The organism is Cupriavidus sp. CP313 (assembly GCF_054072015.1).
In genome coordinates this window covers 339,756-395,312 of the sequence record NZ_JBSVZB010000004.1, presented here as the reverse complement: position 1 = coordinate 395,312, position 55,557 = coordinate 339,756, and the positions used below count along the sequence as shown (strand labels likewise).

Sequence of the window (55,557 nt, the reverse complement as noted above, 5' to 3'; positions counted from 1 at the left end):
CTTCTGGCTGGTGATCAAGGTATTCCTGCTGCTGTCCGTCTTCATCTGGATCCGCGCCACGTTCCCGCGCTACCGCTATGACCAGATCATGCGCCTGGGCTGGAAGGTGTTCATCCCCCTGACGGTGGCGTGGCTGATCATCGTGGCGATCTGGATCAAGTCGCCCTGGAACATCTGGCACTGAACGGCCAAACGACGGTGCGCGCCACGGCGCGCACCGTGTGGAAACACTAGGAAGCATCATGCTGCTCGTCATCAAGGACTTCTTCAACAGCCTGCTCCTGAAGGAACTCTTCAAGGGCATGGCCGTGACCGGCCGTTATCTCTTCGCGCGCAAGATCACCGTCCAGTTCCCGGAAGAGAAAACGCCGATCTCGCCGCGCTTCCGCGGCCTGCACGCACTGCGCCGCTACCCGAACGGGGAAGAGCGCTGCATCGCCTGCAAGCTGTGCGAGGCGGTGTGCCCGGCGCTGGCCATCACGATCGAGTCCGACGCGCGCGCCGACGGCACGCGCCGCACGACCCGCTATGACATCGACCTGACCAAGTGCATCTTCTGCGGTTTCTGCGAAGAGGCCTGCCCGGTCGACGCCATCGTGGAAACGCAGATCCTGGAGTACCACGGCGAGAAGCGCGGTGACCTGTACTTCACCAAGGACATGCTGCTGGCAGTGGGCGACCGCTACGAGCCGCAGATCGCCGCAGCCAAGGCTGCCGACGCGAAGTACCGCTAAGCCGAATTACCGGCCGGAAGTCTCGGCCAGAAGTACCGCCGGTTGGCGGCTGCCGCAAGCAACAGACCTGGCAGCCGCCGCCACCGAATTTGAATGCGGCCCCTGCAATGCAAGGGGCCAATGCAAGGATGCCGCAGGAGCGGGCCACCCGAAGGGCGGCTTGTGCCGGACGGCCCAGAGAGGATCCGATAGGGACCATGGAACTCACGACCACCATCTTCTACGTCTTTGCGCTGGTGCTGGTGCTCTCCGCACTGAAAGTCATCACTGCGAAGAACCCGGTGCACTCCGCACTGTTCCTCGTGCTGTCGTTCTTCACGGCCGCCGCGATCTGGATGCTTCTCAAGGCGGAATTCCTCGCCATCCTGCTGGTGCTGGTCTATGTCGGCGCGGTGATGGTGCTGTTCCTGTTCGTGGTGATGATGATCGATATCGACATCGAGCACCTGCGGCGGGACTTCTGGACCTACGTGCCGATGGCCTCGGTGGTGGGCGCGCTGATCATCGCCGAGATGGCGATCGTGCTGGTGCGCAACTTCATCGGCACCACCACGCCGGTGGTCGCCAGCGGTTCGCAGGAGCCGGGCTACTCGAACTCCGCCGCGCTCGGCAAGGTGATCTACACCGACTATATCTACGCCTTTGAAGTGGCCGGCATCATCCTGCTGGTGGCGATCATCGCCGCCGTGGCGCTGACGCTGCGCCGCCGCAAGGACGTCAAGGCCCAGGACGTGTCGGCGCAGCTGCGCACCCGCCGCGACGACCGCGTGCGCCTGGTGCCGATGCAGTCCGAAGGTCAGACCCAGCAGACGGAAGCCGCGGCTGCCGCCAATAAGAACTAAAGCCCGGAGAAACGCTGTGCTCTCTCTCGCTCACTACCTCGTCCTCGGTGCGATCCTGTTCGCGATCAGCATCGTCGGCATCTTCCTGAACCGCAAGAACGTGATCGTGCTGCTGATGGCGATCGAACTGATGCTGCTTGCGGTGAACATGAACTTCGTCGCCTTCTCGCATTACCTGGGCGACCTGGCTGGTCAGGTTTTCGTTTTCTTCATCCTCACGGTGGCCGCCGCCGAGTCGGCAATCGGTCTCGCCATCCTGGTTGTGCTGTTCCGCAACCTGGATACGATCAACGTGGACGACATGGATACCCTCAAGGGCTGATCCGTGCCGCACTACGCAGATACCCAAGACTCACCGACCGCACACCACTAAGCGTCCTATGGCAACCACGCTCAACCCCAACCTGCTGCTTGCGATTGCGCTGGCGCCGCTAGTCGGCTCCGCGATCGCCGGCCTGTTCGGTACCAAGTTCTTCGACCTGTTTTCCTCGGAGTCGCGCGGCGGCCGGATCGTGGCGCATACCGCCACGATCCTGGGCGTTGCCATTTCCTTCGTGCTGTCGGTGATGGTGCTGCTCGACGTGATGAACGGCGCCGGCTACAACGGCACCGTCTACGAGTGGATGGCCATCGGCAGCCTGAAGATGGAGGTCGGCTTCCTGGTCGACTCGCTGACCGCGATGATGATGGTCGTGGTGACCTTCGTCTCGCTGATGGTGCACATCTACACCGTCGGCTACATGAACGGGGACCCCGGCTACAACCGCTTCTTCGCCTACATCTCGCTGTTCACCTTCTCGATGCTGATGCTGGTGATGAGCAACAACTTCCTGCAGCTGTTCTTCGGCTGGGAAGCGGTGGGCCTGGTGTCGTACCTGCTGATCGGCTTCTGGTACACCCGCCCGACGGCCATCTTCGCCAACCTGAAGGCGTTCCTGGTCAACCGCGTCGGCGACTTTGGCTTCATCCTGGGCATCGGCCTGCTGCTGGCCTACAGCGGCAGCATGAACTACACCGAAGTGTTCGCCGCGCGCGACCAGCTGGCCACCGTGATCTTCCCGGGCACCGACTGGCTGATGATCACCGTGGCCTGCATCTGCCTGTTCATCGGCGCGATGGGCAAGTCGGCGCAGTTCCCGCTGCACGTCTGGCTGCCTGACTCGATGGAAGGCCCGACCCCGATCTCGGCACTGATCCACGCGGCAACCATGGTGACCGCCGGCATCTTCATGGTCGCGCGCATGTCGCCGCTGTTCGAGCTGTCGGATACGGCACTGTCCTTTGTGCTGGTGATCGGCGCCATCACGGCGCTGTTCATGGGCTTCCTGGGCATCATCCAGAACGACATCAAGCGCGTGGTCGCTTACTCGACCCTGTCGCAGCTGGGCTACATGACCGTGGCGCTGGGCGCTTCGGCCTACTCGGTGGCCGTGTTCCACCTGATGACGCACGCGTTCTTCAAGGCACTGCTGTTCCTGGGCGCGGGCTCGGTCATCATCGGCATGCACCACGACCAGGACATCCGCAACATGGGCGGCCTGCGCAAGTACATGCCGATCACCTGGATCACCTCGCTGGTGGGTTCGCTGGCGCTGATCGGCACACCGTTCTTCGCGGGCTTCTACTCCAAGGACTCGATTATCGAGGCTGTGGCCGAATCGCATATCGCCGGTTCGAGCTTTGCCTACTACGCCGTGCTGGCCGGCGTGTTCGTGACCGCGTTCTACTCGTTCCGCATGTACTTCATGGTCTTCCACGGCAAGGAGCGCTGGGGCCAGAACCATGCCCACCAGCACCATGAGGGTGACCACGAGGACGAGGAAGTCACGCTCGACCACCACCATGGCCTGGCCGCCGGCGAGAAGCCGCACGAGTCGCCGTGGGTGGTGACCCTGCCGCTGGTGCTGCTGGCGATCCCGTCGGTGATCATTGGTGCGCTCGCGATCGAGCCGATGCTGTTCGGCGACTTCTTCAAGAGCGGCATCGCCTTCAAGGACGTGATCTTCGTCGGCGAGAACCACCACGCCATGGCCGAGCTCAAGGAAGCCTTCCACGGCTGGGTGCCGATGGCGCTGCACTCGCTGACCACGCCCGTGCTGTGGCTGGCCGTCGCCGGTGTCGTGCTGTCGTGGTTCTTCTACATGAAGCGCCCGGACATCCCCGAGGCGATCAAGAACCGCTTCTCGGGCCTGTACACGCTGCTCGACAACAAGTACTACATGGACGCCATCAACCAGGCCGTGTTCGCCCGCGGCGCACGCCTGCTCGGTACCGGCCTGTGGAAGGGCGGCGACCAGAGCCTGATCGACGGCCTGTTCGTCAACGGCGCGGCGCGCCTGGTGGCTTCGTTTGCTTCGGCGAGCCGCTACCTGCAGTCGGGCTATATCTACCACTACGCATTCGCGATGATCGTCGGCATGCTGGTGCTGCTGACGCTGACGGTCACGGGCGTGATCGGCACCAAGTGATAGGCACCAAGTAAGGAAAACATAGAAATGGTTCTGTCTTTCTCAATCTGGCTGCCTATCTTTTTCGGCCTGCTGATCCTTGCCTTCGGCTCCGACCGGAGCCCGGGCTTCGTGCGGTGGATGTCGCTGTTCGGCTCGATCGCGAGCTTCGTCGTCACGCTGCCGCTGATCTTCCACTTCGACCGCGCCACCGCGTCGATGCAGTTCGTCGAGAAGGCGAACTGGATCGAGCGCTTCAATATCAACTACCTGCTGGGGGTTGACGGCATCTCGATGTGGTTCGTCGTGCTGACCGCCTTCATCACGGTGATCGTGGTGATCTCGGCGTGGGAAGTGATCACCGAGCGTGTGGCCGAGTACATGGCCTCGTTCCTGATCCTGTCGGGCCTGATGGTCGGCGTGTTCTGCACGCTGGACGGCATGCTGTTCTACGTGTTCTTCGAGGCCACGCTGATCCCGATGTACATCATCATCGGCGTCTGGGGCGGCCCGAACCGTGTCTATGCCGCGTTCAAGTTCTTCCTGTACACGCTGGCGGGCTCGCTGCTGACGCTGGTCGCGCTGCTGTACCTGTACAACAAGACCGGCACGTTCGATATCCTGCAATGGCACCAGGCCAAGCTGTCGATGAACGAGCAGATCGCGCTGTTCATTGCCTTCTTCGTCGCCTTCGCGGTCAAGGTGCCGATGTGGCCGGTGCATACCTGGCTGCCCGACGCCCACGTGGAAGCGCCGACCGGCGGTTCGGTGGTGCTGGCCGCCATCATGCTGAAGCTGGGCGCCTACGGCTTTCTGCGGTTCTCGCTGCCGATCGCGCCTGACGCCAGCCACTACCTGGCCCCGTTCATCATCACCATCTCGCTGATCGCCGTGATCTACATCGGCCTGGTGGCGCTGGTGCAGTCCGACATGAAGAAGCTGGTGGCGTACTCGTCGATCGCCCACATGGGCTTCGTCACGCTGGGCTTCTTCATCTTCAGCGACATCGGCGTGGAAGGCGGCATCGTGCAGATGATTTCGCACGGCTTTATCTCCGGCGCCATGTTCCTGTGCATCGGCGTGCTGTATGACCGCGTGCACTCGCGCCAGATCGCCGACTACGGCGGTGTGGTGAACACCATGCCCAAGTTCGCCGCGCTGGTGGTGTTCTTCGCGATGGCCAACTGCGGCCTGCCGGCCACCTCGGGCTTCGTCGGCGAATTCATGGTGATCCTGGGCGCGGTCAAGTTCGACTTCTGGATCGGCCTGCTGGCCGCCACCGCGCTGATCTTCGGCGCCGCCTACTCGCTGTGGATGGTCAAGCGCGTGATCTTCGGCGACATCGTCCACCAGCACGTGCGCGAGTTGGTCGACCTGAACAAGCGTGAGTTCGTCATGCTCGGCCTGCTGGCCATCATGACGCTGTACATGGGCCTGCACCCGAAGCCCTTTACCGACGTGATGCACGCGTCCGTGGTGAACCTGCTGTCCCACGCGGCACAGTCCAAGCTGTAATCGGGGAGAGAAATCAACATGCAAACGTCCTCGACACTCGCCCCCGTGGCGCCGATTATTTTCCTGGCGATCGCCATCGGCGCGGTCAACTGGATCGACCTTGCACGCGGCAAGGGCAAGCAAAGCGTGGCCTATCCGCTGTCGCTGCTGACCACCCTGGTGCTGACCGTCTGGTTCGGCCTGAATGCCGCCAGCGGCGAGACGCACTACGCGTTCTCGAACCTGGTGGTGATCGATCCGATGGCAAACGTGCTGTCCGCGTTCTGCTCTGCCGGCCTGTTCGTGACGCTGGTCTACACGCGCCGCTATCTGGCGGATCGCGACATGTTTGCCGGCGAGTTCTACCAGCTCGCGCTGTTCACGCTGGGCGGCCAGATCGTGATGATCACCGGCAACAACTTCCTGACCCTGTACTTGGGCCTGGAGCTGCTGTCGCTGTCGTCGTACGCACTGGTGGCACTGCGCCGCGAGTCGCGCGTGACCTCGGAATCGGCGATGAAGTATTTCGTGCTGGGCGCGCTGGCTTCGGGCTTCCTGCTGTACGGCATCTCGATGATGTACGGCGCCACTGGTTCGCTGAACCTGGGCGAGGTGTTCCGCGTGGTCGAGTCGGGCCGCGTCAACACCACCATGCTGGCCTTTGGCGTGGTCTTTATCGTTGCCGGCCTGTCGTTCAAGCTGGGTGCTGCGCCGTTCCACATGTGGATTCCCGATATCTACCAAGGTTCGCCGACCGCGGTGACGCTGCTGATCGCCGGCGGCCCCAAGGTGGCAGCTTTTGCGCTGTTCATCCGTGTGCTGGTGGAAGGCCTGCTGCCGCTGGCAAGCGACTGGCAGATGATGCTGGTAGTGCTGTCGATCATCTCGCTTGCCATCGGCAACCTGACCGCCATCGTGCAGAGCAACCTGAAGCGGATGCTGGCGTACTCGACCATCTCGCACATGGGCTTCGTGCTGCTGGGCCTGCTGTCGGGCGTGGTGGCCAACAAGGCTGACGGCGCTGCCGATGCGTACAGCTCGGCGATGTTCTACTCGGTGACCTACCTGCTGACCACGCTGGGCACCTTCGGCATCATCCTGCTGCGCACCAGCAAGGGCTTCGAGGCCGAGACCCTGGAAGACCTGAAGGGCATGTCGCGCCGCAACCCGTGGTTTGCCTTCCTGATGCTGGTGATGATGTTCTCGCTGGCCGGGATTCCGCCGACCGTGGGCTTCTACGCCAAGCTGGCCGTGCTGGATGCGGTGATCAAGGCCGGCATGACCTGGCTGGCCGTGGTGGCGGTGATGTTCTCGCTGATCGGCGCGTTCTACTACCTGCGCATCGTCAAGCTGATGTACTTCGATGCACCCGTGGGCGAAGAGCAGCTGGAAGCAACGTTCGGCCTGCGCTCGATGCTGAGCGTCAATGGCGCCGCGGTGATCCTGCTGGGCATTTTCCCGGCCGCGCTGATGAACCTGTGCTACCAGGCCATCCGCGCGACCCTGGGTTCCTGATCCGCCACACGCCATGAGCGCATCCGCAAGCGGCTGGTTTGTCATCCTGCTGGCACTGATCAGTGCGAACCTGCCGTTTGTGAACCAGCGCCTGTTCGCGGTGATCCCGCTGCGGCAGGCGCGCAAGCCGCTGTGGCTGCGGCTGCTGGAACTGATCGTATGGTTCGCGGTGGCGGGCGCCGCCGGCTTTGCGGTGGAGGCCAGCCTTGGCAATGTCTTCCCGCAGGGCTGGCAGTTCTACGCCATCACCGCCTGCATGATGCTGGTGTTTGCCTTCCCGGGCTTCACCTGGCAATACCTCGTCAAACACCGCACGGCCTGAAGCCGGTCTTGTCGGCGCCGGGCCCTGCCTGATCGGAGCGTCCATGACCGACAAGATCCAACGCGGCACCCCGTTTCCCGCAGCATCCGCTGAACCCACCGGGAACGACGACGCACTGAAGGAAGTGTGCGTGGCCTCGGCCACGGTCCATCGCGGCAAGTTCCTTACCCTCAAGCAAGACATCGTCAGGCTGCCGAACGGCAAGCAGACCGGGCGCGAATACGTGGTCCATCCGGGCGCGGTGATGATGATCCCGCTGTTCAACGACGGCACCGTGCTGATGGAGCGCCAGTTCCGCTATCCGATCGGCGAAGTGATGCTGGAATTCCCCGCCGGCAAGCTCGATCCGGAAGAGGGCGCGCAGCGCTGCGGCGAACGCGAACTGCTGGAGGAGACCGGCTACAGCGCGGCGCGCTGGGACTACCTGACGCGCATCCACCCGGTCATCTCGTATTCCACCGAGTTCATCGATATCTTCCTGGCGCGCGACCTGACGCACGGCGAGGCGCAGCTCGACGACGGCGAGTTCCTGGAAACCTTCATCACGCCGGTGGGGCAGGTGATCGACTGGGTCCGCAGCGGCCGCATCACCGACGTGAAGACCATCATCGGCGCGTTCTGGCTGGAAAAAGTGATCTCGGGTGCCTGGCAACCGGGCGAACAGCCGCTGCCGCATTACGCCGTATAGTGAGTAGTGAGCCGCGTGGATTCTGCGCCATGCGGCTGTTCCGAACGGTCGTTCTAAAAAATTTAGCACGACCGTTCACAAAAATTCGATTCGCGGATAATATAGCTTTTGACGGGCTGGAAAGATCATGAAGGTGCTCGACCTGCGCTGCGCGCATGACCATCGTTTCGAGGGCTGGTTTGCCTCGGAAGAAGATGCGCAGTCGCAAATCTCGCGTGACCTCGTCCAATGCCCGGTCTGTGGCGACCACGCCGTTACGCGGCTGCCCAGCGCGCCGCGCCTGAACCTGTCGGGCGCGACCGCGCGTGAAGGCAGCGCCAGGCCGGCGCAGCCGGCTGCCGCACCGGTGACACTGCAAGCGCTCTATATGAAGGCAGTGAAGCAGGTGCTGGCACAGACCGAGGACGTTGGCGAGCGCTTTGCCGAAGAGGCAAGGCGCATGCACTATGACGAGGCGCCGGAACGCGGCATTCGCGGTTCGGCCTCGGCGGAGGAAGTGCAGGCGCTGGCCGAAGAGGGCATTGAGACTTTCCCGCTCGTGGTGCCGGATGCGCTGAAGCAGACGGCTCACTGAATTGCGTCTTGTGCCCGTTGCTGTCGGCGCTTGACGTGCAGGCAGAACAACCGCCGGCGGCCCCACGCCAAGCCGGCACCACTGGAGACGGGCATGGATCTCAACTATTCGGCGTCCGACAACGCCTTCCGCGAGGAAGTGCGTAGCTGGCTCGAAGCCAACTTGCCGGCGGACATCCGCAGCAAGATTCTCAACCACCGCCGCCCGAACCGCGACGACCTGGTGCGCTGGCACAAGATCCTCGCCGGCAAGGGCTGGTCGGCGCCGCACTGGCCCGTCCAGTACGGCGGCACCGGCTGGAACGCTACGCAACGCCATATCTGGGACGAAGAGAATGCCCGCGTCGGCGCGCCCGGCGTGCTGCCGTTCGGCGTGGCGATGGTTGCGCCCGTGATCATGAAATACGGCAGCGAGGACCAGAAGGCCTACTATCTGCCGCGCATCCTGGACTGCACCGACTGGTGGTGCCAGGGCTATTCGGAGCCGGGCTCGGGTTCGGACCTGGCGTCGGTGAAGACCCGCGCCGAGTTGACCTCGGACGGCAAGCACTACATCGTCAACGGCCAGAAGACCTGGACCACGCTCGGCCAGCACGCCGACATGATCTTCTGCCTGGTGCGCACCGATCCCGAAGCCAAGAAGCAGGAGGGCATCTCGTTCCTGCTGATCGACATGAAGACGCCGGGCATCACCGTGCGCCCGATCATCATGCTCGACGAAGAGCACGAAGTGAACGAGGTCTTCTTCGACAACGTCAAGGTGCCGGTCGAGAACCGCGTCGGCGACGAGAACAAAGGCTGGACATACGCCAAGTACCTCCTGGGCCACGAGCGCACCGGCATTGCCCGCGTGGGCAACTCCAAGCGCGAACTGGGCTTCCTCAAGCGCGTGGCGCGCCAGCAGCAGAAGAACGGCAAGCCGCTGCTGGAAGATCCGGTGTTCGGCGCCAAGGTAGCCGCGCTGGAAATCGAACTGATGGCGCTGGAGATCACCGTGCTGCGCGTGGTCTCGAGCGAAGCGGCAGGCAAGGGCCCCGGCCCCGAGGCCTCGATGCTCAAGATCAAGGGCACCGAGATCCAGCAGCTGCTGACCGAGCTGATGGTCGAGGCCGTCGGCCCGTACGCCCAGCCGTTCGACACCGCCTACCTGGAGTGCGAGACCGAGCACGCCGTGACCGGCTACGACGACGCCGCGCCGCTGGCCGCGTACTACTTCAACTATCGCAAGACCTCCATCTATGGCGGGTCCAACGAAATTCAGAAGAACATCATCAGCCAGATGATTCTGGGGCTGTGAGGAGACACGCAACATGAACTTCAATCTCAGCGACGAACAGAAGCAGCTGGCCGACGCCGTCCGCCGTTTCATCGACAAGGACTATGGCTTCGAGTCCCGCAAGAAGAACTACGAAAGCGCCGCCGGCTACGGCGACGCCGCCTGGGGCTCGCTGGTCGAGCTCGGCCTGGCCGCGCTGCCGGTGCCGGAAGCGCAGGGCGGTTTCGCGGGCAAGGCCCTGGACATGATGGTGGTGCAGCAGGAGCTGGGCCGCGGCCTGGTGGTGGAGCCGTACCTGGCCACGGTGGTGGGCGCCTACGCGCTGGGCCTGGCCGGCGGCCAGGATGCGCTGCTGGAGCAGGTCGCCGGCGGCGACCTGAAGCTGGCCGTGGCCTTCAACGAGCCGCAGGCGCGCTATGAACTGAACAACGTGCGCGTCACCGCCCGTGACGGCAAGCTCAGCGGCCGCAAGGTCGTGGTGCTGCACGGCGGCCAGGCCGACAAGCTGATCGTGTCGGCCCGCAGCAGCGGCGCCGAAGCCGACCAGGACGGCATCTCGCTGTTCCTGGTGGATGCCAAGGGCGCCGGCGTCAGCATCAAGGACTACCGCACCATCGACAACCTGCGCGCGGCCGACATCACCTTCCAGGATGCCCCCGCGCAACTGCTGGGCGAAGCCGGCAAGGCCTTCCCGGTGATCGAGCAAGTGGCCGACTATGCCGCGGTGCTGCTGTGCGCCGAGGCCGTGGGCGTGATGGATACGCTCAATGCCGCCACGCTGGAATATGCCAAGACGCGCCAGCAGTTCGGCGTGCCGATCGCGCGCTTCCAGGCGCTGCAGCACCGCATGGTCGAGATGTTCATCCATGCCGAGCAGTCGCGCTCGATCACGCTGCTGGCCGCTGCCCGCTTCGAGGAAGCGACGCCGGAAGAGCGCCGCCGCTATGTCTCCGCGGCCAAGGCGCGCGTGGGGCAGGCAGCGCGCACGGTCGGCCAGGAGGCAGTGCAGATCCACGGCGGCATGGGCGTGACCAACGAACTGCCGGCCGCGCACATGTTCAAGCGGCTGACGCTGATCAACACCACCTTCGGCGACGTGGATCACCACCTGGGCAGGTTTGCCGCCCAGCCGGGGTTCCAGGAAGCTGCCTGATCCTGCCAGTCCAGTCAAAACCGCGCTGTAGTCCAGGCGCGGTTTTTTCTTTGGGGACCGTTAGGGGCGGGTTCGGCAAATACGGACGCCAGCCCCCGGCGGCCATGCGATCATTGTTTGAGCACCTAGCGCCAATCACTACAGAGAGACAACCGATGCTGTATTTCGAGGACTTTGAAGTCGGCAGCCGCCGCGAACTGGGTTCGTACCTCGTCACCGAGGAAGAGATCCTGGCCTTTGCCCGCCAGTACGATCCGCAGCCGTTCCATATCGACAAGGAAGCTGCCGCCAAGAGCATCTACGGCGGGCTGATTTCCAGCGGCTGGATGACGTGCTCGATCATGATGCGGCTGCTGGTGCTGAGCACCACCGGCAAGTCGGCCAGCATGGGTTCGCCCGGCGTGGACGAGATCCGCTGGCTCAAGCCCGTCTGTGCCGGCGACACGCTCACCGTCGTGCTGAATGTGCTCGATACCCGGCCGTCGCAGTCCAAGCCGGACCGCGGCGTGGTCCACACCCAGTGGGAAGCCACCAACCAGCGCGGCGAACTGGTCTGCACGGTCAAGGGCATGGGCATGTACGGCCGCCGGCCCGCCTGAGAACACTCAACCCACCATCGAGGAGACAACCGACATGCGCACCATCGCATCGCTTGAAGAACTGGAAGGCCTGCAGGGCCAGGAGGTCGCGGTCAGCGACTGGATCGAGGTGACCCAGCAGCAGGTCAACCAGTTTGCCGATGCCACCGGCGACCACCAGTGGATCCACATCGACGTGGAGCGCGCGAAGAAGGAGTCGCCCTATGGCGGCCCGATCGCCCACGGCTTCCTGACGCTGTCGCTGCTGCCCAAGTTCATGCACAACGCGCTGCACATGCCGTCGAAGATCGGCGTCAACTACGGCCTGAACCGCGTGCGCTTCACGGCACCCGTGCCCGTGGGCAGCAAGCTGCGCGCGCGCATCAAGCTGCTGAAGGTCGAGCGGCTCGATCCGCTGCCGCAGTCTCCTGAACTGGTGGGCGCTCAATCCACCTGGGAAGTGACGATCGAGCGCGAGGGCAGCGACCGTCCGGTGTGCGTGGCGGAGTCGATTTCGCGCCGATATGGATGAACCGCGGCTTGATCCGCGCCAAGGGTTCTGACGCAGTGCGACAATATGCCACATAGTCTTGTCGCACCTCAAAAAGCCGCGCCATGCGCGGCTTTTTGCATATTCATAGCCGAATTTGTGCGCTTGACGCCGGTCAATGCACGGAAAGCGATTCTCGAGGTCGATTGTCCGGTAAAACGGACACTGTGTTTTGTGGCGTTGGGTTTACCCCTAATGTTGCATTGCGGTACAGTCGCGCCCACGATGTTTTACGTGTTGCGCTCCCCGGCCGAAAACCGCGCTTGCCCTCAGGGCCAGTCCGTCGGGAAGTGCAAAAACCTCGTATTCCAACGCTACCCGGCCGCTGTACTGAGCCGGGACCGTTCGCGGTTTCGGCCACCAGGTGCCGCAGCGCCGGCAAGGTCCCACAGGGCCTGCAGCGCGCGCAGTCAGTTGTCCTTCCGTGTTCACGGCGTTGCAAGGCCGCATGGTCCTCCGGCGTTAGATCCGCCGCCCGACCGCAACGCCAGCTAAGGACACGTCCTTCCGGTTTTCCCATAGCCCCACGCCTCTTGCGCGAGCATCAGGCGGTTTAGCCACGCTTTTGCCCAAAGCGCGGTGTAACCAAACCAGTCGTGACATGAAGAAACCCATACTGCCGCGTTGGACGCGGTTCCTGCCCTGCCTCGGCCTGCTCCTGCTCGCTGGCTGCAACATGACGCTGCTCGACCCGAAAGGGCAGGTCGGCGTCGACATCAAGAACATCATCCTGATCGCTACGTGGCTCATGCTGCTGGTGGTGCTGCCGGTGATCGTGCTCACGCTGGTGTTCGCCTGGAAGTACCGCGCGTCCAATACCTCGGCGCGCTATGAGCCGGACTGGTCGCACTCCACCGCGATCGAAGTGGTGGTGTGGCTGATCCCCTGCCTGATCATCATTGCGCTGGGCATCATCACCTGGAAGTCCTCGCACGACCTGGACCCGTACAAGCCGCTCGAATCCAGCAAGAAGCCGGTCACCGTCGAGGTGGTGGCGCTGAACTGGAAGTGGCTGTTCATCTATCCGGAACTGAAGATCGCCACGGTCAACCAGATCGCCTTCCCGGTCGACACCCCGGTGAATTTCAAGATCACCTCGGATTCGATCATGAATTCGTTCTTCATCCCGCAACTGGGCAGCCAGGTGTACGCCATGGCAGGGATGGAGACCAAGCTCCACCTGATCGCCAACGAAGCCGGCTCCTATGACGGCGTGTCCGCCAACTACAGCGGCGGCGGCTTTTCGGGCATGAAGTTCAAGGCGATGGCCATGTCGAACTACGAGTTCGACCAGTGGGTCGCCAAGGTTCGCGCCTCGTCCACCGAACTGGGCGTTGAAGGCTACAAGACGCTGGCACAGCCCAGCGAGAAGGAGCCGGTCACGTACTACGGCAAGGTGGAAGACCAGCTCTTCCGCAACATCCTGCACAAGTACATGGACCACAGCGGCACGGCTGTCGCCGCCGACGGGTTCAAGGGCGGCCCGATCTGCACGTCGCGCAACACCCTCGGTGAAGAGCAGCTGTCGATGACCACGCCGGCCAAGCTGGCGCTGGGCGCGCAATCCTAGGAGCAATGATGTTTGGCAAGTTGAGTTTGTCGGCGATTCCGTTTCATGAGCCGATCATCATGGTCGTTCTGGCCGGCGTCGCCCTGGGCGGGGCCGCGCTGCTAGGCGCGATCACCTATTTCAAGAAGTGGGGCTACCTCTGGAACGAGTGGTTCACCTCGGTCGACCACAAGAAGATCGGCGTGATGTACTGCCTGGTCGCCCTGGTCATGCTGCTGCGCGGCTTTTCCGACGCGATCATGATGCGCGCCCAACTGGCGCTCGCCACCAATGGCGCGACCGGCGTGCTGCCGCCTGAGCACTACGACCAGATCTTCACCGCCCACGGCGTGATCATGATCTTCTTCGTGGCCATGCCGCTGATGACCGGCCTGATGAACCTGGTCGTGCCGCTGCAGATCGGCGCGCGCGACGTGGCCTTCCCGTTCCTGAACACGCTCTCCTTCTGGCTGTTCGTGGCGGGCGCCATGCTGGTCAACGTCTCGCTGGGCGTCGGTGAATTCGCCAAGACTGGCTGGCTGGCCTACCCGCCGCTGTCGGGGCTGGACTACAGCCCGGGGGTAGGGGTGGACTATTACCTCTGGAGCTTGCAGATCTCGGGCCTGGGCACCTTGCTCACCGGCGTGAACTTCCTGGTGACGATCCTGCGCATGCGCGCGCCGGGCATGACGCTGATGCGCATGCCGGTGTTCACCTGGACCGCGCTGTGCACCAACGTGCTGATCGTGGCCGCCTTCCCGGTGCTGACCGTGACCCTGGCGCTGCTGGGCCTGGACCGCTACGTCGGTACGCACTTCTTCACGAACGACGGTGGCGGCAACGCCATGATGTACGTGAACCTGATCTGGATCTGGGGCCACCCCGAGGTGTACATCCTGATCCTGCCGGCGTTCGGCATCTTCTCTGAAGTGATCGCCACGTTCTCGGGCAAGAAGCTGTTCGGCTACAAGGGCATGGTGTACGCGACCGCCGCGATCATGGTGCTGTCGTTCATCGTGTGGCTGCACCACTTCTTCACGATGGGTTCGGGCGCCAACGTCAACGCTTTCTTCGGCATCACGACCATGATCATCTCCATCCCGACCGGGGTGAAGATCTTCAACTGGCTGTTCACCATGTACCGCGGCCGGGTCCAGATGACCACGCCGGTGCTGTGGACGCTGGGTTTCATGATCACCTTCGTGATCGGCGGCATGACCGGCGTGCTGATGGCCGTGCCGGCTGCTGACTTCGTGCTGCACAACAGCCTGTTCCTGATCGCCCACTTCCACAACGTGATCATCGGCGGCGTGCTGTTCGGCTACCTGGCCGGCATCACCTACTGGTGGCCGAAGGCGTTCGGCTTCAAGCTGAACGAGCGCCTGGGCAAGTACGCCTTCTGGTGCTGGCTGGTGGGCTTCTACTTCGCCTTCATGCCGCTGTACGTGCTGGGCCTGATGGGCATGACCCGCCGCCTGAACCACACCGACAACCCGGCCTGGACGCCGTGGCTGTACCTGGCCGTGGTCGGCGTGGTGTTCGTGGCGCTGGGCATCTTCTTCCAGGTGCTGCAGATCGTGGTGTCGATCCGCGACCGCAAGAAGCTGGCCGACGTGACCGGCGACCCGTGGGGCGGCCGCACCCTGGAGTGGGCCACCTCGTCGCCGCCGCCGTTCTACAACTTCGCGCACACCCCGGTGGTGCGTGACCTGGACGCGTTCGCCGACATGAAGGCCCGCGGCGAGACCCTGCCGACCGAAGGCTACGAGAAGATCCACATGCCCAAGAACACGGGCGCGGGCTTCATTATCGGCGCCTTCAGCCTGGTGTTCGGCTTTGCCCTGACCTGGCATATCTGGTGGATGGCCGCGGTTGGCCTGGTGGGCATGATCTGGGCGTTCATCCACCGCAGCAACGACGACCACATCGACTACTACGTGCCGGCCACCGAGGTCGAGCAGATTGAAACGCGCCAACTGCAGCGCATTGCTTCGCAGGCCTAAGAACCATGTCGACTCAAGTCCTAGACCGCATCCCCGCGCAGGCAGGCGCCTCGGCTCACGCTGACGCGCACGGCCATGACCATGCGCACCACGATACCAGTGCCAATACGGTGTATGGCTTCTGGATCTACCTGATGAGCGACTGCATCATCTTCGCCGGACTGTTCGCGGCCTTTGCCGTGCTGCGCGGCGAACTGGCAGGCGGCCCGTCGGCGAAGGAGCTGTTCGAGCTCAACTACGTGCTGGTGGAGACCTTCATCCTGCTGTTCTCCTCGATCACGTACGGCATGGCGATGATCTCGCTGCAGAACCGCAGCCTGAGCCGCGTGCAGGTGTGGCTCGGCGTCACGTTCCTGCTGGGCCTGGCCTTCATGGCGATGGAAATCAACGAGTTCCATCACCTGATCGCCGAAGGCGCCGGCCCGGGCCGCAGCGCGTTCCTGTCGTCGTTCTTCACCCTGGTCGGCACCCACGGCCTGCACGTTGCCAGCGGCATGCTGTGGATGATCGTGCTGATGTGGCAGCTGTCGAAGAAGGGCATCACCCCGACCCTGACCAAGCGCCTGACCTGCCTGTCGCTGTTCTGGCACTTCCTGGACGTGGTCTGGATCGGCGTGTTTACCGTGGTCTACCTGATGGGACATCTGTGATGGCACAACACAACGCACCGGCGGCGCACGGCGCCCACGACTCGCACGATTCGCACGCGGGCCACGACACCCACGCCAGCTTCAAGTCGTACGCGATCGGCTTCATCCTGGCCGTGATCCTGACCGTGATCCCGTTCAAGCTCGTGATGGACGGCAGCATGGACAAGGGCAAGATCCTGTGGATCATCCTCGGCATGGCCGTGGTTCAGATGCTGGTCCACCTGAAGTACTTCCTGCACCTGGACACGTCGTCCGAGCAGCGCAGCAACGTGATCGCGCTGCTGTTCACGGCGCTGATCCTGGTGATCGTGGTGGCAGGTTCGCTGTGGATCATGCACAACCTGAACACCAACATGATGGCGATGTAAGGACTGGCGTCTTGGCATCGAGAGCGGGGCCCCGAAAGGGGCCCCGTTTTTTTTTAACCGTCGCCAGCCTTGGGGCATGGTGCCCGGCCCTGGTGCGGGGGTGCGCAGCGGCTGGCGCCTTTCACATGCCGCCCGCACGGAATTGCACCGATGCACGGGAGTGGTGCGCGCGCCGCCCGCACTGCTCTGGTGCGGATACGCGATCGTGGGCGGCGGTAGTGCCTGCGCGCCGCGCCAGCACGCCGTCTGCCGCCGGCGCGGCGGGTATCAGGCGGTTTGTCTCCATGGCACGCTAGTTGCAGATACATCACCCGGGGAGCGTAGTCCCTGACCAACACCACAAACGGGAGCTGCAAATGCAACGACGTGACATGCTGAAGCTGACGGCGATCGCCGCCGCGGCAATGATCGGTACCAGCCCGCTGGCCATGGCGCAGTCCAAGGAACCGATCAAGGTCGGTATCCTGCACTCGCTGTCCGGCACGATGGCCATTTCGGAGACGTCGCTGAAGGACGTGGCCCTGATGACCATTGATGAGATCAACAAGAGCGGCGGCGTGCTGGGGCGCAAGCTGGAGCCGGTGGTGGTGGACCCCGCCTCGAACTGGCCGCTGTTCGCGGAAAAGGCGCGCCAGCTGATCACCAAGGACAAGGTCGCGGTGACCTTCGGCTGCTGGACCTCGGTGTCGCGCAAGTCGGTGCTGCCGGTCTATGAAGAGCTGAACTCGCTGCTGTTCTACCCGGTGCAGTATGAAGGCGAAGAGATGTCGAAGAACGTCTTCTACACCGGTGCAGCGCCCAACCAGCAGGCCATTCCGGCGGTGGAATACCTGATGAGCAAGGAAGGCGGCGGCGCCAAGCGCTTCTACCTGCTGGGCACGGACTACGTCTACCCGCGCACAACCAACAAGATCCTGCGCGCCTTCCTGAAGAGCAAGGGCGTGGCCGACAAGGACATCGAAGAGGTCTACACCCCGTTTGGCCACAGCGACTACCAGACCATCGTCGCCAATATCAAGAAGTTCTCGCAGGGCGGCAAGACCGCGGTGATCTCCACCATCAACGGCGACTCCAACGTGCCGTTCTACAAGGAGCTGGGCAACGCCGGGCTGAAGGCCAAGGATGTGCCGGTGGTGGCGTTCTCTGTGGGTGAGGAGGAGCTGCGCGGCATCGATACCAAGCCGCTGGTGGGCCACCTGGCCGCGTGGAACTACTTCATGTCGGTCAAGAACCCCGAGAACGACGCCTTCCGCAAACAGTGGGCGGCATGGGTCAAGGCCAACAACCTGCCCGGCGGCGACAAGCGTGTGACCAACGACCCGATGGAAGCCACCTACGTGGGCATCCACATGTGGGCGCAGGCCGTGAAGAAGGCCGGCACCACCGACACCAACAAGGTGCGCGCCGCCATGTACGGCCAGACCTTCAAGGCACCGGACGGCTTCACGCTGACCATGGGCGAGAACCACCACCTGTACAAGCCGGTGATGATCGGCGAAGTGAAGGGCGACGGCCAGTTCTCGGTGGTGTGGAAGACGCCGAAGGCGGTGCGTGCGCAGCCGTGGAGCCCGTTCATCGCGGGTAACGAAGGCAAGCCGGACAAGGTGATGTAAGCGGACGCCAGTCCGGCTCCCTGACGATGGCTTCCTTCTCCCGCAAGGCGGGGGAGGGGGGTGCATCGGCCCCTTTCGCACACCAGAACTACAAGGCGCTGAAGCGCCGCCACTGCGCCAGCCACTATGCCCAAACTACTTCCGACAATGGCCATGCCATGGCTGCGCGCCCTGCTGGCGGCGCTGCTGCTGGCGGCTGCGCCGTGGGCCGCGGCACTGACGCAGGCCGACCTGAAGCCGCTGGCAGAAGACGATTTCGATGCCAAGACCGCCGCGCTGGCCGCACTGGCCAAGGCACCCCCGGCGGAAGCCGGCCCGATCCTGAAGGCCTTGCAGGACGACGTGCTGCAATACGCAGCGTCGGTCGGCATGGTGCGCCAGGACGGCGACAAGACCGTCGATGCCATTACCGGCAAGCCGGTCGCGGTGAAAGCCGACGAACTGGAGTCCCTGACCCTGAACAACAGCCTGCGCGCGCTGGTCGACAGCGCCGCCAGCAGCCTGCTGCTGCAGTCGCCCGATATCGCGGTGCGCGCGCAGGCCATCGCCACGCTGCGCGCCCAGCCGGAAAGCGCCTCGCGCGCCGCGGTCGAAGCCGCGCGCAAGAACGAGGCCGATGCAGGCCTGCGCACCAGCCTGGACGTGATCTGGGCCAACCTGGTGCTGGCCGAGCCGGCCGATCCGGCAGCGCATGACGCGCGGCTTGAAGCCATCCGCATCCTCGGCAGCGACAGCAACCCGCAGAGCCGCCAGAAGCTGGCGCCGCTGGTGGAGCGCGACAGCGCCGGCAACTACCGCGAGCCCGATGCCGACGTGCGCCTGGCCGCGCAGCAGGCGCTGGACACGCTGCGCAGCGACCAGCGCCGCGCCGAGCTGATCGGCAACCTGTTCGCCGGGCTGAGCCTGGGCAGCGTGCTGTTGCTGGCCGCGCTCGGGCTGGCCATTACCTATGGCCTGATCGGCGTCATCAATATGGCGCACGGCGAATTCCTGATGATCGGCGCCTATGCCACCTATGTGGTGCAGTCGCTGTTCCGTGCCTACGCGCCGGGTGCGTTCGACTGGTACCTGCCGGCGGCGCTGCCGGCGTCGTTCCTGGCGGCAGCAGTGGTGGGCTTCGTGCTCGAGCGGCTGGTGCTGCGCCACCTGTACGGCCGCCCGCTGGAAACGCTGCTGGCCACCTTCGGCGTGAGCCTGCTGCTGATGCAGGCGGTGCGCACGCTGTTCGGCGCGCAGAACGTGGAGGTGGCCAATCCGGCCTGGATGAGCGGCGGCATCGAATGGATGCCGGGCCTGGTGATCCCCTACAACCGCATCGTCATCATCCTGTTCGCGCTGGCGGTGGTGGCGGTGGCGTGGGCGGTGCTGAACCGCACGCGGCTGGGGCTGTTCGTGCGCGCCACCACGCAGAACCGCACCATGGCGGCCTGCGTCGGCGTGCGCACCTGGAAGGTCGACAGCTACGCCTTTGCCTTCGGCGCCGGCATTGCAGGGCTGGGCGGCTGCGCGCTGTCGCAAATCGGCAATGTCGGCCCGGACCTGGGCCAGGCCTACATCATCGATTCCTTCATGGTGGTGGTGCTGGGCGGGGTGGGGCAGCTGGCGGGCACCATCGTCGGCGCGTTCGGGCTGGGCATCATCAACAAGTTCATCGAGCCGTTCTATGGCGCGGTGCTGGCCAAGATCTTTGTCCTGGTGCTGATCGTGCTGTTTATCCAGAAGCGGCCGCAGGGACTTTTCGCGCTCAAGGGGCGCAGCGCGGAGGCATGATGCAGCGAGTCCAATCGAATTCTTCCGCCACCCCGTTCCGGCTTGCCGTGCCTGAGCGCCAGGCGCTGTTCTCGCGGCGCATCTGGATGGCGCTGGCGGCGCTGGTGGTGATCGTCGGCATCGGCGTGCCGGTGTGCGCGCTGGTATTGCCGGAAGGTCATCCGCTGCACCTGTCGGCCTATGCGCTGACGCTGGTCGGCAAGATCATGTGCTTTGCGCTGGCCGCGATCGCGCTGGACCTGGTGTGGGGCTACTGCGGCATCCTGAGCCTGGGCCACGGGCTGTTCTTCGCGCTGGGCGGCTACGCCATGGGCATGTACCTGATGCGGGCGATCGGGCGCGAGGGCGTGTACAAGAGCGAGCTGCCGGACTTCATGGTGTTTCTCGACTGGAAGGAGCTGCCGTGGTTCTGGCAGGGCACCGAGCACCTCGGCTACGCGTTGCTGCTGGTGGTGCTGGTGCCGGGCGTGCTGGCGTGGCTGTTCGGCTTCTTTGCCTTCCGCTCGCGCATCAAGGGCGTGTACCTGTCGATCATCACGCAGGCGATGACGTATGCGGCGATGCTGCTGTTCTTCCGCAACGAGACCGGTTTCGGCGGCAACAACGGCTTCACGGACTTCAAGCGCATTGCCGGCTTTGCGATCGCGGCGCCGCAGACGCGCACGGCGCTGTTCGTGCTGACCTTCCTGGCGCTGCTGGCGGGCTTCATCGCCTGCCGCTACATCGTCACGTCCAAGCTCGGGCGCGTGGTCGCCGCGGTGCGCGATGCCGAGATGCGCGTGATGTTTTCCGGCTACAACCCGCTGGGCTACAAGCTGTTCGTCTGGACGTTCTCGGCGGTGCTGTGCGGCATCGCGGGGGCGCTGTACGTGCCGCAGGTGGGCATCATCAACCCCGGCGAGATGTCGCCCGGCAACTCTATCGAGATGGCGGTGTGGGTCGCCGTGGGCGGGCGCGGCACGCTGATCGGGCCGGTGATCGGCGCGTTCCTGGTGAATGGTGCCAAGACCCTGTTCACCGCCCACTTTGCAGAATACTGGCTGTTCCTGCTGGGCGCGATGTTCGTGCTGGTGACCTTGTACCTGCCCGATGGCGTGACCGGGCTGTGGAACCGGCTGCGCGAGCGGCGCGCGGCCGCACCACCAGCCGCTGCAGACCCTGTCTCCGCGCCTGCCGTGGCAGGCCGCACCGGAGGCGAAGCATGAATGCCGCACTCCAGCACGGCCAGGCCGAAAGCGGCGATGCCACCGGCCTGGGCCGCATCGTCGAACCCGGCACCATCGATGTCTCGCACGGACCGATCCTGTACCTGGAAGACCTGACCGTGCAGTTCGACGGCTTCCGTGCGCTCAACAAGCTGACCTTGTCGATCGACCATGGCGAGCTGCGCTGCGTGATCGGCCCCAACGGTGCCGGCAAGACCACGATGATGGATGTCATCACCGGCAAGACCGGCCCGCGCAATGCCAATGTCAGCGGGCGCGTGTTCCTGGGCCAGACCATCGACCTGATGCGGATGACCGAGCCGCGCATCGCGCAGGTGGGCATCGGCCGCAAGTTCCAGAAGCCGACGGTATTCGAGCAGCACGCGGTGTGGGAGAACCTGGAGCTGGCGATGAAGGCCGACAAGCGCTGGTGGTCGTCGCTGCGCGCGCGGCTGACGGCAGAGGGGCATCGCCGCATCGAGGAAACGCTGGCGCTGACCGGACTGGAGGCCGAGGCCTACCGGCCCGCCGGGCTGCTGTCGCACGGGCAGAAGCAGCGCCTGGAGATCGGCATGCTGCTGATGCAGCAGCCGCAGCTGCTGTTGCTGGACGAGCCGGTGGCCGGCATGACCGATGAAGAGACCATGCAGCTGGCGGCGCTGCTCAACGGCCTGCGCGGCAGCTGCTCGATGATGGTGGTCGAGCACGACATGGAGTTCGTCGCCGCACTCGCGGGCGATGCCGGCCAGGTCACGGTGCTGGCAGAGGGCAGCGTGCTGGCCGAAGGCACGCTCGACAGCGTCAAGCGCGACGAGCGCGTGATCGAATCCTACCTGGGAAGATAAGCATGCTGCAGGTCAATGCACTGAACCAGTTCTACGGCGGCAGCCATATCCTGCGCAATGTCAGCTTCGACGTGCCCGCCGGCAAGCTGACCACGCTGCTGGGCCGCAATGGCGTGGGCAAGAGCACGCTGCTCAAGTGTCTGATGGGCGTGGTGCCCACGCGCAGCGGCAGCATCCAATGGGAAGGGCAGGCGCTGGAGAAGAAGGCGCCGTATGAGCGCGTGTCTGCCGGGCTGGCCTATGTGCCGCAGGGCCGGGAGATCTTCCCGCGGCTGACGGTGGAAGAAAACCTGCTGATCGGCGCCGCCAGCCGGGCGCGGCCGTCCGGCGTGCCGGACCGGATCTACCAGTTGTTCCCGGTGCTGCGCACCATGCGGCTGCGCCGCGGCGGCGACCTGTCCGGCGGCCAGCAGCAGCAACTGGCGATCGGACGCGCGCTGATGAGCGAGCCAGGCCTGCTGATCCTGGACGAGCCCACCGAGGGCATCCAGCCTTCCATCATCCAGGACATCGGCCGGGCGCTGCGGCTGCTGGTCGATGAGTTCGGCATGACGGTGCTGCTGGTCGAGCAGTACTACGAGTTCGCGCGGCATATTGCCGACCACTACGTAGTGATGAGCCGCGGCGAAGTGGTGGCGCGGGGTGCCGGCGCCAGCATGGAGCAGGACGGCGTGCGGGAGCTGATCGCCGTGTAGGGCGGCTGCGCGGCAGCGCCGGGATTTGTGAGTCGCGCGCCGCTTCCGCCAAGGCGGGCAGCGCGCTATGATTGCTTGCAACTCCCGCCATTGCGCGCGCCCCCACCGCCGGCTGTCCTTGCCATGCGCCATCCCGATTTTCCTTCCGCCCTCGCCGTGCCCGCCGCGTGGCAGGCCACCCTGCGGCTGCGCTTTGCGCAGCGCGGCGAACGCACCGCGCTGACCGAGCGGCGCCACCACGGGCCGCTGCTGGTGCAGAAGCCGCTGTACCCGGAAGGCGGCATCTGCCACGCGGTGATCCTGCATCCGCCCGCGGGCGTGGCAGGCGGCGACAGCCTGGACATCGACGTGACGGTGGAGGCTGGCGCGCACGCCGTGCTGGCGACGCCGGGCGCCACCAAGTGGTACAAGTCGCTCGGCCGCGAGGCGGCGCAGCATGTGCGCCTGACGGTGGGCGCAGGCGCGCGGCTGGACTGGCTGCCGCAGGAGAACATCGTTTTCGACGATGCGCACGCACGTATCTCGACGGTGCTCGACGTGGCGCCGGGCGGCAGCGCGATCGGCTGGGATGCGGTGGTGCTGGGCCGGCAGGCATCGGGCGAGCAATGGGCCAGCGGCGCGCTGTGGCTGGATACCCGCATCGGCATTGGCGAACGCGCGCTGTGGATCGAGCAGTCTCATCTTGAAGCCGCGTCGCCGCTGCGCACCGCAGTGGCCGGGCTCGATGGACTCAATGTGCTGGGCACGCTGTGGGCGGTAGGCGAGGGCGCCACGCAGGAACTGGCCGAAGCGCTGGCCGAACAGCTGCCCTATGGGCCGGAGCTGCGTGCCGGCGTGACCTGCCTGGCCGCCAACGGCCAGTCGATGCTGCTGCTGCGCGTGCTGGGCCGGCAGATGGAAGCCGTGCGCCACGTCATGGTCGACAGCTGGCAGGCGCTGCGCATGCCGATCCACGGCGTTGTGGCACGGCCGCTGCGGCTGTGGGCCACTTAGGCCGCCAACAGACAACCGAACACAAGAACCAGGAAACAAGACATGGAACTGACGCCGCGAGAGAAGGACAAGCTGCTGATCTTCACCGCCGCGCTGCTGGCCGAGCGGCGCAAGGCACGCGGGCTGAAGCTGAACTATCCGGAAGCGGTCGCGCTGATCACCGCCGCCATCATGGAAGGGGCGCGAGACGGCCGCACCGTGGCCGAGCTGATGCATGAGGGCACCACCGTGCTGAGCCGCGAGGACGTGATGGATGGCGTGGCCGAGATGATCCCCGAGATCCAGGTGGAGGCCACCTTTCCGGACGGCACCAAGCTGGTGACCGTCCACCATCCCATTGTCTGAACATGACCGATCCCCGATTTTGACCACGATAACAAGACCAACCCGAGAGCCGACATGAACCGTACCGCCTGCCTGCGCCTTGCCCTGGGCACTTTCCTGACCGTTGCCGCCGGCGCCGCCCTGGCACATCCCGGCCACGATGCCGCCACCGTCAGCGCCAGCCTGTGGGCCGGCCTGGCGCACCCCCTCACCGGCGCCGACCATTTGCTGGCGATGGCGGCGGTGGGCGTGTGGAGCGCATTGATCGCCCGCTCGGCTGCCGATACGCTGCGCCTGCCGCTGGCCTTCGTGGCGCTGATGCTGGTGGGGGCTGCAATCGGCCTGTCCGGTGTGGCGCTGCCCGCAGTCGAACCGATGATCGCGGCCTCATTGCTGGTGATCGGGCTGCTGCTGGCGCTGCGCGCGAAGCTGCCGGCGTGGGCCGGTACGCTGCTGGTCGGCGGCTTTGCCGTGTTCCACGGCTATGCCCACGGGGCCGAACTGCCCGCCACTGCGGGCGCGCTGCCTGCGGTACTCGCATACGTAGGCGGGTTTGCAGTCGCTACCATGGCGCTGCACCTGCTGGGCATCGGCGCCGGCACGTTGCTGCGCCGCCATGCCGGCTGGCTGGCCCGCGCGGCAGGTGCCGGCGTGGCGCTGTACGGCGCCAGCCTGCTGGTGGCCTGAGGAGAATGGCCATGATCCCCGGTGAACTGATGCCCGCCGACGGCGAGATCGAACTGAATGCCGGCCGCGCCACGGTCAGCGTGACGGTGGCCAATACCGGCGACCGGCCGATCCAGGTCGGCTCGCACTTCCATTTCTACGAGACCAATGCGGCGCTGGCCTTTGACCGCGAAACCGCACGCGGCTTCCGGCTGAATATTGCCGCCGGCACCGCGGTGCGCTTCGAGCCCGGCCAGACGCGCACCGTGGAACTGGTGGCGCTGGATGGCGACCGCATCGTCTACGGCTTCAACGGCAAGATCATGGGAGCGCTGTGATGGTAAAGATCTCCAGGCAGGCCTATGCCGAGATGTTCGGCCCGACCACCGGCGACCGCCTGCGGCTGGCCGATACCGGGCTCATTATCGAAGTCGAGAAAGACTTCACCATCTATGGCGAGGAAGTGAAGTTCGGCGGCGGCAAGGTGATCCGCGACGGCATGGGGCAGAGCCAGCGCATGGCCAAGGATTGCGTCGACACCGTCATCACCAATGCGCTGATCGTTGACCACTGGGGCATCGTCAAGGCCGATATCGGCCTGAAGGGCGGGCGCATCGCGGCGATCGGCAAGGCCGGCAACCCGGATATCCAGCCGGGCGTGACCATCGTGGTCGGGCCGGGCACCGAGGTGATCGCGGGCGAGGGCATGATCGTCACCGCCGGCGGCATCGACAGCCATATCCACTTTATCTGCCCGCAGCAGATTGAAGAAGCGCTGATGAGCGGCGTCACCACCATGATCGGCGGCGGCACCGGGCCGGCCACCGGCACCTTTGCCACCACCGTGACGCCGGGGCCGTGGTTTATGGAACGCATGCTGCAGGCGGCCGATGCCTATCCGATGAATATCGGCCTGCTGGGCAAGGGCAACGCCAGCCAGCAGGGACCGCTCCTGGAGCAGGTGGAAGCGGGCGCCATCGGCCTGAAGCTGCACGAGGACTGGGGCACCACGCCGGCGGCGATCGATACCTGCCTGTCGGTGGCGGACGCGACCGACACCCAGGTGGCGATCCATACCGACACGCTCAACGAAGCCGGCTTTGTCGAAGCCACCATTGCCGCCTTCAAGGGCCGCACCATCCATACGTACCACACCGAAGGCGCCGGCGGCGGCCATGCGCCCGACATCATCAAGGTGTGCGGCGAGGCCAACGTGCTGCCGTCGTCGACCAACCCGACGCGCCCGTACACGGTCAATACGCTGGACGAGCATCTCGACATGCTGATGGTGTGCCATCACCTGGACCCGTCGATTGCCGAGGACATTGCCTTTGCCGAAAGCCGCATCCGCCGCGAGACCATCGCCGCCGAAGACATCCTGCACGACCTGGGCGCGTTCTCGATGATCTCCAGCGACTCGCAGGCCATGGGGCGCGTCGGCGAGGTCATCATCCGCACCTGGCAGACCGCGCACAAGATGGCGCTGCAGCGCGGCAAGCTGCCGGGCGATCCCAACGATGCGCGCGGCGGGCACGACAACTTCCGCGTCAGGCGCTATGTCGCCAAGTACACCATCAACCCTGCGCTGACGCACGGCATCGCCCATGAAGTGGGCTCGGTTGAAGTCGGCAAGTGGGCCGACCTGGTGTTGTGGCGTCCGGCGTTCTTCGGCGTCAAGCCCAGCCTGATCCTGAAGGGCGGCATGATTGCCGCGGCCGCGATGGGCGATCCCAATGCGTCGATCCCGACGCCGCAGCCGGTGCACTATCGCCCGATGTTTGCTTCGGCTGGCGGTGCGCTGCACCGCTCGTCGCTGACTTTTGTGTCGCAGGCGGCGCTGGCGGCCGGCATCGGCGAGCGCTACGGGCTGGCCAAGACGCTGTCGGCGGTGCGCGGCACGCGCACGGTAAGCAAGCGCGACATGGTGCACAATGACTGGCAGCCGCATGTCACGGTCGATCCGGAGACCTACCAGGTCGTTGCCGACGGCCAGTTGCTGACCTGCGAGCCCGCCACCGAGCTGCCCATGGCGCAGCGCTATTTCCTGTTCTGACTGGCCGGGGCCCGCGCCCCGCATCGTCCATGCTGAAGATCGACAAACTCCTGAGCGCCCCGCACGGCATCGCACCCGTGCTGGTGCGCCGCGCGCCCAAGCTGGTCCTGCCCTTTGCCGAACGCAGCAAGAGCCGCCTGCGCGCGGTGCTCGACAACGGCGACGAAGCCGCGCTGTTCCTGCCGCGCGGCACCGTGCTGCGCGGCGGCGACTTGCTGGTGGCCGAAGACGGCAGCTTCGTGGAAGTGCAGGCCGCTACCGAGGCGGTGCTGGAAGTGCGCGCGGAAGACCCGCATGCGCTGATGCGTGCGGCCTATCACCTCGGCAACCGCCATACGCCGGTGGAGATCGGGCGCGACTACCTGCGGCTGGAATACGACCCGGTGCTGGCCGACATGCTGCAGCGCCTGGGCGTGCGCGCCGAACGTGCCGAGCTGCCGTTCGAGCCGGAGGCGGGGGCCTATGGCGGCGGGCACAAGCATGGGCACGATGCGACGTTTGCGGAGGACTATGCGGCGGCGCAGGCGGTGTTTCATGAGCATCATGGGCACGACCACGGGCATTCGCACGGACATGGTCATTCCCACGATCACGGTGATCCGCACCATGTCCACGACGAGCATTGCGGACACAAGCATTGATTGCGTGCCATGACCGGCCTGCCCCAACTGATCTCGCTGCTCCATCTGGCATCGCCATCCTTGCCGATCGGCGGCTTCAGCTATTCGCAAGGCCTGGAAGCTGCGATCGATTGTGGCAGCGTGCACGATGCGCCGAGCGCCGAACGATGGATCCGCGACAACCTGCTGCACGTGCAGGCGCAATGCGAAGCGCCGCTGTGGCTGCTGCTGTATCGCTACTGGAAAGCGGGCGATGCCGCGCAGGTGCGGGCATGGAACAACTGGTTCCACGCCACGCGCGAGACTTCCGAGTTGCGGCTTGAGACCGAGCAGATGGGCTGGTCGCTGTCCAGGCTGATTGCGCAGATGGAGTGGGGCGCGCCCGTGCTGCGCGATACGCTGGCGGCGCTGTCGCCGGTCTGCCTGCCGACGGCGTTCACTGCGGCATGCGTGGCGCTTCAGGTCGAGGCGCGCGACGGCCTCGCCGCCTATTGCTTCAACTGGGCCGAGAACCAGGTCGCCGCGGCGATCAAGGCGGTGCCGCTGGGCCAGGTGGCGGGGCAGCACATGCTGCGGCGCCTGCACGGCGCGGTGCTCGACACGGTCGATGAAGCCGCGCGCCGCGCCGAAGCCACGCCGCCGCAACTCTCCACCTTTTCCCCGATGCTGGGCCTGCTTTCCGCGCGCCACGAAACGCAGTACTCCCGGCTGTTCCGATCCTGAACCCATACCGCACCATGACCCAGGCCCGTACCAAGAAGAACCCTCCGCTGCGCGTCGGCGTCGGCGGCCCGGTTGGCTCCGGCAAGACCACGCTGCTGGAAATGCTGTGCAAGGCGATGCGCGACCGCTACGACCTGGTTGCCATCACCAACGACATCTACACCAAGGAAGACCAGCGCCTCTTGACGATCTCTGGCGCGCTGCCGGCAGAACGCATCATGGGCGTGGAAACGGGCGGCTGTCCGCACACCGCGATCCGCGAAGACGCGTCGATCAACCTGGAGGCGGTGGATCGCATGCTGGCCCGCTTCCCGGATGCTGACGTGGTCTTCATCGAGTCCGGCGGCGACAACCTCGCCGCCACCTTCAGCCCAGAACTTTCTGATTTGACGATCTACGTTATCGACGTAGCCGGCGGTGAGAAGATTCCGAGAAAGGGTGGGCCGGGCATCACCAAGTCCGACTTGCTGGTGATCAACAAGACGGACCTGGCGCCATACGTCGGGGCATCGCTGGAAGTGATGGAGAGCGATGCGCGCAAGATGCGCGGCGCCCGGCCGTTCGTGATGGGCAGCGTCAAGTCCGGGCAGGGCCTGGACGAGGTGATTCGCTTTATCGAACGGCAGGGCATGCTGGGCGTCTAGTCTTTGTTGTCGCCAACAGCATCGGACGCGGCGTTGGTGGCGTGAGCCAGCGACGGGCGGAAGCTGCCCTTGCCCGCCAGCGCCCGCGCCACCGCGGCCACCAGGTTCAGCTCGGGCTCGGTCAGCTCCGCCATATGGCGCACGGTGGCCTCGATCGCCGCGCGCTGGCGGTTGCCGAAGGGCGCGCGGGATTGCTCCACCTGCAGCTGGCTGGCGTCATGGCGGCTGAAGTCGAGCACTCCGGGGTCGGCACGGCGAGCGTCTCGGCCAGCCTGCAGATGTTGGCGAGCGCCAGGTTGCGCTTGCCGCTTTCGATGCCGCTCAGGTATGAGCGCGACAGTCCGCTTTCAAGCGACAGGGTCTCCTGGGACCAGCCCCGCTGCTTGCGTAGCCAGGCGAGATGCAATCCGAATAGTCTGAGATTTCGAGAAGTCATGGGGTCGTGAAAGGTTCGGAGTGGTCTGAGGCTAAGGGTTTGACCTTGAGGCCACGACAACTTATCCTCCTCCTCACTATCGGTGTCCGATCCGCAAATTGAGGGGTGCGCCAGGCAAAATGGCGCGACACGATGGCATCAACCGGACGGCCTGCATGGCCGAGCCAAACGGGCCACTGCGCAATGCTGCGCGCAACGCTGTCATGCGTGCGCCGCGTGCGCGGACGGCCGCCTTGCGGCCTGTCGCCCTGCAGGGGGATTGCCATGCAGATCTTCACGCTGTTCGAGGCGCGGATGCGCGCCCTCCATGCCGACCGCCACGCGCCGTCGGACTTCATTCCCGGGTTCCAGTCACGCTTGCTTGCCGCTGCTGCCGGCCTCGGCAGCACCTGCGACTACGTCTTTCTCTGCGCCGGCGAGACCCAGGCTGAATTTGCCGCGGACCGCCATGAATGGTGGGGCTGCCTGCGCGGGGGCCTGCGGCTGTGGTCGCCCGGGCGCGGCTGCCTGCTGATGGGCGGTGGCGAGCTGTTTGCGCCGGCCCCAGGCGTGCCGATGCAGGTGCAGGCGATGGTCGACACCATCCTGGTGCGCACGGTGCCGCAAGGGCCGGCCGATGCGTCGCGGCCGGTGGTGCTTCCTGCGGGCGGGTGGCACTGCGCGCTGGGCGGCATCGCCGCGGTCGGGGCCAATGGCGCCGAGGGGATGGCGGGCATGCACGTATTGCCGGCTGAGGTGGTGCGGGCAGAGGGCCCGCAGCCGGAGCAGGGGATGCGGCCGGAGTTCATCCAGCTCGACCAGTCGGGGGACGACTGGGCGCAGCGGCTGCAGGCGCGCGGGCTGCGCTGGGCGCTGTGCTACCACGGCGCCATCGGCCTGCACTGGCATGGCGCGCTGGTGCGGGCCGGTGGGGACATGGCCTTCCTGCAGCCCGGCACGCTCTACGCGCCGGACCCGCACGAGTCATGCCGGCTCGACGTGCTGTTGCCGGGCACCGGCCTGCTGTGCTGCTTCGGACCGGGCGATGACGCGGACCTTGGCGTTGCGGCCCGCGGCGGCCGGCGTGCGGACGGGTATGCCGTTGCGTGCCACGCGCTGGCGCCGGCCTGATGCCAGGCGGGTCAGCCGGGGCCAGGGCCCCGGCTGCTTCAGTCCCATGCTCAGTGCCGCTGGTATTGCGTGGCGCCGAACAGGACCTCGCGTGCCTTGTCGTCCTGCAGCGCCTTGCGCGCGCTGGCCAGCACTTCCACGCCGCGCTTGACCGCGGGGCGCTCGGCGATCTCGTTGAACCAGCGCTTCAGGTTCGGGTAGTCGTCCAGATCCACGCCCTGGTTCTGCCAGCTGCGCAGCCACGGGAAGGTGGCAATGTCGGCGATGGTGTACTGCTCGCCGGCCAGGTAGGCGTGCTTTGACAGCTGCGTGTCGATCACGCCGTACAGGCGCTTGGCCTCGTTGGTGTAGCGGTTGACCGCGTACTCGATCTTCTCGGGCGCGTACATGCGGAAGTGGTGCGCCTGGCCCAGCATCGGGCCCACGCCGCCCATCTGGAACATCAGCCACTGCAGCGCCTCGTACTTGCCGCGCACGTCCTCGGGCAGGAACTTGCCGGTCTTGCCGGCCAGGTAGAGCAGGATGGCGCCCGATTCGAACAGCGAGATCGGCTTGCCGTCCGGGCCGTCGGAGTCGACGATGGCGGGGATCTTGTTGTTGGGGCTGATCTTGAGGAAGCCTTCGCCGAACTGGTCGCCGGCGCCGATGTTGATCGGATGGACCTTGTACTCCAGGCCGCATTCTTCCAGCATGATGTGGACTTTGTGGCCGTTGGGCGTGGCCCAGGTGTAGACGTCGATCATCGCAAAAGATCTCCTGGCTGCGATCGTTGGGGATGGCCACATCAACCACTGACGTGGCGAACCGGGCGATTTAAGCACAGAAGAAAAAAACGCGCAGACTGGCTGCGCGTTTTCCATACTGCCGACAGGGCCGAAGCTCCCGCGGCGTTGCCAGGCGGTCAGAACCCGCGCGCCACCGGCATCCTGATGTCGTCCGGATTCAGGTTCATGTGCTTGGCCAGCTCCAGCTTGGCAATGGCGTTGCGGTGCACCTCGTCCGGACCGTCGGCCAGGCGCAGCGTGCGCTGGTGCGCCCACCAGTTGGCCAGCGGGAAGTCGCTGGAGACGCCGGCGGCGCCATGGACCTGGATGGCCCAGTCGATCACCTTCAGCGCCACGTTCGGGGCGATCACCTTGATCATGGCGATCTCGGCCTTGGCCACCTTGTTGCCCACGGTGTCCATCATGTACGCGGCCTTGAGCGTCAAGAGGCGCGCCATCTCGATCTCGCAGCGGGCTTCGGCGATGCGTTCCTGCGTCACGCCCTGGCTGGACACCGGCTTGCCGAAGGCCACGCGCGACAGCGCGCGCTTGCACATCAGTTCCAGCGCGCGCTCGGCCACGCCGATGCTGCGCATGCAGTGGTGGATGCGGCCCGGGCCCAGGCGGCCCTGCGCGATCTCGAAGCCGCGGCCTTCGCCCAGCAGGATGTTCGAAGCCGGCACGCGCACGTTCTTCAGCTCGATCTCCATATGGCCGTGCGGCGCGTCGTCGTAGCCGAACACCGGCAGGAAGCGCTTGATGGTGATGCCCGGGGTATCGGCCGGCACCACCACCATCGACTGCTGCTCATGGCGGCCGGCGTCGGGGTTGGTCTTGCCCATCACGATGTAGACCTTGCAGCGCGGGTCGCCCGCGCCCGACGACCACCACTTGGTGCCGTTGATCACGTAGTGGTCGCCATCGCGCTCGATGCTGCATTCGATATTGGTCGCGTCCGACGAGGCCACGGCCGGCTCGGTCATCAGGAAGGCCGAGCGGATCTCGCCGGCCAGCAGCGGCTCGAGCCACTTGTCCTTCAGTTCCTCGGAGGCATAGCGCTCCAGCGTCTCCATGTTGCCGGTGTCGGGGGCCGCGCAGTTGAAGACCTCGGCCGACCAGGGCACCCGGCCCATGATCTCGCACAGCGTGGCGTATTCCAGGTTCGACAGGCCCTGCGGGGCGCGCGGCGAGCGCGGCAGGAACAGGTTCCACAGGCCGGCCGCGCGTGCCAGCGGCTTCAGTTCCTCGATCACCTTGGTCGGCACCCAGGCGTTGCCGGCGCGGCGGTTGGCGTCGATCTCTTCGGCGAAACGCTTTTCGTTCGGGTAGATGTGCTGGTCGAAGAAGGCCAGCAGCTTGGCCTGCATTTCCTTGACCTTCGGGCTGTATTCGAAATCCATGTGGTCTCCTCGCTACGGAATCAGTGGACGCCGGGGTGGGCGGCGGCGCCTCGTTGGCCTCGGCAGGCCTCGGCATCAGTGCGGCATGGGCCGATGGAATGCACTCTATCTGAAAGCTAGTAATTAGAAAAATGAATTTTCTGGATTTGACAGTATCAATTCCCTGCATTCCGTGCCAGAATCCCCGGCATGCAGCTCGCCCGCATCGACCTCAATCTCTTCGTCGTGTTCGACGCCATCTACAGTGAAGGCAGCATCACCGCGGCCGCGCGCCAGCTCAACCTGACGCAGCCCGCGGTCAGCCATGCGCTGGGCCGGCTGCGCACGCTGTTCGACGACCCGCTGTTCGAGCGGCGCGGGCAGGGCATGGCGCCCACGCCGCTGGCGCGTTCGCTGGCCGCCGAGGTGCGCAGCGCGCTGCAATCGTTCGCGCGCACGCTGCAGGATACGCCGCACTTCGATCCCACCAATACCGTGCGGCGTTTCACCATCGGCATGCGCGACGCGCTGGAATCCACGCTGCTGCCGCCGCTGATGGCGCGCGTCACGGCGATGGCGCCGCAGGTGGAGATCGCCGCGATCCGCTTCGACCGCCGCGAGATGGAATCCGAACTGCTGGCCGGCACGCTGGACGCCGCGCTGGACATCCTGCTGCCGGTCTCGCCCGCCATCCACCATGCGCCGTTCATGGCCGATCCGATGGTGGTGCTGGCGCGGCGCGACCATCCGCTGGTGAAAAAGGAGCTGACGCTTGAGCGCTACCTGGCGGCCGAGCATGTGCATGTCTCGTCGCGCCGCCGCGGCGCCGGGCTGGAAGACCAGGCCCTGCACCGCATGGGCCTGACGCGGCGCGTGCGCCTGCGTTGCCAGCACTACGCGGCCGCGTGCCGCGTGGTCAGCTGCACCGACCTGCTGGCCACGCTGCCGCTGCGCTATGCGCGCATCGCCAATGAGCCCTATGCCAACCGCCTGCTGTCGCTGCCGTTCAAGGTGCCGTCGCTGGAACTGCACCTGTACTGGCATGCGGGCGGCGAAAACGACGGCGCCAACCGCTGGCTGCGCGAGCAGCTGATGGCGGTGATGGCCTCGCTCGGCACCGGCATGGCCGACCTGGCCGCGGCAAACTAAGTGCGCCTGCGCCCGCATTGCGGGCACCGCAAGCGCCCCGTGCGGCGCCCCGGTGCGGCGCGCGCGGGTCACACGTAAGGAATTGTTCATGGGCTAGACCCTGCTGGTCCGCGCCCATACCATCATCCGGTCTTTCTGCCCCCGGCGCCGCCGCCGCGAGCCCGTGTCCACACGGTGCTGGCGATGGTTGCCGCGCCGGCTGTCCGCGCCTGCGGATCCCCCGGGGCAGGTTCCTTCCTCCGATGACCACGACGATTCAGAACGATGACCGGGAAACGCTTGCTTGCTGATCACCAACCCATGCTGCCGCGACGCACGCGGCGCGCCACGCTCACCCTGACCACCCTTTGCGCCGCTGCGGCGCTGGCACTGTCCGCATGTGGCGGCGGTGGTGGCGATGGCGGCGACGGCGGTACTTCGTCGGGCGCATCGCAAGCGAACGGGCAGGCCAGCGCGCCGTCCGGCGGGCAGTCCGGCTCTAGCCCCAGCACGCCTTCCACCGCAGGTGCCTGCTATACCGTCAGCGGCACGGCGCCGGCACCCGCGGCGGGCGGCGCAGTCTCGCTGCTGCCGGCGCGCGGCAGTGCGGTCAGCAATTACCGCGTGCTGGAAGAGCCGCGCACCGCCGGCCTGTGCTACGCCAACTATCGGCGCGAGCAGGTGGGCCTGCCGCCGCTGGCGGCACGCGATCCGCTCAATACCGTGGCGCAGAACCACACTGCCTACATGCTGGCCAACGCCACGCTGACCCACGACGAGACCAGCGGCAAGCCGGGCTATACCGGCGCCACGCCCAACGAGCGCGTCCAGGCCGCCTATCCGACCAATGCCACGGCTGAAGTCGTGGCCGGTGCCAACCGCTGGACCTCGGTTGCCAATGCGCAGCTGTCGATGTCGCCCAAGGACGCGCTGGTGTCGGACCTGGTCAACGCGCCGTTCCACCGCGCCGCGCTGCTGGGCAGCTACGGCTCGGCCGGCAGCGGCTTTGCCGAAAGCGTTGGCCCCAACGGCAGCGGCACCTCGGCCAGCTACTACCAGACCATCGACCTGGCCGATGCATCGAAGGGCGGCAGCGACAACCAGATGGTGGCCTACCCGTTCAACGGCCAGGCCGACGTGCCGGCCAGCTGGGTCAACTCGGAAAATCCCAACCCCGCGCCGGGCTACGAGGGCAAGACCGTGGGCTATCCGGTATCGCTGCAGGCCATCAACACCTCGCTGCAGTTCGATGCCGACAACTTCGTCATCACCGACGCGCAAGGCAACAATGTCAGCTGCCTCAAGGTCGACAGCCGTTCGTCGGGCCTGAGCAGCGCGGCACGCGGCCTGGCGATCTGCACGCCGGTGGCGCCGCTGGCCAGCCAGCAGCGCTACACCGTGCGCGTCACCGGCCGGCTGGGTTCGCAGCCCGTGGACCTGAGCTGGTCGTTCACCACGCGCTGACCAGCACTCACCAGCACACCGGCGCGCTCATTGCGGCGCGCCGTGCCGCAGCTCGATGCGCACCTGGCCCGGGGCCAGCGTGCGGTCGGCCTGCACGGCAAATGGCACCGGCGGGCGTTGCGCCGCCGGCATCGACTGCCAGAGCCGTCCTGCCCATTCCCTGATTGCCTCACTGTCCGGTTCGGCCGCCAGCAGCGTGACCGATGCCGCCGCCGGCATGCGCGCAGCCGTGGCGGCGGGGTCGTCCTGGATCGACACGACCATGCTTGATGCGGTGTGCGCCGCGGGGGCGCGTGCGGCCGCCATCGGTGGCGCGGCCTTGTGTGCAAAGTCTGCCCGCGGCGCGGCCGCCTGCGGTGCCGCGGGTGCCGGCATCGCCGGCCGCGGGACTGCCTCTGCCATGGCCGGATACGCGGGAGCGGCCGGTGCGGCGGCCACGGCCGGCGCCTGGGCGGACAAGCTTTCGGTCGCCTGCGGCGGTGGTTGCGTGGCGGTCTCGCGTGGCGCCGTGCCCCCGGCCGTTGCCGGCGCGCGGCTGCGCTGCCCGGTATGCGCCGGGGCAGGCCGCTCTTCCCGCCGCGGGGCCGGGGCAGCCTTCGGGGCTGGCGGCGGGTTTGCCGGCGCGGCCGTCCCGGACTCCGCCGCATCTTGCGGTGCGGGCGCTGCTGCCATCTCTGCGGCGGGTGCCGCGGCCGGGGCGGACACCTGTTCAGGCTCCGATGCCGGCAGCAGTGCGCCGTCATCGATCTGCCGCAGTACGATGCTGGTGGTTAGCCCGGCCACTGCCGCAACGCTGGCCACGAGTCCCAGCGAGCGCCACCACCGCCGCGCGCGCGCGGCGCGCGCTGCCATGGATTGCGCTGAGGTCCGTGTTGCCCGTGGTGGTGTTGCCGCCTGCGCCGCCTGCGCCGCCTGTGCCTGCAGCCACGCGCTGGCAGCGGCACCGACCGGGGCACCCAGAATATCCGCTGCGGGCTCGCCTGACGCGACGCGCGCAAGCAGCGCATCGCGTCGCGCGGCCTGCGCCGCCTGCAGGCGCGCGGCTTCTTCCAGCACCGCCGTGGCAAGCGTTGGCGGCGCGGCGAAGGGCAAGGCCGCCGCGCCGGCCCGCTGGCGATCCGCTTCCTGTTGTGCCGCACGTGCGGCCGCGTGCACCGACGCTGCCAGTGCATCGGACGGCGCGTAAGCGGGCAGCTCCCGCAGCAGTGCTGAAAGCCGGTCCTTGCCATCGATAAAGCGGTCGGCCGCGTTCACGACGGCGTCTCCTGCGAGCCCGGCACGGTGCCGGCCAGGTCTGCGCGCAGGCGCGCAAACGCATAGCGCAACCGGCTCTTCACCGTCTCGAACTTTTCGTCGAGCATCTGCGCAATCTCTTCGACGCTCATGTCGCTGAAGAAGCGCAGCACCACCACCTCGCGCTGGGCGACGGGCAGCTGCAGCAGCGCGCGATGCACGTGGTGCGCGTGCTGGCGCAACTGCAGCTCCGCTTCCGGCGACAGGTCGTCGGCCGGCATCTCCGCTGGCTGGTCGTCCAGGGCTTCGCGCTGGCGCGCATCGGCGCTGCGCACCTGGTCGAGCCAGGTATTGCGCGCGATCTGGAACAGGAAGGTACGGAACGCCGCGCCCGGCTGGTAGTCGCCGCAGCGGGTCATCAGCTTGACCCAGGTCTTCTGCGCGATGTCTTCCGCTTCGCCGCGGTTGCCCTGGCACAGCCAGGCCACGTAGTTGTAGAGGCCGGCGTTATGGCGGCGGAAAAGCTCGGTGACGGGCTGCTCGATGATGCCGCCCGCCACCAGCAGCATCAGGTCATGGTCGGGCAGCGCGGACAGCGCGGCGCCGGGCGTGGCGGCTGTGGGCGCAGCGGAAGGGACGGGGTCGGGTGCCTGCATGCGCCCGAGTATAGGAGAGCGCAAGGCGGGGCGACAGTCTGCCGCGCCGCCTTGCGCCGACTCGCGGCCCGGGCTGGTGTCAGCGTGCCGCACGCTCGGCCGGCCCGCCGCCGGTGGCGCCGGCCGGACTGGCCGTGGCCAGGCTCTGTGCCAGGTCCACCAGCTTGAGGAACTCGCCCCGATAGCCAAAGCGGTCGGTGCCGCGGGCGCCCTGGGCCAGCGCGCGGGCGTCGGCGTAGCGCCAGTCGCCGGTGAACTTGCCGCCGCGCAGCACCTGGCCGAAACCGGCCACCGCCGCGGCAAAGCGGAAGTCGTCATCGCCTTGCGCCAGCGGGCGGATGGCCTGCCGGGCGACAGTGATGTCCAGCAACTGGCTGGTGCTGGCGGCGGGCAGCTTGTAGCGCAGCTTGACGTGCGCCAGCTCGCCGTCGCGCCCCGGCGCGGGTGCGGCCGGCTGGTAGCGCAGCGGATCGACCAGTCCGGCCTGGCCGGCCAGCGTCAGCTCATACAGCGCCGTCACGGTGTGGCCCGCGCCGATATCGCCGGCATCGACCTTGTCGTTGTTGAAGTCCTCGCGCGCCAGCATGCGGTTCTCGTAGCCGATCAGCCGGTATTCCTTCACCGTGGCCGGATTGAATTCCACCTGGATCTTCACGTCGCGCGCGATGGTGGCCAGCGTCGAGCTGATCTCGCTGACCAGCACCTTGTTGCCTTCCATCAGGTTGTCGATATACGAATAGGCACCGTCGCCGGCATCGGCCAGCTGCTCCATCAGCTGCTCGTTGTAGTTGCCGGTGCCGAAGCCAAGCGTGGACAGCGATACGCCGGACTTGCGCTTCTCTTCCACCATGCTCTTGAGCTGCCGGAAGTCGGTCACGCCCACGTTGAAGTCGCCATCGGTGGCCAGCAGCACGCGGTTGATGCCACCGGCGATAAAGCTCTGCTGCGCGGCCTGGTAGGCCAGCGCGATGCCACTGGCGCCGGCGGTGCTGCCCCCGGCCACCAGCTGGTCGATGGCGGCGCTGATGGCGGTCTTGTCGCTGCCCGGCGTGGGCGGCAGCGCCACGCGCGTGCCGCTGGCATAGGTGACCAGCGTGATGCGGTCTTGCGGGCGCAGCTTGTTCACCAGCAGCTTGAGCGAGGACTTCAGCAGCGGCAGTTTGTCCGGCGAGTTCATCGATCCCGACACATCCACCAGGAACACCAGGTTGGCAGGCGGCAGCGCGCCGCTGGCCATGTCCTTGCCCTTGATGCCGATGCGCAGCAGCACATTGGCCGGGTGCCAGGGCGCGGGCGCCAGCGCGGCATGCACGGCGAACGGGCGGCCGTCGGCGGGCTGGGCATAGTCATAAGGGAAGTAGTTCAGCAACTCTTCCACGCGCACCGCATCGGCCGGCGGTACGCGCCCGGCATTGAGCATGCGCCGCATATTGCTGTAGCTGCCGGTATCCACATCGATGCTGAAGGTGGATACCGGCGCCTGCGCCACCAGCCTGACGCCGTTTTCCTCGATGGCGCCGTAGCGTTCGCGCTCGGCTGGCGCCGGCGGCGGCAGGTGGTAGGGGTGTGGCATGGCCAGCGTGGCGCGCGGGGCGATGGCGTGCATTTCCATGGCGGGCGCTGCCTGGCCAGCCTTGGCGGCGTGGTCGTAAGCGGGCGCCGGCGCCGGGGCAACTGCCGGTGGCACCGGCTCGGATGTCTGCTGGGGAAGGGACGGCGAATGGCCGCCGCAGGCCGTCAGTGCCAGCGCCAGGGCGGCGGCAATGCTGGCAAGAAGGGCCGGTGCGTGAAGTTGCATGTTGTTCTCCTGGGAGGCCGAGGGCGGAGCGCCGGCATGACGGCCTGTGGATGAAACGGGCCAGGCGTGCGGGCGGGGTTAAAGGGACCGGGCTGGCCGGCCCCGATGTGGAGACAGTCCGACTTTCGCGTTTCCCGGATGCCTCGATCGCCACTACAATCGCCTGATCCTTCCCCCAGGAGATATCGCATGGCTCACCCTGACTTCTCTTCGATGGCGTGGCGCGGCGCGCTGGCCCTTGCCCTGACGGCGCTGCTCGGTGCCTGTGGTACCCAGGGCGGAGGGACCGCCACGCCGGCCGCGCCCGCAGCACCGGCCGCGCCGTCGGCCACGACACCGCCTGCCGCGATGCCGCCGGCCCCGGAAGTTGCCTCCGGGTATCGCCCGGGCATGTCCACGGTCTACGCGCAGCGCCACATGGCTGCCGCGGCCAACCCGCTGGCCAGCGAGGCCGGGCGCAACATCCTGCGCCAGGGCGGCTCGGCCATCGATGCCGCCATCGCCATGCAGGCCGTGCTGACACTGGTCGAGCCACAGGCCAGCGGCATTGGCGGTGGCGCCTTCATCATGTACTTTGACGGCAAGCGTGTGCAGGCAATCGATGGCCGCGAGACGGCCCCGGCCGGCGCTACCGAAAACCTGTTCCTGCGCTCCGACGGCAAGCCGATGGAATTCAGCGAGGCGCAGATCGGCGGGCGTTCGGTCGGCACGCCGGGCGTCATGCGCGCGCTTGAACTGGCGCATCGGCAGCATGGCCGCCTGCCGTGGGCCAGACTGTTCCAGCCGGCCATCGACCTGGCGGAGAAGGGTTTCCCGATTTCGCAGCGGCTGTACACGCAAGTGGCCGCGGACAAGTTCCTGGCCAGCTCGCCGGAGATGGCCGCCTATTTCCTCGACGCACAGGGCAAGCCCAAGCCGGCCGGCACGGTACTCAAGAATCCGAAGTTCGCGCAGACGCTGCGCGATATCGCCCGTCGCGGCGCTGGCGTGCTGTACAGCGGACCGATCGCGCAGGACATTGTCGCCAAAGTGAACGGCAGTGCCAATGCAGGCTCGCTGTCGCTGGCGGACCTGCGCAACTACAAGGCTAAAGAGCGCGAGCCAGTCTGCACCGACTACAGGCGCTGGAAGGTCTGCGGCATGCCGCCGCCGTCGTCGGGTGGGATCGCCATCGCGCAGATCCTCGGCGCGCTGCAGTCGCTCGAGACGAAGAATCCCAGGTACGCACTGGCAGCGCTCAAGCCGCAAGGCGTGAGCACGCCCGCGGCAATGGAAGCAAATCCTGACGCGGTGCATGCGATCTCCGAAGCCGGCCGCCTGGCCTTTGCCGATCGCGGCTTGTACGTGGCCGATACGGATTTCGTGCCGGTCAACGTGGCTGGCCTGCTCAATCCGGAGTATCTGGCTACGCGCGCAGCGCTGATCGGTGACAAGAGTATGGGCAAGGCCCAGCCGGGCGTCCCGCCGGGTACCACGGTGGCGTTTGCGCCCGACCGGTCGCCGCCGCGCATTTCCACGTCGCAGATTGTTGCGGTGGATGACCGCGGCGGCGCCGTCTCGATGACGACATCCGTGGAAGCCTATTTCGGTTCCCATCTGATGGTGCGCGGCTTCATGCTGAACAACCAGCTGACCGACTTCTCCTTCGTGCCGAGCGAGAACGGCAAGCCAGTTGCCAACCGCGTGCAGCCGGGCAAGCGCCCGCGCTCGTCGATGGCGCCGACGCTGGTGTTCGACCGCGAGAGCGGCCAGCTGGTCGCCACGGTCGGTTCGCCGGGCGGCTCGCAGATCATCGAGTATGTGTCCAAGACACTGGTCGGCATGCTGGACTGGAACATGGACGTGCAGGCCGCCATCGGCATGGGCAACTTCGGCAGCCGCAACGGCCCGACCGAGGTGGAGAAGGGGCTGGTGTCGCCGGGCCTGGTGCAGGCACTGCAGCAACGCGGCCACCAGGTGGCCGAGATCGAGATGACCAGCGGCACGCAGGCCATCATGCGCAAGCAGGGGCCTGACGGCAAGGTGGTGTGGGCGGGTGGTGCGGACCCGCGGCGGGAAGGGGTGGCGCTGGGGGATTGAGCGCCGCGCGACGCAGATGAAAAACGGGCGCCTCGGCGCCCGTTTTCTTGCCGCAGCCGTTGCCGCGTCAGCCCTTCGCCTTCTGCGCGTACTGCCACCCCATCTCCGCCATCGGCCGCGCGCGCTTGCCCGCGTCCAGCGCCTGCGCCGACGACGCGGTGCCGTCCACCACGCGCTTCATGATCCCCTGCAGGATGCCGGCGATGCGGAACATGCTGAAGGCCAGGTAGAAGTTCCAGTCGCCGGTGATCGGGCGGCCGGTGCGCTGCTCGTACAGGCGGCGGTAGCTGGCTTCGTCCGGGATGCCCAGCGCGGCGAAGTCCAGGCCTGCAATGCCGCGGAACTGGCCCGGGGCGATATGCCAGCTCATGCAGTGGTAGCTGAAGTCGGCCATCGGGTGGCCCAGCGTGGACAATTCCCAGTCCAGCACCGCCAGCACGCGCGGCTCGGTCGGGTGGAACATCAGGTTGTCCAGCCGGTAGTCGCCATGCACGATCGAGGTCAGGTCGGCGTCTTCCTGCGGGATATGCTGCGGCAGCCAGTCCATCAGCGCGTCCATCGACGGGATCGATTCGGTCTCGGACAGCTTGTACTGCTTGGTCCAGCGCTCGATCTGGCGCTGGAAGTAATTGCCGGGCTTGCCGTAGTCGCCCAGGCCGATGGCGTTGTAGTCGACCGTGTGCAGCGCGGTGATGACGCGGTTCATCTCGTCGTAGATGGCGCTGCGCTCGGCGGTGCTCATGCCCGGCAGCGACTGGTCCCACAGCACGCGGCCGGCGACGAATTCCATGATGTAGAAGGCGCGGCCGATCACGGATTCGTCCTCGCACAGCGCGTACATGCGCGCCACCGGCACGTCGCTGCCGGCCAGCGCCGCCATCACGCGGTACTCGCGCTCGATCGCGTGCGCCGACGGCAGCAGCTTGCTCTTGGGGCCGGGCTTGGCGCGCATCACGTAGGTCTGGCCCGGCGTGACCAGCTTGAAGGTCGGGTTCGACTGGCCGCCCTTGAACTGCTCCACGGTCAGCGGGCCGGCAAAGCCCTCCACGTGCTGGCGCATCCAGGCTTCCAGCGCGTCGGTGTCGAAGCGCTGCTGGTCCGCCACCGGGCGCGTGCCCTCGAAGTGCGATACGTTGCTCGTCATGCTGTCTCCGTTGGTTTTCTGTTCGGTATCGGTTGGGATTCGATCAAGTCCGCGGCGCACTCAGCCCTGCGGCTGGCGTCCGCGCAAATACTGGTGCAGCAGCACTTCCATGGTGGTGTGGCGCGTGCCGCTGTGCACGGGCGTGGGCGGCGAGTAGTTGGTCATGCGCACCACCCAGTCGAGCGGGTCGTCGCCCATGTCGAGCACATTGATGCAGCCCGCGGTCTGCAGCAGCGAGCCGAAGAACACGCGCCGCCCGCAGGTGATGGCCTGCGACAGGATGGCGCGGTTGGTGCCGCCGTGCAGCACCATCAGCGCGGTGTCCCAGTCGGGATCGGCGCGCAGGCGCTCCAGCGCGGGCAGCACGCGGTCGAGGAACTGGCCGATGGTCTCGCCGTTGAGGAAGCGCTTGGCTTCCGGGACTTCGCCTTCGAAGGCGCCGACGAAGGCGTCGCGCAGGTCCTGGTCGGCGATCGCGGACAGGTCGCCGCCGCGGATCTCCTGCAGCGCGGGCCAGACTTCCGGCACCACGTCGTCCATCCCGGGCAGTTCGGCCAGCACACGCTCAGCCGTCTCGACGGTGCGCGGCAGGCCGCTGACGATGACGCGGTCGAAGCGGATCTGTTCGGCGGCAAAGGCGCGGCCGGCGGCGGTGGCCTGCATGCGGCCGGTCTCGTTCAGGGGCACCATCTCGGGCAGGGCGGGGCGCCCGGCTTCATCGAAGTACGAAACGGCACCATGGCGCATCAGGTAGATGCGGCGACGCGAGGACGGCGGCAATTCCATGCGTTGTCTCCTAGCATTGTGCCGGCATGCCCGTCTGTCGCGGGCTGGCCGTTCGGGTAAAGCCAGGCGTGCGGCGCCCGGCTTCAGCGGTACTGCGGCTTGCGCTTTTCCAGGAAGGCGCTGATGCCTTCGCCGCCGTCGGGGTGATGCAGCGCGGCGACGAAGCTGTCGCGCTCGGCCAGCAGGTGTTCGGCGCGCGAGGCCGTGGCCGCGTGGTTGATCAGGTCCTTGATGCGGCCCACCGCGTGCGGCGACTGGCGGGCAAGGCCCGCGGCCAGGCGCAGGGCCTCGTCCAGAGCCTGGCCCGGCTCGGTGACGCGGTTGACCAGCCCGAACTGCGCCAGCCGGGCCGCGTCCACCGGCTTGCCTTCCATCATCAGCTCGCTGGCCAGCGGCCGCGGCAGCGCGCGTGCGATCTCATACGAGCCGCCGCCGTCGGGCGTGAGCCCCACGGAGACATAGGCCATCACGAACTTGGCATTGCTGGCCGCCACCACGAAGTCGCACGCCAGCACCACCGAGAATCCCGCGCCCGCGGCCGCGCCTTCCACCGCCGCGATGATCGGCTTGGGAAAGGCGTGCAGCGACTCGACCCAGCCGTTCAGCAGGGCGATGCTGGCGGCCTGCACCTCCTGCGGCTGGCTGCGGTTGCCGAGCAGCCGGTTCAGGTTGCCGCCGGCGCAGAAAATGCCGTCGGCGCCGGTGATGATGACCGCGCGCACCGAGTCATCGGCCGCGGCCTGATCCAGCGCCTGCTGCGAGGCCGCGTAGATGTCCGGGTGCAGCGCATTGCGTGCCTCGGGGTTCGAGATGGTCAGCACCAGCGTCGAATCGACGCGGTGGGAAAGCAACTGTGCGGGCATGGGCGTGGCTCGGTCGGTGGGGCGGAGGCGGGCTTACTGCTCTTCGGCCAGCAGCGACAGGCCCAGGCCGGCACGGCGCCACAGCCACGGGCTCGGGCGGTAGCGCATGTCGCCAGTCAGCGCTTCCATGTTGCGCAGCGTCTCCAGCACCAGTTGCGGGCCGACCGCGTCGCCCAGCGCCAGCGGGCCCTTGGGATAGCCCAGGCCCAGGTTGACGGCGAGGTCGATGTCCGACGGCGTGGCGATGCGTTGCTGCGCGATATCGCTGGCGATATTGATGATGCAGCAGAGCACGCGCTGCGCGACAAAGCCGGCCGAATCACGGATCACCGTGACCGGCACGCCGTCGCTGCCAAACAGGCCGTGCGCGGCGTCACGGGCGGCGGCGCTGGTGGCCGGCGTGGTCATCAGCGTGCGGCGCTTGGTGGCCTCGAACGGCAGCAGCGTGTCGATGGCGACGGTGCGGGCCGGGTCCAGGCCCTGTTGCAGCGCGCTGGTGGTGGCGTCCAGGCCCAGCGGGGTGACGATGATCAGCGCATCGGCCGACGGCTTGTTGCCGCCCTCCGGGGTCACGCCCAGCGCGCCCAGCAGCTTGCTCACCATGGCGTGGCCGCGCTCGCTGGCGTGGCTGACCCACACGCTCGACGGGCGCGCGCCCGGCACCGCGGCAGCGGCCGGCACTTGCTTCTGGCCATCGGCGTAAGCATAGAAACCGGCGCCGGCCTTGCGGCCGATCAGCCCGCCGACCGCGCGGATCGCGGTGATCGGCGAGGGGCGGTAGCGCGGTTCCTGGTAGAACTGGTTGTAGATCGATTCCATCACCGGGTGCGACACGTCCAGCCCGGTCAGGTCCATCAGCTCGAACGGGCCCATGCGGAAGCCGGCCTGCTCGCGCATGATGTTGTCGATGTCGGCGAACCCGGCCACGCCCTCCTGCGCGACCTTCAGGCCTTCGATATTCATGCCGCGGCCGGCATGGTTGACGATAAAGCCCGGCATGTCCTTGCAGCGCACCGGCGTATGGCCCATGCGGCGCGACAGCGCCATCAGCGCGTCGCCCACCGCGGGGTTGCCCGACAGGCCGTCGATGACCTCGACCACCTTCATCAGCGGCACCGGGTTGAAGAAGTGGTAGCCGGCGATGCGGCCCGGGTGCTTCGAACCCACGGCAATCGCGGTGATCGACAGCGAGGACGTATTTGAGGCAATGACGGCGTCTTCACGCAGCACGGCTTCAAGCTTGGCGATCAGGTCGCGCTTGACTTCCAGCTTCTCGACGATGGCTTCCAGCACCATGTCGCAGCCGGCCAGGTCTTCCAGCGTGCCGCACGGCTTGACGCGGGCCAGCGTGGCCTCGGCGTCGGCGGCGCTGATCTTGCCCTTGTCGGCGAGCTTGGCCAGCGTGTCCTGCAGGTACTGGCGCGCGGCGGCCACCGCTTGCGGGTTGGCGTCGTACAGGTTGACGGTCAGGCCCGCCTGCGCGGCGATCTGCGCGATGCCCCGGCCCATGGCGCCGGTGCCGACGATACCCAGCGTATCGATGGTGAAAGTGCTCATCATTCGTCCCAAAAGTTGTGGTTAAATTAGCACGATCGTACGTTTTTTGCACCTTCCGCAACAGTCCGGCGGGGCAGGCGGCGTGCGCTGATCGGCCAGCCGGTACACTGCAGACCCCGGATGGTCCACAATCACCCGACATCCGCACCGTGCGATGCGGGGATCATTCCAATAACGGAGAGAGACGACATGCTGAAGCTCTGCGGTTTTGCCGCCAGCAACTACTACAACAAAGTGAAGCTGGCGCTGCTGGAAAAGAACGTGCCGTTCGAAGAGGTGCTGGCCTGGATCGGCCAGACTGACCTGGCGGCCTCGCCCGCGGGCAAGGTGCCCTACATCATCACCGAATCCGGCCCGCTGTGCGAGTCCGAAGCCATCGTCGACTACGTAGAGGCGGCCTATCCGCAGACGCCGCTGCTGCCGAGCGACCCGTACCAGGCCGCCAAGGTGCGCGAGATCGTCGTCTTCATGGAACTGTACCTGGAGCTGACCGCGCGCGAGCTGTACGCCGAGGCATTCTTCGGCGGCAAGGTCAGCGATGGCGTCAAGGACCGCCAGCACAAGCTGCTGACGCGCTATGTCCCCGCCTTCGCCAAGCTGGCGAAGTTCTCGCCGTATATCGCCGGCGACACCTTCACGCTGGCCGACTGCGCCGCCGCGGCGCATCTGCCGCTGGTGTCGTCGTGCACCAAGATCATCTACGGCACCGACCTGCTGGCCGACCTGCCGGTCAAGGACTACCTGAAGACGCTGTCGGCGCGTGAATCGGTGCAGAAGGTCAATGCCGACCGCAAGGCCAATCTTGAGCTGATGGCGAGCCGCAACAACAAGTAACCGGCCACAAAACCGGCGGCACAAGGTAAAACGCCCGCGACTGGTTCGCGGGCGTTTTTCGTTGGCGCAGAGGCCAGGCCTGTGCCTACAGCTTGCCCAGCCGCTCCAGCGCCAGCGCCAGCGTCTCTTCCTTCTTGGCAAAGCAGAAGCGCACCACGCCCGATTCACGCGGCTGCGTGTAGAAGGCCGAGACCGGGATCGCGGCAACGCCGATCTCGCGCGTCAGCCACATGGCGAAGTCGGCCTCGCTCAGGTCGGAAATGGCCGAGTAGTCGACGCACTGGAAGTAGGTGCCGTCCGACGGCAGCAGCTTGAAGCGGCTGTTGGCCAGCCCGGCGCGGAAGAAGTCGCGCTTGGCCTGGTAGAACGCCGACAGCTGCAGGTAGGGCGCGGGGTCGGCCATGTAGTCGGCCAGGCCGTGCTGCACCGGCGTGTTCACGGTGAACACGTTGAACTGGTGCACCTTGCGGAACTCGGCCATCAGCGCGGCCGGCGCGGCCACGTAGCCGACCTTCCAGCCGGTCACGTGATAGGTCTTGCCGAAGCTGGAGATCACGAAGCTGCGGCGCGCAAGCTCAGCATGGCGCGAGACCGAGGCGTGCTGCTGGCCGTCGTAGACCATGTGCTCGTAGACCTCGTCCGAGAGCAGCAGGATGTCGGTGCCGGCCAGGATCTGCGCCAGCTGGTCCATGTCGGCCGCGCGCAAGATCGTGCCGGTGGGGTTGTGCGGCGTGTTGATCAGGATCATGCGCGTGCGCGGCGTGATCGCGGCGGCCAGCTTGTCGAATGGCACGCGGAATTCCGGCGCTTCCAGCGTGACCGGCACGGCGGTGGCGCCGGCCAGCTCGATCGCGGGCAGGTAGCTGTCGTAGCACGGCTCCAGCACGATCACCTCGTCGCCCGGATGCACCGCGCACAGGATCGCGGTCAGGATGCCCTGGGTGGCGCCGGCGGTGACGGTGATCTCGGTGTCCCAGCTGTACTGGTGGCCATAGAGGCTGGCGATCTTGGCGGCGATGGCCTGGCGCAGGCGTGGCACGCCCGGCATCGGCGGGTACTGGTTATGACCGGCGCGCATGGCAGCGGTCACGGCATCGACGATCTTCGGGTCGCAGTCGAAGTCCGGGAAGCCCTGGCCCAGGTTGACGGCGTTCTTCTCGGTGGCCAGCGCGGACATCACGGTGAAGATGGTGGTGCCGACGGCGGGCAGGCGCGAGGGCGGCGGGGTCAGCGGCGTCAACTGGGTGTGGGTGGTGTCTGCGGACATGATGCGAACGTGTCGATGCGGTGGGGACGGGATGCGATCAGGCGTGCGGCGCCACCGAGGAGGCGGCGCCGGGAGCCGACATTCTAAAGCGGATCGGCGGCGCTGGCGGCGCCAAGCGCGGCCAGCCAGGCACCGAAGGCCGGTGGCGTCATCACTTCCACGCCGCTGCTGCGGCGCAGGCGGGTGCGCAGCTTGAGCACGGCCTTGTCCTTCGATACCAGGCAGGCGGCGCCGGCAAAGTGCGCCAGCTCAACGAACTTCTGGTCGTCGGTGTCCTTGCAGCGGGGCAGGCTGATGGCGTCATAGTCGGCCTGCGGCGGCGCGGCTTCCAGGCTGGCGAGGCGGTCGACGGTGGCCAGCGCGGCGTCGATATCGACGTCAAAGCGGGCAAATTGCGGATAGGCCAGCACCCGGCGCAGTTCCTCGCGGCAGTCGGCGCGGATCACCGGGGCGATGGTGCCGGCCTCCAGCGCCGCGCGGATCGGCTCCACATGGGGGTCGCGGAAGACCAGCAGGTCCACCCAGATATTGGAGTCCAGCACCACGCGCGGCGCAGATGTGATGCCGGCGGGGCTGGCGAAGAGGGTGGTTCCGGTGGTGTCGAGGCGCATTCGCTACAATCTTGGCTTGTTTGTCCTTGGCTACTGCCGCGATTTTGCCATGCTCATCGTTTTGTCTCCCGCCAAGTCGCTGGACTACGAGACTCCCCCGCGCCTCAAGACCCATACGCTGCCGCGCTTTATCGACCGTTCCGCCACGCTGATCGAGCGCTTGCGCAAGCTGGCGCCGCAGGATGTGGGCGCGCTGATGGACATCTCCGACAAGCTCGCGGTGCTCAATGTGACGCGCTACGGCGACTGGTCGCCGGAGTTCACCGCGGCCAACAGCAAGCAGGCGGTGCTGGCCTTCAATGGCGACGTCTACGACGGCCTGGATGCGAAGACGCTGTCGGCCGACGACCTCGGCTTTGCGCAGAAGCACATCCGCATCCTGTCCGGCCTGTACGGCGTGCTGCGCCCGCTGGACTGGATGCAGCCCTACCGGCTGGAGATGGGCACGCGCCTCGACAACGTTGCCGGCAAGGACCTGTACGCGTTCTGGGGCGACGATGTCACGCAGATGATCAACGCCGACATGGCCGCGCTCAAGCAGGAAGGCGCGCCGGTGCTGGTCAACCTGGCCTCGGAAGAATATTTCAAGGTGGTGCGGCCCAAGGTGCTGCAGGCGCGCATCGTCACGCCGGTGTTCGAGGACTGGAAGGGCGGCCGCTACAAGATCATTTCGTTCCACGCCAAGCGCGCGCGCGGCACCATGGCGCGCTACGCGGTGACGCATCGCGTGACCGAGCCGGAAAAGCTCAAGCGCTTTGCCGAAGACGGCTACGCCTTCGACGCCGCGGCCTCGGATGCCACCCGGTGGGTGTTCCGCCGCCGCCTGGAAGACTGAAACCCATCGCCACGAGACTGCCAGCCATGCCTGCCGCCTTGCACATCTCTTCGCTTTTCGACTCCGGTGCCATCGAGGTCGAGGCGCTCGACCGCGCCGACGATATCCGCCTGCGCATCCGCGCCGACTCGCACGCCGACTTCCGCCAGTGGTTCCATTTCCGCCTGCAGGGCGCGGGGGGGCAGGCGTGCCGGATGCACTTCCTGAACGCCGGCGACTGCACCTATCCGGATGGATGGCGCGACTACCGCGCGGTGGCCTCGTACGACCGCGCCAACTGGTTCCGCGTGCCGACGCGCTTCGACGGCCAGGTGATGACGGTGGAATGCACGCCCGAGCACGACAGCATCTGGTTTGCGTATTTCGAGCCGTATCCGGATGAGCGCCACCTGTCGCTGCTGGCCAGCTGCCAGCGCTCGCCGCTGGCGCGGCTGTCGCACCTGGGCAGCACCGTGGACGGGCGCGACATGACCCGCGTCACGCTGGGCCAGCCCGGCCCCGGCAAGAAGACCATCTGGATGATCGCGCGCCAGCACCCGGGCGAGAGCATGGCCGAATGGTTTGTCGAAGGCGTGCTGCAGCGCCTGACCGGCACCGGCATGTGGGCGGGCGACCCGGTTGCGCGCAAGCTGCTGGAGCGCGCGGTCTTCCAAATCGTGCCGAACATGAACCCGGACGGCTCGGCGCGCGGCAACCTGCGCACCAACGCCGCCGGCGCCAACCTGAACCGCGAGTGGATGACGCCGAGCCCGGATACCAGCCCCGAGGTCTATCACGTGCGCCGCGCCATCGAGGCCACCGGCTGCGACATGTTCTTCGACATCCATGGCGACGAGGGCCTGCCGTACAACTTCGTCGCCGGCAGCGAGATGCTGCCGGGCTTTACCGAGGCGCGCCGGCGCGAGCAGCAGCGCTTTATCGAGGCCTTCAAGCGGGCCTCGCCGGATTTCCAGAATGTGCACGGCTACGCGGCCAGCAAGTACAACGCTGATGCGCTCAAGCTGGCCTCCAAGTACATCGGGCATACCTTCGGCTGCCTGGCGCTGACGCTGGAGATGCCGTTCAAGGACAATGCCGATCTGCCGGATCCGGCGGTCGGCTGGAACGGCGCGCGCAGTGCGCTGCTGGGGACGGCGATGCTGCAGGCAATCCTGGACTTCCTGGGCTGAGCCAACGCAAACGGCCCAACCGGACGAAACCGGATGGGCCGGAGCGGCCTTGGCGGGTGGGCCGGAACGGCGTTGGCGCGGACGCGGTGCGCCCGCTTTGCGCCTATTGCTTCTTCTTGGTCTTGCTGGTCGTCTTGGCCGGGCCGGAGGTGGACTTGGCGGTCGTTGACTTCGACGCCTTGCCCGACTTCGAAGCCGTGCTCTTCCCCTTGGCCCCCTTGCGGCTCTTGCTTGCCGAAGTTTGCGTAGCAGCAGGCACGGCCGGCGCGGCAGCCGGTTCGCTGATGGTGGCGCCGCCGCTGTCCAGCAGCTCATACGCCAGCATCATCCCGTCTTCATAACCGCAGCGCACCTTCACCGGCTGCCAGTCGTCGCTGCCGCGGCGCTTGTGCGCGGTGGCGGCGAAGGTGACCACCGAGCTGACCGGCACGGCCTGCTTGCCGGGCGAGAAGCGTCCGCTCCATGGCTCGGTCGTGGCCTGTCCCGCGGCGAGCGCGCCGGTGGGGATCTTCAATGCATCGTAGCTGGCCGAGCGCGGCACCACCCAACTGGCGTGGGCGGCGCAGTCCGCCACGTCGCTGGAGGCGCTCTCGGTCTTCATCAGTTGTTCGCGCATGCGGGTCCGGTACTCGGACAGGCTGACGCGGCCACGGTCGGGCAGGGTGACGGTCTTGGTGGGTGGAGTGGAAGTGGCGGGTGCCGGGGCGGCGGCAGGTCGGGCGGGCGCGGCGGCGGGTGCCGGGGCCGGGCCGGCGCTGGCATCATCGGCCGGCATATTGGCGCAGCCTGCCAGCGCGATCGCACCGGCCACTGCGGCAGCCACCATGCGGAGCCGGCTGCCGAGCAGTTCGGAGATTCGTCGGATCACGGTGTGAGCGGTGTGTGCGTTCTTGGGTTTGCCCGCGGGGCCGTAGGGGCCGGCAGGAAAGATGGGTTCGCAAAGGAATGCCATGATAGAGGAAACCTATCTGACAAAGTTCCTAAATCTTGTTACCCATTCTTCTAACGCTTGATGTCGTGTAGCAAGTGACTTGTGCGCTAGCAGGAATCCCATATCTCGCACAACTGCGGTGAACCCGTGGCGTATGCAGGGCTGCGTGGCGCAGCCCCGGCCCGGGTCAGGCCACGCGCGACGGCATCGAGCGCGTAAAGCGCAGCAGCTCGTCTAGCAGCAGGTTCAGGTCATGGCGCAGCCTGGCAAAGCCCGCGGTATGCGTCAGGCCCACCTCGTCCATATAGAGCTTGCGGTTGACCTCCAGCTGCAGGCTGTGGCAGCCGGCCTGGGGCTGCCCCACCACGCGCACGATCTCCACGCCCTTGTACGGGTGGTTGCGCCAGACGTCGTAGCCCATCTCCTTGAGCACGCCCTCGACCCGGTCGGTGAAGCGCTTGTCGCAGGTGGTGCCGTCGCGGTCGCCCACCACGAAGTCCGGATGCTCCAGCCCCGGGAACTCGGTGGCGAATGGCGCGGCGTGGCTCGGCATCGAATGGCAGTTGATATGCCAGGCGCTGCCGTGGCTGGCGACGGCGCGGTCGGCCAGCTTCTGCAGCTGCGCGTAATAGGGAAGGTAGCAGCGGTTGATGCGCGCCTGCACTTCTTCCACGCTCAGCTTGCGGTCGTAGATGGCCTCGCCGGTGTCCAGCACGCGCCAGACCAGGCCCTTGCCCAGCCGGGTCTTGGAGGTCTCCTGCCTGGCGCCGGGCCAGGGTGTGTCGAGCAGGGCTTCGTCGATTTCTTCCAGCGCGCGGTTGGCGTCCAGGTAGCTGCGCGGAAAGCCCGCGCACAGCAGCGGGATGCCGCGCGCCGGGGCGCCGGCGTAGAGCTCGTCGACAAAGGTGTCTTCGGCCTGGCGCAGCAGCGGCAGCGGCAGGGCGGGGTCGGGGCGGAAGTCCGTCGGGTAGATCGTCGCGCTGTGCGGCGAGTCCAGGAACAGCGCAGCGGGCTCGCCCTCGGGCTGGTACAGGTAGAACGGACTGTCCGCGGTGGTTCGGTCGGTGTCGGTCATGGTGTTGCTGTGGAATCAGTCGAGCGAGATCTTGGCGGCGGCGGCCACGCGCTTGTTCTTGGCCACTTCGCTCTTGATCTGGGCGGCAAAGTGCGCCGGCGTATCGCCCACCGGGGTCGCGCCCAGCTTCTCGAGCTTGGCCTTCACTTCCGGCAGTGCCAGGACCTTGACCGCGGCGGTGTGGAGCCTGGTCTGGATATCCGCCGGCAGGTTGGCCGGTGCGATCAGGCCGAACCAGGCGGCGTCGTTGACTTCGCCCAGGCCCAATTCAGCGAAGGTCGGCACGTTGGGCAGCGCGGCCACGCGCTTGGGCGCTGCCACGGCGAGCGCACGCAGCTTGCCGCCTTCAATGAACGGCAGCGACGACGGCAGGTTGTCGAACAGCACCTGCACCTGGCCCGCCAGCGCGTCGTTCAGCGCCGGGCCCACGCCCTTGTATGGCACGTGCAGCAGTTCGGTCTTGCTGCTCATCTTGAACAGTTCCCCCATCATGTGCGAGACGCTGCCGTTGCCCGCCGAGCCATAGGCCAGCTTGTTGGGCTGCGACTGCGCCAGCGCGATGAAGGACTTCATGTCGGTGGCCTTGACCGCCGGGTTGATGCTCATCACGTTGGGCACCGAGGCCAGGTTGGTGATGGTGGTGAAGTCCTTGGTTGCATCGTAGGACAGGCGCGGGTAGACCGCCGGATTGATGCCATGGGTCGAGGCCGTGGCAATGCCCAGCGTGTACCCGTCCGGCGCGGCCTTGGACAGGAAACCGGTGCCGATGCTGCCGCCGGCGCCGCCGCGGTTGTCCACTACCACGGCCTGGCCCAGTTGCTGGCCGAGCTTGTCGGCGACGATGCGCGCGACGATGTCGGTGGTGCCGCCGGCGGGGAAGGGCACCACCAGCGTGATCGGCTTGGTCGGGTAGCCGGGCTGGGCGAAAGCGCTGAAGGAGATGCCGGCAGCGGCGGCGGCCGAAGCGGCGGCCAGGAGTCGGAGAAGATGGCGACGTTGCATGGGGGGATCCAGGGCGAGGGGAGGAATAAAGTGGATTTCACGATTCTGCGCGCCCGAGCAAGCGTGCCGCAAACGAAATAAAATCCTTAGCTCATTCCATTTGGTCGTGAATTAGAGGTGATTTATGCGGCGCCTATGTCCGTCGCTGACCGAGTTGCAGGCCTTCGAGGCTGCGGCGCGCCATAACAGTTTTACCGTAGCTGCACGTGAATTGCATGTCACGCAAGGCGCGGTCAGCAAGCAGGTGCGCAGCCTGGAGGCTTACCTGGGCGTGGAGCTGTTCCAGCGCGTGCGCCAGCGCCTGGTGCTGACCACGGCGGGCGAGCGCTACCTGGAGCGCATCGGCCCCAGCCTGAATGAGCTGGAGGCCGCCACCGTCGAGCTGATGGCGCGGCAGGGGCGGGGCGGTGTGCTGCATATCGCCAGCATGCCGACGCTGGGCGCCAAGTGGCTGATCCCGCGCCTGCCGCAGTTTTTCGCGCGCCATCCGGAGGTGATGCTGGAATTCATGCCGCACGCGCAGGGCTACGATTTTTCCGAGCCGGACCTGGACGCCGCGATCCGCTTCGGCGATGGCGTCTGGCCCGGCAGCCTGGCCGACTACATGACCGGGCGCGAGGTGCTGCCGGTGTGCCGCCCGGGCCTGCTGGCGTCCGAGCCCGGCGGCGTGGCGCCCACGCCCGCCGCGCTGCTGCGCTACCCGCTGCTGCACCACACCACCGTGCCCGAAGCCTGGCCCGACTGGTTCGCTACGCTGGGCCTGCCGACCCGCGAGGCCTGGAGCGGCGCGCGCTTCGACCAGTTTTCGCTGCTCACGCAGGCCGCGCTGTCGGGTCTGGGCATCGCGCTGATCCCGCGCTGCCTGATCGAGGAAGAACTGGCCACCGGGGCGCTGGTGGTGGCGCATCCGGCCCAGGTGCTGGCCAAGAAGGGCTATTACCTGTGCTATCCGGAGCAGAAGCAGCACCTGCCGGCGCTGCGCACGTTCCGCGCATGGGTGATGGAAGGGGCCGATCTGGCGCGGCCGGGCTGAGGCGGGAGCATAAAAAAAGGGCGGCATGTCGATGCCGCCCCGTTGCGCAATTCACGCAGCCAGCGCCGCCTTACTTCGACAGCACCTTCATCGCCTGTTCCAGCCCGGCCAGCGTCACCGGATACATCCGTCCCTTCATCAGCTGGTTGATGACCGTGATCGACTGCCGGTACTGCCACAGCCCTTCCGGCTCCGGGTTGAGCCAGACGAAATGCGGGAACTGCTCGGTCATCCGGTTCAGCCATACCGCGCCGGCTTCGGTGTTGTTGTACTCCACCGAGCCGCCCGGCTGCAGGATCTCATACGGGCTCATGGTGGCGTCGCCGACGAAGATGATCTTGTAGTCGGGCGTGTACTTGTGCAGCAGGTCCCACGTGGCCAGCTTCTCGGCGTGGCGGCGGCGGTTGTTCTTCCACACGTAGTCGTACAGGCAGTTGTGGAAGTAGTAGTACTCCAGGTGCTTGAACTCGGTCTTGGTGGCCGAGAACAGCTCTTCCACGCGCTTGATGTGGTCGTCCATCGAGCCGCCCACGTCCATCAGCATCAGCACCTTGACCTTGTTGTGGCGCTCGGGCCGCAGCTTGATGTCGAGCAGGCCGGCGTTGGCTGCGGTGGAGTGGATGGTGTCGTCCAGGTCCAGTTCGGTGTCGGCGCCTTCGCGGGCGAAGCGGCGCAGCCGGCGCAGCGCCACCTTGATATTGCGCGTGCCCAGTTCGACCTGGTCGTCATAGTCCTTGTAGGCGCGCGCCTCCCACACTTTGATGGCGGTGCGGTTGCCCTTGGACGGGCCGCCGATGCGGATGCCCTCGGGGTTGTAGCCGCCGTGGCCGAAGGGCGAGGTGCCGCCCGTGCCGATCCACTTGTTGCCGCCCTCGTGCTTTTCCTTCTGCTCCTCCAGCAGCTGCTTGAGGCGCTCCATCAGCTTGTCGAGGCCGCCCATGGCCTCGATCTTGGCTTTTTCCTCGGGCGAGAGTTCGCGCTCCAGCGTCTTCTGCAGCCAGTCGAGCGGGATGTCGGACTTCCAGTCGACCAGGCTCTCGACCCCCTTGAAGTAGGCGGCAAAGGTCTGGTCGAACTTGTCGAAGTGCTTCTCGTCCTTGACCAGCGTCATGCGCGACAGGTAGTAGAACTCGTCGATGGACGGCGAGATGACTTGCGCCTTGAGCGCTTCCAGCATGGTCAGGTATTCCTTGACCGAGACCGGCAGCTTGGCGTGGCGCAGCGAGAAGAAGAAATCGATCAGCATGATGCCTCGCTTTCAGTCGGCGGCCGCTTCAGCGCGGACGGTCGAGCTGGAATTGCAGGTGTTGACGCACCGTCGGCCATTCGCTGGCGATGATGGAGAACACCACGGTGTCGCGCAACGAGCCGTCCGGCATGCGCTGGTGGTTGCGCAGCACGCCGTCCTGCTTGGCGCCCAGGCGCGCGATGGCGGCGCGGCTCTGCTGGTTCATCCAGTGCGTGCGGAATTCCACGGCGATGCAGTCGAGATGGTCGAAGGCATGGCCCA

55 protein-coding genes and 1 pseudogene (2 of these 56 running past the window's edge) are annotated in these 55,557 nt (G+C 66.5%); 39 read left to right on the top strand and 17 right to left on the bottom strand.

Annotated elements, in window-relative coordinates; genetic code table 11:
* From nuoH to ureG, 31 genes are all read left to right on the top strand, one after another.
* Window positions 1-184, top strand: partial view of an NADH-quinone oxidoreductase subunit NuoH gene (nuoH, locus tag ACW4E8_RS08375; RefSeq protein WP_456804063.1) — the end only. The gene continues 881 nt to the left of window position 1, outside the view; only the last 184 of its 1,065 coding nucleotides appear in the window; its start codon lies off the left edge, out of view; its stop codon occupies window positions 182-184.
* Window positions 185-242: 58 nt separating this feature from the next.
* Window positions 243-734, top strand: coding sequence for an NADH-quinone oxidoreductase subunit NuoI (gene nuoI / locus ACW4E8_RS08370; protein ID WP_340528738.1), 492 nt, complete (start codon window positions 243-245; stop codon window positions 732-734).
* 197 nt (window positions 735-931) lie between these two features.
* Complete coding sequence (locus ACW4E8_RS08365) at window positions 932-1,576, top strand: NADH-quinone oxidoreductase subunit J (RefSeq protein ID WP_456804062.1); 645 nt, start codon at window positions 932-934, stop codon at window positions 1,574-1,576.
* A 16-nt stretch (window positions 1,577-1,592) separates the two neighbouring features.
* The gene (gene nuoK / locus ACW4E8_RS08360; RefSeq protein WP_340528736.1) at window positions 1,593-1,898 is read left to right on the top strand and encodes an NADH-quinone oxidoreductase subunit NuoK; all 306 of its coding nucleotides are present in this window, start codon (window positions 1,593-1,595) and stop codon (window positions 1,896-1,898) included.
* A gap of 58 nt (window positions 1,899-1,956) precedes the next feature.
* A complete protein-coding gene (gene nuoL, locus ACW4E8_RS08355; protein WP_456804061.1) occupies window positions 1,957-4,044 on the top strand; it encodes an NADH-quinone oxidoreductase subunit L in 2,088 nt (695 codons plus the stop codon).
* Window positions 4,045-4,071: 27 nt separating this feature from the next.
* Window positions 4,072-5,538, top strand: coding sequence for an NADH-quinone oxidoreductase subunit M (locus tag ACW4E8_RS08350; RefSeq protein WP_456804060.1), 1,467 nt, complete (start codon window positions 4,072-4,074; stop codon window positions 5,536-5,538).
* Window positions 5,539-5,556: 18 nt separating this feature from the next.
* Entirely contained in the window at window positions 5,557-7,032 is a 1,476-nt protein-coding gene (gene nuoN, locus ACW4E8_RS08345; RefSeq protein ID WP_456804059.1) for an NADH-quinone oxidoreductase subunit NuoN, read from the top strand.
* A 13-nt stretch (window positions 7,033-7,045) separates the two neighbouring features.
* Complete coding sequence (locus tag ACW4E8_RS08340) at window positions 7,046-7,354, top strand: DUF2818 family protein (protein ID WP_456804058.1); 309 nt, start codon at window positions 7,046-7,048, stop codon at window positions 7,352-7,354.
* A gap of 43 nt (window positions 7,355-7,397) precedes the next feature.
* A complete protein-coding gene (locus ACW4E8_RS08335) occupies window positions 7,398-8,042 on the top strand; it encodes an NUDIX domain-containing protein (RefSeq protein ID WP_456804057.1) in 645 nt (214 codons plus the stop codon).
* Between the two features lie 127 nt (window positions 8,043-8,169).
* On the top strand, window positions 8,170-8,616 hold the full coding sequence (locus ACW4E8_RS08330; RefSeq protein WP_456804056.1) for a DUF1178 family protein: 447 nt from the start codon (window positions 8,170-8,172) through the stop codon (window positions 8,614-8,616).
* 93 nt (window positions 8,617-8,709) lie between these two features.
* Window positions 8,710-9,912, top strand: coding sequence for an acyl-CoA dehydrogenase family protein (locus tag ACW4E8_RS08325; RefSeq protein WP_456804055.1), 1,203 nt, complete (start codon window positions 8,710-8,712; stop codon window positions 9,910-9,912).
* A 13-nt stretch (window positions 9,913-9,925) separates the two neighbouring features.
* Window positions 9,926-11,044, top strand: a complete 1,119-nt coding sequence (locus ACW4E8_RS08320) for an acyl-CoA dehydrogenase family protein (protein ID WP_456804054.1) — start codon at window positions 9,926-9,928, stop codon at window positions 11,042-11,044.
* Between the two features lie 155 nt (window positions 11,045-11,199).
* Entirely contained in the window at window positions 11,200-11,643 is a 444-nt protein-coding gene (locus tag ACW4E8_RS08315; protein WP_114134031.1) for a MaoC family dehydratase, read from the top strand.
* A gap of 34 nt (window positions 11,644-11,677) precedes the next feature.
* Entirely contained in the window at window positions 11,678-12,154 is a 477-nt protein-coding gene (locus tag ACW4E8_RS08310; protein WP_456804053.1) for a MaoC family dehydratase, read from the top strand.
* Window positions 12,155-12,773: 619 nt separating this feature from the next.
* Complete coding sequence (cyoA, locus tag ACW4E8_RS08305; RefSeq protein ID WP_013956032.1) at window positions 12,774-13,742, top strand: ubiquinol oxidase subunit II; 969 nt, start codon at window positions 12,774-12,776, stop codon at window positions 13,740-13,742.
* 8 nt (window positions 13,743-13,750) lie between these two features.
* Window positions 13,751-15,724 carry a cytochrome o ubiquinol oxidase subunit I gene (cyoB, locus tag ACW4E8_RS08300; protein WP_456804052.1) on the top strand — a complete coding sequence of 658 codons (1,974 nt, stop codon included), beginning with the start codon at window positions 13,751-13,753 and terminating at the stop codon, window positions 15,722-15,724.
* 5 nt (window positions 15,725-15,729) lie between these two features.
* The gene (gene cyoC / locus ACW4E8_RS08295) at window positions 15,730-16,374 is read left to right on the top strand and encodes a cytochrome o ubiquinol oxidase subunit III (RefSeq protein ID WP_013956034.1); all 645 of its coding nucleotides are present in this window, start codon (window positions 15,730-15,732) and stop codon (window positions 16,372-16,374) included.
* Window positions 16,374-16,742 carry a cytochrome o ubiquinol oxidase subunit IV gene (cyoD, locus tag ACW4E8_RS08290; RefSeq protein ID WP_456804051.1) on the top strand — a complete coding sequence of 123 codons (369 nt, stop codon included), beginning with the start codon at window positions 16,374-16,376 and terminating at the stop codon, window positions 16,740-16,742. The genes cyoC and cyoD overlap by 1 nt, the downstream gene beginning before the upstream one ends.
* Window positions 16,743-17,098: 356 nt before the next feature.
* Entirely contained in the window at window positions 17,099-18,355 is a 1,257-nt protein-coding gene (urtA, locus tag ACW4E8_RS08285; protein ID WP_456804050.1) for an urea ABC transporter substrate-binding protein, read from the top strand.
* A gap of 147 nt (window positions 18,356-18,502) precedes the next feature.
* Entirely contained in the window at window positions 18,503-20,125 is a 1,623-nt protein-coding gene (urtB, locus tag ACW4E8_RS08280; protein ID WP_456804114.1) for an urea ABC transporter permease subunit UrtB, read from the top strand.
* Window positions 20,125-21,330, top strand: a complete 1,206-nt coding sequence (urtC, locus tag ACW4E8_RS08275; protein ID WP_456804113.1) for an urea ABC transporter permease subunit UrtC — start codon at window positions 20,125-20,127, stop codon at window positions 21,328-21,330. Before urtB ends, urtC begins: the two co-directional genes overlap by 1 nt.
* Window positions 21,327-22,175 carry an urea ABC transporter ATP-binding protein UrtD gene (gene urtD, locus ACW4E8_RS08270; protein ID WP_010809104.1) on the top strand — a complete coding sequence of 283 codons (849 nt, stop codon included), beginning with the start codon at window positions 21,327-21,329 and terminating at the stop codon, window positions 22,173-22,175. The genes urtC and urtD overlap by 4 nt, the downstream gene beginning before the upstream one ends.
* A 2-nt stretch (window positions 22,176-22,177) precedes the next feature.
* Window positions 22,178-22,870: an urea ABC transporter ATP-binding subunit UrtE gene (gene urtE, locus ACW4E8_RS08265; protein WP_013956039.1), complete on the top strand. Its 693-nt coding sequence runs from the start codon at window positions 22,178-22,180 to the stop codon at window positions 22,868-22,870.
* A gap of 123 nt (window positions 22,871-22,993) precedes the next feature.
* Window positions 22,994-23,863, top strand: a complete 870-nt coding sequence (locus ACW4E8_RS08260) for an urease accessory protein UreD (RefSeq protein WP_456804049.1) — start codon at window positions 22,994-22,996, stop codon at window positions 23,861-23,863.
* Between the two features lie 42 nt (window positions 23,864-23,905).
* On the top strand, window positions 23,906-24,208 hold the full coding sequence (locus tag ACW4E8_RS08255; RefSeq protein ID WP_013956041.1) for an urease subunit gamma: 303 nt from the start codon (window positions 23,906-23,908) through the stop codon (window positions 24,206-24,208).
* A gap of 54 nt (window positions 24,209-24,262) precedes the next feature.
* Window positions 24,263-24,874, top strand: coding sequence for a HupE/UreJ family protein (locus ACW4E8_RS08250; protein WP_456804048.1), 612 nt, complete (start codon window positions 24,263-24,265; stop codon window positions 24,872-24,874).
* 11 nt (window positions 24,875-24,885) lie between these two features.
* A complete protein-coding gene (locus ACW4E8_RS08245; RefSeq protein ID WP_011614866.1) occupies window positions 24,886-25,191 on the top strand; it encodes an urease subunit beta in 306 nt (101 codons plus the stop codon).
* The gene (gene ureC, locus ACW4E8_RS08240; RefSeq protein WP_456804047.1) at window positions 25,188-26,906 is read left to right on the top strand and encodes an urease subunit alpha; all 1,719 of its coding nucleotides are present in this window, start codon (window positions 25,188-25,190) and stop codon (window positions 26,904-26,906) included. The genes ACW4E8_RS08245 and ureC overlap by 4 nt, the downstream gene beginning before the upstream one ends.
* A gap of 29 nt (window positions 26,907-26,935) precedes the next feature.
* Window positions 26,936-27,547 (top strand): urease accessory protein UreE, encoded by a 612-nt coding sequence (gene ureE / locus ACW4E8_RS08235; RefSeq protein WP_456804046.1) that lies wholly within the window; start codon window positions 26,936-26,938, stop codon window positions 27,545-27,547.
* Window positions 27,548-27,556: 9 nt separating this feature from the next.
* Window positions 27,557-28,249: an urease accessory protein UreF gene (locus ACW4E8_RS08230; RefSeq protein ID WP_456804045.1), complete on the top strand. Its 693-nt coding sequence runs from the start codon at window positions 27,557-27,559 to the stop codon at window positions 28,247-28,249.
* 14 nt (window positions 28,250-28,263) lie between these two features.
* Window positions 28,264-28,893 carry an urease accessory protein UreG gene (gene ureG, locus ACW4E8_RS08225; RefSeq protein ID WP_013956047.1) on the top strand — a complete coding sequence of 210 codons (630 nt, stop codon included), beginning with the start codon at window positions 28,264-28,266 and terminating at the stop codon, window positions 28,891-28,893.
* Here the strand turns inward: ureG and ACW4E8_RS08220 are convergent.
* Window positions 28,890-29,329, bottom strand: a pseudogene (locus ACW4E8_RS08220) (helix-turn-helix domain-containing protein). The gene ureG and the pseudogene ACW4E8_RS08220 overlap by 4 nt on opposite strands.
* Before the next feature lie 264 nt (window positions 29,330-29,593).
* Between ACW4E8_RS08220 and ACW4E8_RS08215 the strand changes: the two are divergent.
* Window positions 29,594-30,439 carry a hypothetical protein gene (locus tag ACW4E8_RS08215; RefSeq protein ID WP_456804044.1) on the top strand — a complete coding sequence of 282 codons (846 nt, stop codon included), beginning with the start codon at window positions 29,594-29,596 and terminating at the stop codon, window positions 30,437-30,439.
* A gap of 50 nt (window positions 30,440-30,489) precedes the next feature.
* Here the strand turns inward: ACW4E8_RS08215 and ACW4E8_RS08210 are convergent, their stop codons facing one another.
* Window positions 30,490-31,182, bottom strand: coding sequence for a glutathione binding-like protein (locus ACW4E8_RS08210; RefSeq protein ID WP_456804043.1), 693 nt, complete (start codon window positions 31,180-31,182; stop codon window positions 30,490-30,492).
* A gap of 158 nt (window positions 31,183-31,340) precedes the next feature.
* The gene (locus ACW4E8_RS08205; protein WP_456804042.1) at window positions 31,341-32,603 is read right to left on the bottom strand and encodes an acyl-CoA dehydrogenase family protein; all 1,263 of its coding nucleotides are present in this window, start codon (window positions 32,601-32,603) and stop codon (window positions 31,341-31,343) included.
* Window positions 32,604-32,792: 189 nt separating this feature from the next.
* On the opposite strand from ACW4E8_RS08205, the gene ACW4E8_RS08200 reads away from it, so the two are divergent.
* The gene (locus ACW4E8_RS08200) at window positions 32,793-33,731 is read left to right on the top strand and encodes a LysR family transcriptional regulator (protein WP_456804041.1); all 939 of its coding nucleotides are present in this window, start codon (window positions 32,793-32,795) and stop codon (window positions 33,729-33,731) included.
* A gap of 300 nt (window positions 33,732-34,031) precedes the next feature.
* The gene (locus ACW4E8_RS08195) at window positions 34,032-35,174 is read left to right on the top strand and encodes a CAP domain-containing protein (RefSeq protein WP_456804040.1); all 1,143 of its coding nucleotides are present in this window, start codon (window positions 34,032-34,034) and stop codon (window positions 35,172-35,174) included.
* Window positions 35,175-35,201: 27 nt separating this feature from the next.
* Here ACW4E8_RS08195 and ACW4E8_RS08190 read toward each other — a convergent pair whose 3' ends face one another.
* The 3 genes from ACW4E8_RS08190 to ACW4E8_RS08180 all read right to left on the bottom strand — a co-directional run bounded on the left by ACW4E8_RS08190 (window position 35,202) and on the right by ACW4E8_RS08180 (window position 38,861).
* Window positions 35,202-36,428: a hypothetical protein gene (locus ACW4E8_RS08190; protein ID WP_456804039.1), complete on the bottom strand. Its 1,227-nt coding sequence runs from the start codon at window positions 36,426-36,428 to the stop codon at window positions 35,202-35,204.
* On the bottom strand, window positions 36,425-37,063 hold the full coding sequence (locus ACW4E8_RS08185) for an RNA polymerase sigma factor (RefSeq protein WP_456804038.1): 639 nt from the start codon (window positions 37,061-37,063) through the stop codon (window positions 36,425-36,427). Before ACW4E8_RS08185 ends, ACW4E8_RS08190 begins: the two co-directional genes overlap by 4 nt.
* A gap of 79 nt (window positions 37,064-37,142) precedes the next feature.
* Window positions 37,143-38,861 carry a vWA domain-containing protein gene (locus tag ACW4E8_RS08180; protein ID WP_456804037.1) on the bottom strand — a complete coding sequence of 573 codons (1,719 nt, stop codon included), beginning with the start codon at window positions 38,859-38,861 and terminating at the stop codon, window positions 37,143-37,145.
* Window positions 38,862-39,050: 189 nt separating this feature from the next.
* Here ACW4E8_RS08180 and ggt point away from each other — a divergent pair, with 189 nt between their 5' ends.
* Entirely contained in the window at window positions 39,051-40,940 is a 1,890-nt protein-coding gene (gene ggt / locus ACW4E8_RS08175) for a gamma-glutamyltransferase (protein ID WP_456804036.1), read from the top strand.
* A gap of 67 nt (window positions 40,941-41,007) precedes the next feature.
* Here ggt and ACW4E8_RS08170 read toward each other — a convergent pair whose 3' ends face one another.
* From ACW4E8_RS08170 to ACW4E8_RS08155, 4 genes are all read right to left on the bottom strand, one after another.
* Window positions 41,008-42,084 (bottom strand): phosphotransferase, encoded by a 1,077-nt coding sequence (locus ACW4E8_RS08170; protein WP_456804035.1) that lies wholly within the window; start codon window positions 42,082-42,084, stop codon window positions 41,008-41,010.
* Window positions 42,085-42,144: 60 nt separating this feature from the next.
* A complete protein-coding gene (locus ACW4E8_RS08165) occupies window positions 42,145-42,870 on the bottom strand; it encodes a histidine phosphatase family protein (protein ID WP_456804034.1) in 726 nt (241 codons plus the stop codon).
* Window positions 42,871-42,953: 83 nt separating this feature from the next.
* A complete protein-coding gene (locus tag ACW4E8_RS08160) occupies window positions 42,954-43,733 on the bottom strand; it encodes an oxepin-CoA hydrolase, alternative type (RefSeq protein WP_013956061.1) in 780 nt (259 codons plus the stop codon).
* A 33-nt stretch (window positions 43,734-43,766) separates the two neighbouring features.
* Window positions 43,767-45,290 carry a 3-hydroxyacyl-CoA dehydrogenase gene (locus ACW4E8_RS08155; protein WP_456804033.1) on the bottom strand — a complete coding sequence of 508 codons (1,524 nt, stop codon included), beginning with the start codon at window positions 45,288-45,290 and terminating at the stop codon, window positions 43,767-43,769.
* 189 nt (window positions 45,291-45,479) lie between these two features.
* Between ACW4E8_RS08155 and ACW4E8_RS08150 the strand changes: the two genes are divergently transcribed.
* Window positions 45,480-46,124, top strand: a complete 645-nt coding sequence (locus ACW4E8_RS08150; protein WP_456804032.1) for a glutathione S-transferase — start codon at window positions 45,480-45,482, stop codon at window positions 46,122-46,124.
* Window positions 46,125-46,209: 85 nt separating this feature from the next.
* On the opposite strand, the gene ACW4E8_RS08145 is transcribed toward ACW4E8_RS08150, so the two are convergent.
* A complete protein-coding gene (locus tag ACW4E8_RS08145) occupies window positions 46,210-47,391 on the bottom strand; it encodes a pyridoxal phosphate-dependent aminotransferase (RefSeq protein ID WP_456804031.1) in 1,182 nt (393 codons plus the stop codon).
* 83 nt (window positions 47,392-47,474) lie between these two features.
* Window positions 47,475-48,002: a PIN domain-containing protein gene (locus ACW4E8_RS08140; RefSeq protein ID WP_456804030.1), complete on the bottom strand. Its 528-nt coding sequence runs from the start codon at window positions 48,000-48,002 to the stop codon at window positions 47,475-47,477.
* A gap of 49 nt (window positions 48,003-48,051) precedes the next feature.
* Between ACW4E8_RS08140 and yaaA the strand changes: the two genes are divergently transcribed.
* On the top strand, window positions 48,052-48,837 hold the full coding sequence (yaaA, locus tag ACW4E8_RS08135; RefSeq protein WP_456804029.1) for a peroxide stress protein YaaA: 786 nt from the start codon (window positions 48,052-48,054) through the stop codon (window positions 48,835-48,837).
* 26 nt (window positions 48,838-48,863) lie between these two features.
* Window positions 48,864-50,006 (top strand): M14 family metallopeptidase, encoded by a 1,143-nt coding sequence (locus ACW4E8_RS08130; protein WP_456804028.1) that lies wholly within the window; start codon window positions 48,864-48,866, stop codon window positions 50,004-50,006.
* Window positions 50,007-50,109: 103 nt separating this feature from the next.
* Here the strand turns inward: ACW4E8_RS08130 and ACW4E8_RS08125 are convergent, their stop codons facing one another.
* The 3 genes from ACW4E8_RS08125 to ACW4E8_RS08115 form a co-directional block, all read right to left on the bottom strand.
* Complete coding sequence (locus ACW4E8_RS08125) at window positions 50,110-50,874, bottom strand: BspC domain-containing protein (protein WP_456804112.1); 765 nt, start codon at window positions 50,872-50,874, stop codon at window positions 50,110-50,112.
* Between the two features lie 250 nt (window positions 50,875-51,124).
* Entirely contained in the window at window positions 51,125-52,012 is an 888-nt protein-coding gene (locus ACW4E8_RS08120; RefSeq protein WP_456804027.1) for an N-formylglutamate amidohydrolase, read from the bottom strand.
* A 15-nt stretch (window positions 52,013-52,027) separates the two neighbouring features.
* Window positions 52,028-53,014, bottom strand: coding sequence for a tripartite tricarboxylate transporter substrate binding protein BugE (locus ACW4E8_RS08115; RefSeq protein WP_456804026.1), 987 nt, complete (start codon window positions 53,012-53,014; stop codon window positions 52,028-52,030).
* Between the two features lie 124 nt (window positions 53,015-53,138).
* Here ACW4E8_RS08115 and ACW4E8_RS08110 point away from each other — a divergent pair, with 124 nt between their 5' ends.
* Window positions 53,139-54,047, top strand: a complete 909-nt coding sequence (locus ACW4E8_RS08110) for a LysR substrate-binding domain-containing protein (protein ID WP_456804025.1) — start codon at window positions 53,139-53,141, stop codon at window positions 54,045-54,047.
* A 70-nt stretch (window positions 54,048-54,117) separates the two neighbouring features.
* Here ACW4E8_RS08110 and ACW4E8_RS08105 read toward each other — a convergent pair whose 3' ends face one another.
* Both ACW4E8_RS08105 and ACW4E8_RS08100 read right to left on the bottom strand, forming a co-directional pair.
* Window positions 54,118-55,293 carry a vWA domain-containing protein gene (locus ACW4E8_RS08105; RefSeq protein WP_013956076.1) on the bottom strand — a complete coding sequence of 392 codons (1,176 nt, stop codon included), beginning with the start codon at window positions 55,291-55,293 and terminating at the stop codon, window positions 54,118-54,120.
* A gap of 28 nt (window positions 55,294-55,321) precedes the next feature.
* Window positions 55,322-55,557, bottom strand: partial view of a GNAT family N-acetyltransferase gene (locus ACW4E8_RS08100; RefSeq protein WP_456804024.1) — the 3' portion only. 358 nt of this gene lie beyond the right edge of the window; only the last 236 of its 594 coding nucleotides appear in the window; its start codon lies beyond the right edge, outside the window — the gene reads right to left on this strand; the stop codon is at window positions 55,322-55,324.

Bases quoted from the DNA above. Each gene is read 5' to 3' on its own strand.
- nuoI (WP_340528738.1), top strand. From the start codon at position 243: ATGCTGCTCGTCATCAAGGACTTCTTCAACAGCCTGCTCCTGAAGGAA.
- ACW4E8_RS08365 (WP_456804062.1), top strand. From the start codon at position 932: ATGGAACTCACGACCACCATCTTCTACGTCTTTGCGCTGGTGCTGGTG.
- nuoL (WP_456804061.1), top strand. From the start codon at position 1,957: ATGGCAACCACGCTCAACCCCAACCTGCTGCTTGCGATTGCGCTGGCG.
- ACW4E8_RS08350 (WP_456804060.1), top strand. From the start codon at position 4,072: ATGGTTCTGTCTTTCTCAATCTGGCTGCCTATCTTTTTCGGCCTGCTG.
- nuoN (WP_456804059.1), top strand. From the start codon at position 5,557: ATGCAAACGTCCTCGACACTCGCCCCCGTGGCGCCGATTATTTTCCTG.
- ACW4E8_RS08340 (WP_456804058.1), top strand. From the start codon at position 7,046: ATGAGCGCATCCGCAAGCGGCTGGTTTGTCATCCTGCTGGCACTGATC.
- ACW4E8_RS08335 (WP_456804057.1), top strand. From the start codon at position 7,398: ATGACCGACAAGATCCAACGCGGCACCCCGTTTCCCGCAGCATCCGCT.
- ACW4E8_RS08330 (WP_456804056.1), top strand. From the start codon at position 8,170: ATGAAGGTGCTCGACCTGCGCTGCGCGCATGACCATCGTTTCGAGGGC.
- ACW4E8_RS08325 (WP_456804055.1), top strand. From the start codon at position 8,710: ATGGATCTCAACTATTCGGCGTCCGACAACGCCTTCCGCGAGGAAGTG.
- ACW4E8_RS08320 (WP_456804054.1), top strand. From the start codon at position 9,926: ATGAACTTCAATCTCAGCGACGAACAGAAGCAGCTGGCCGACGCCGTC.
- ACW4E8_RS08315 (WP_114134031.1), top strand. From the start codon at position 11,200: ATGCTGTATTTCGAGGACTTTGAAGTCGGCAGCCGCCGCGAACTGGGT.
- ACW4E8_RS08310 (WP_456804053.1), top strand. From the start codon at position 11,678: ATGCGCACCATCGCATCGCTTGAAGAACTGGAAGGCCTGCAGGGCCAG.
- cyoA (WP_013956032.1), top strand. From the start codon at position 12,774: ATGAAGAAACCCATACTGCCGCGTTGGACGCGGTTCCTGCCCTGCCTC.
- cyoB (WP_456804052.1), top strand. From the start codon at position 13,751: ATGTTTGGCAAGTTGAGTTTGTCGGCGATTCCGTTTCATGAGCCGATC.
- cyoC (WP_013956034.1), top strand. From the start codon at position 15,730: ATGTCGACTCAAGTCCTAGACCGCATCCCCGCGCAGGCAGGCGCCTCG.
- cyoD (WP_456804051.1), top strand. From the start codon at position 16,374: ATGGCACAACACAACGCACCGGCGGCGCACGGCGCCCACGACTCGCAC.
- urtA (WP_456804050.1), top strand. From the start codon at position 17,099: ATGCAACGACGTGACATGCTGAAGCTGACGGCGATCGCCGCCGCGGCA.
- urtB (WP_456804114.1), top strand. From the start codon at position 18,503: ATGGCCATGCCATGGCTGCGCGCCCTGCTGGCGGCGCTGCTGCTGGCG.
- urtC (WP_456804113.1), top strand. From the start codon at position 20,125: ATGCAGCGAGTCCAATCGAATTCTTCCGCCACCCCGTTCCGGCTTGCC.
- urtD (WP_010809104.1), top strand. From the start codon at position 21,327: ATGAATGCCGCACTCCAGCACGGCCAGGCCGAAAGCGGCGATGCCACC.
- urtE (WP_013956039.1), top strand. From the start codon at position 22,178: ATGCTGCAGGTCAATGCACTGAACCAGTTCTACGGCGGCAGCCATATC.
- ACW4E8_RS08260 (WP_456804049.1), top strand. From the start codon at position 22,994: ATGCGCCATCCCGATTTTCCTTCCGCCCTCGCCGTGCCCGCCGCGTGG.
- ACW4E8_RS08255 (WP_013956041.1), top strand. From the start codon at position 23,906: ATGGAACTGACGCCGCGAGAGAAGGACAAGCTGCTGATCTTCACCGCC.
- ACW4E8_RS08250 (WP_456804048.1), top strand. From the start codon at position 24,263: ATGAACCGTACCGCCTGCCTGCGCCTTGCCCTGGGCACTTTCCTGACC.
- ACW4E8_RS08245 (WP_011614866.1), top strand. From the start codon at position 24,886: ATGATCCCCGGTGAACTGATGCCCGCCGACGGCGAGATCGAACTGAAT.
- ureE (WP_456804046.1), top strand. From the start codon at position 26,936: ATGCTGAAGATCGACAAACTCCTGAGCGCCCCGCACGGCATCGCACCC.
- ACW4E8_RS08230 (WP_456804045.1), top strand. From the start codon at position 27,557: ATGACCGGCCTGCCCCAACTGATCTCGCTGCTCCATCTGGCATCGCCA.
- ureG (WP_013956047.1), top strand. From the start codon at position 28,264: ATGACCCAGGCCCGTACCAAGAAGAACCCTCCGCTGCGCGTCGGCGTC.
- ACW4E8_RS08215 (WP_456804044.1), top strand. From the start codon at position 29,594: ATGCAGATCTTCACGCTGTTCGAGGCGCGGATGCGCGCCCTCCATGCC.
- ACW4E8_RS08210 (WP_456804043.1), bottom strand. From the start codon at position 31,182: ATGATCGACGTCTACACCTGGGCCACGCCCAACGGCCACAAAGTCCAC.
- ACW4E8_RS08205 (WP_456804042.1), bottom strand. From the start codon at position 32,603: ATGGATTTCGAATACAGCCCGAAGGTCAAGGAAATGCAGGCCAAGCTG.
- ACW4E8_RS08200 (WP_456804041.1), top strand. From the start codon at position 32,793: ATGCAGCTCGCCCGCATCGACCTCAATCTCTTCGTCGTGTTCGACGCC.
- ACW4E8_RS08195 (WP_456804040.1), top strand. From the start codon at position 34,032: ATGCTGCCGCGACGCACGCGGCGCGCCACGCTCACCCTGACCACCCTT.
- ACW4E8_RS08185 (WP_456804038.1), bottom strand. From the start codon at position 37,063: ATGCAGGCACCCGACCCCGTCCCTTCCGCTGCGCCCACAGCCGCCACG.
- ACW4E8_RS08180 (WP_456804037.1), bottom strand. From the start codon at position 38,861: ATGCAACTTCACGCACCGGCCCTTCTTGCCAGCATTGCCGCCGCCCTG.
- ggt (WP_456804036.1), top strand. From the start codon at position 39,051: ATGGCTCACCCTGACTTCTCTTCGATGGCGTGGCGCGGCGCGCTGGCC.
- ACW4E8_RS08170 (WP_456804035.1), bottom strand. From the start codon at position 42,084: ATGACGAGCAACGTATCGCACTTCGAGGGCACGCGCCCGGTGGCGGAC.
- ACW4E8_RS08165 (WP_456804034.1), bottom strand. From the start codon at position 42,870: ATGGAATTGCCGCCGTCCTCGCGTCGCCGCATCTACCTGATGCGCCAT.
- ACW4E8_RS08160 (WP_013956061.1), bottom strand. From the start codon at position 43,733: ATGCCCGCACAGTTGCTTTCCCACCGCGTCGATTCGACGCTGGTGCTG.
- ACW4E8_RS08155 (WP_456804033.1), bottom strand. From the start codon at position 45,290: ATGAGCACTTTCACCATCGATACGCTGGGTATCGTCGGCACCGGCGCC.
- ACW4E8_RS08150 (WP_456804032.1), top strand. From the start codon at position 45,480: ATGCTGAAGCTCTGCGGTTTTGCCGCCAGCAACTACTACAACAAAGTG.
- ACW4E8_RS08145 (WP_456804031.1), bottom strand. From the start codon at position 47,391: ATGTCCGCAGACACCACCCACACCCAGTTGACGCCGCTGACCCCGCCG.
- ACW4E8_RS08140 (WP_456804030.1), bottom strand. From the start codon at position 48,002: ATGCGCCTCGACACCACCGGAACCACCCTCTTCGCCAGCCCCGCCGGC.
- yaaA (WP_456804029.1), top strand. From the start codon at position 48,052: ATGCTCATCGTTTTGTCTCCCGCCAAGTCGCTGGACTACGAGACTCCC.
- ACW4E8_RS08130 (WP_456804028.1), top strand. From the start codon at position 48,864: ATGCCTGCCGCCTTGCACATCTCTTCGCTTTTCGACTCCGGTGCCATC.
- ACW4E8_RS08120 (WP_456804027.1), bottom strand. From the start codon at position 52,012: ATGACCGACACCGACCGAACCACCGCGGACAGTCCGTTCTACCTGTAC.
- ACW4E8_RS08115 (WP_456804026.1), bottom strand. From the start codon at position 53,014: ATGCAACGTCGCCATCTTCTCCGACTCCTGGCCGCCGCTTCGGCCGCC.
- ACW4E8_RS08110 (WP_456804025.1), top strand. From the start codon at position 53,139: ATGCGGCGCCTATGTCCGTCGCTGACCGAGTTGCAGGCCTTCGAGGCT.
- ACW4E8_RS08105 (WP_013956076.1), bottom strand. From the start codon at position 55,293: ATGCTGATCGATTTCTTCTTCTCGCTGCGCCACGCCAAGCTGCCGGTC.